The 57,671-nt window shown below is 38.2% G+C and carries 55 protein-coding genes, 3 tRNA genes and 1 pseudogene (2 of these 59 cut by a window edge); 41 read left to right on the plus strand and 18 right to left on the minus strand.

All coding sequences use genetic code 11. The annotated features are described in order from the left end of the window. From DCS32_RS01945 to DCS32_RS16265, 6 genes are all read left to right on the plus strand, one after another. A protein-coding gene (locus tag DCS32_RS01945) for a hypothetical protein (RefSeq protein ID WP_108876765.1) crosses the window boundary here: on the plus strand, window positions 1–15 show its 3' portion. It extends 342 nt beyond the left edge of the window; only the last 15 of its 357 coding nucleotides appear in the window; its start codon lies off the left edge, out of view; its stop codon occupies window positions 13–15. A gap of 17 nt (window positions 16–32) precedes the next feature. Further along, window positions 33–659 (plus strand): phosphoribosylanthranilate isomerase, encoded by a 627-nt coding sequence (locus DCS32_RS01950; protein WP_239057549.1) that lies wholly within the window; start codon window positions 33–35, stop codon window positions 657–659. 10 nt (window positions 660–669) lie between these two features. Next, window positions 670–1,872: a tryptophan synthase subunit beta gene (gene trpB, locus DCS32_RS01955; RefSeq protein ID WP_108876767.1), complete on the plus strand. Its 1,203-nt coding sequence runs from the start codon at window positions 670–672 to the stop codon at window positions 1,870–1,872. Between the two features lie 44 nt (window positions 1,873–1,916). Then, a complete protein-coding gene (locus DCS32_RS01960) occupies window positions 1,917–2,207 on the plus strand; it encodes a GIY-YIG nuclease family protein (RefSeq protein ID WP_108876768.1) in 291 nt (96 codons plus the stop codon). 198 nt (window positions 2,208–2,405) lie between these two features. Beyond that, entirely contained in the window at window positions 2,406–3,167 is a 762-nt protein-coding gene (trpA, locus tag DCS32_RS01965; RefSeq protein WP_013751459.1) for a tryptophan synthase subunit alpha, read from the plus strand. Between the two features lie 90 nt (window positions 3,168–3,257). Then, window positions 3,258–3,386: a hypothetical protein gene (locus DCS32_RS16265; RefSeq protein WP_262497454.1), complete on the plus strand. Its 129-nt coding sequence runs from the start codon at window positions 3,258–3,260 to the stop codon at window positions 3,384–3,386. Window positions 3,387–3,463: 77 nt separating this feature from the next. On the opposite strand, the gene coaD is transcribed toward DCS32_RS16265, so the two are convergent. Together coaD and DCS32_RS01975 are read right to left on the minus strand one after the other, a co-directional pair. Continuing rightward, window positions 3,464–3,955, minus strand: coding sequence for a pantetheine-phosphate adenylyltransferase (coaD, locus tag DCS32_RS01970; RefSeq protein ID WP_108876769.1), 492 nt, complete (start codon window positions 3,953–3,955; stop codon window positions 3,464–3,466). 62 nt (window positions 3,956–4,017) lie between these two features. Further along, complete coding sequence (locus DCS32_RS01975; protein ID WP_108879218.1) at window positions 4,018–5,013, minus strand: D-alanine--D-alanine ligase; 996 nt, start codon at window positions 5,011–5,013, stop codon at window positions 4,018–4,020. A 129-nt stretch (window positions 5,014–5,142) separates the two neighbouring features. On the opposite strand from DCS32_RS01975, the gene DCS32_RS01980 reads away from it, so the two are divergent. From DCS32_RS01980 to yaaA, 4 genes are all read left to right on the plus strand, one after another. Next, the gene (locus DCS32_RS01980; RefSeq protein ID WP_108876770.1) at window positions 5,143–5,736 is read left to right on the plus strand and encodes a PASTA domain-containing protein; all 594 of its coding nucleotides are present in this window, start codon (window positions 5,143–5,145) and stop codon (window positions 5,734–5,736) included. Between the two features lie 3 nt (window positions 5,737–5,739). Next, complete coding sequence (locus tag DCS32_RS01985; RefSeq protein ID WP_108876771.1) at window positions 5,740–6,783, plus strand: RluA family pseudouridine synthase; 1,044 nt, start codon at window positions 5,740–5,742, stop codon at window positions 6,781–6,783. Window positions 6,784–6,978: 195 nt separating this feature from the next. Continuing rightward, entirely contained in the window at window positions 6,979–7,587 is a 609-nt protein-coding gene (locus DCS32_RS01990; RefSeq protein WP_108876772.1) for a hypothetical protein, read from the plus strand. A 235-nt stretch (window positions 7,588–7,822) separates the two neighbouring features. Further along, complete coding sequence (gene yaaA, locus DCS32_RS01995; protein ID WP_108876773.1) at window positions 7,823–8,587, plus strand: peroxide stress protein YaaA; 765 nt, start codon at window positions 7,823–7,825, stop codon at window positions 8,585–8,587. 87 nt (window positions 8,588–8,674) lie between these two features. Here the strand turns inward: yaaA and DCS32_RS02000 are convergent, their stop codons facing one another. Beyond that, complete coding sequence (locus tag DCS32_RS02000; protein WP_108876774.1) at window positions 8,675–8,797, minus strand: 30S ribosomal protein THX; 123 nt, start codon at window positions 8,795–8,797, stop codon at window positions 8,675–8,677. A gap of 104 nt (window positions 8,798–8,901) precedes the next feature. Here DCS32_RS02000 and DCS32_RS02005 point away from each other — a divergent pair, with 104 nt between their 5' ends. The 3 genes from DCS32_RS02005 to DCS32_RS02015 all read left to right on the plus strand — a co-directional run bounded on the left by DCS32_RS02005 (window position 8,902) and on the right by DCS32_RS02015 (window position 12,144). Next, complete coding sequence (locus DCS32_RS02005) at window positions 8,902–9,630, plus strand: hypothetical protein (RefSeq protein ID WP_108876775.1); 729 nt, start codon at window positions 8,902–8,904, stop codon at window positions 9,628–9,630. Beyond that, entirely contained in the window at window positions 9,630–10,289 is a 660-nt protein-coding gene (locus tag DCS32_RS02010) for a uracil-DNA glycosylase family protein (RefSeq protein ID WP_108876776.1), read from the plus strand. Before DCS32_RS02005 ends, DCS32_RS02010 begins: the two co-directional genes overlap by 1 nt. A gap of 106 nt (window positions 10,290–10,395) precedes the next feature. After that, complete coding sequence (locus tag DCS32_RS02015; RefSeq protein ID WP_204161794.1) at window positions 10,396–12,144, plus strand: M14 family metallopeptidase; 1,749 nt, start codon at window positions 10,396–10,398, stop codon at window positions 12,142–12,144. Here DCS32_RS02015 and DCS32_RS02020 read toward each other — a convergent pair. Further along, window positions 12,112–12,735: an NUDIX hydrolase gene (locus DCS32_RS02020; protein WP_108876778.1), complete on the minus strand. Its 624-nt coding sequence runs from the start codon at window positions 12,733–12,735 to the stop codon at window positions 12,112–12,114. The genes DCS32_RS02015 and DCS32_RS02020 overlap by 33 nt on opposite strands. 7 nt (window positions 12,736–12,742) lie before the next feature. Here DCS32_RS02020 and pyrE point away from each other — a divergent pair, with 7 nt between their 5' ends. The 5 genes from pyrE to DCS32_RS02045 all read left to right on the plus strand — a co-directional run bounded on the left by pyrE (window position 12,743) and on the right by DCS32_RS02045 (window position 16,478). After that, window positions 12,743–13,384: an orotate phosphoribosyltransferase gene (pyrE, locus tag DCS32_RS02025; protein WP_108876779.1), complete on the plus strand. Its 642-nt coding sequence runs from the start codon at window positions 12,743–12,745 to the stop codon at window positions 13,382–13,384. A gap of 16 nt (window positions 13,385–13,400) precedes the next feature. Continuing rightward, a complete protein-coding gene (locus tag DCS32_RS02030) occupies window positions 13,401–13,793 on the plus strand; it encodes an orotate phosphoribosyltransferase (RefSeq protein ID WP_108876780.1) in 393 nt (130 codons plus the stop codon). Between the two features lie 110 nt (window positions 13,794–13,903). Continuing rightward, on the plus strand, window positions 13,904–14,749 hold the full coding sequence (locus tag DCS32_RS02035; protein ID WP_108876781.1) for a transketolase: 846 nt from the start codon (window positions 13,904–13,906) through the stop codon (window positions 14,747–14,749). A 48-nt stretch (window positions 14,750–14,797) separates the two neighbouring features. Continuing rightward, complete coding sequence (locus DCS32_RS02040; RefSeq protein ID WP_108876782.1) at window positions 14,798–15,751, plus strand: transketolase family protein; 954 nt, start codon at window positions 14,798–14,800, stop codon at window positions 15,749–15,751. 97 nt (window positions 15,752–15,848) lie between these two features. Beyond that, window positions 15,849–16,478, plus strand: coding sequence for an outer membrane beta-barrel protein (locus DCS32_RS02045; protein ID WP_108876783.1), 630 nt, complete (start codon window positions 15,849–15,851; stop codon window positions 16,476–16,478). A gap of 319 nt (window positions 16,479–16,797) precedes the next feature. Here DCS32_RS02045 and DCS32_RS02050 read toward each other — a convergent pair whose 3' ends face one another. Beyond that, a complete protein-coding gene (locus DCS32_RS02050; protein WP_108876784.1) occupies window positions 16,798–17,823 on the minus strand; it encodes an FKBP-type peptidyl-prolyl cis-trans isomerase in 1,026 nt (341 codons plus the stop codon). Window positions 17,824–17,912: 89 nt separating this feature from the next. Here DCS32_RS02050 and DCS32_RS02055 point away from each other — a divergent pair, with 89 nt between their 5' ends. Further along, window positions 17,913–18,308 (plus strand): RNA-binding S4 domain-containing protein, encoded by a 396-nt coding sequence (locus DCS32_RS02055; protein WP_108876785.1) that lies wholly within the window; start codon window positions 17,913–17,915, stop codon window positions 18,306–18,308. 41 nt (window positions 18,309–18,349) lie between these two features. Then, window positions 18,350–18,853: a phosphoribosyltransferase family protein gene (locus tag DCS32_RS02060; protein WP_108876786.1), complete on the plus strand. Its 504-nt coding sequence runs from the start codon at window positions 18,350–18,352 to the stop codon at window positions 18,851–18,853. Here DCS32_RS02060 and DCS32_RS02065 read toward each other — a convergent pair. After that, window positions 18,845–19,366 (minus strand): shikimate kinase, encoded by a 522-nt coding sequence (locus DCS32_RS02065; RefSeq protein WP_108876787.1) that lies wholly within the window; start codon window positions 19,364–19,366, stop codon window positions 18,845–18,847. The genes DCS32_RS02060 and DCS32_RS02065 overlap by 9 nt on opposite strands. 120 nt (window positions 19,367–19,486) lie before the next feature. Between DCS32_RS02065 and DCS32_RS02070 the strand changes: the two genes are divergently transcribed. From DCS32_RS02070 to DCS32_RS02110, 9 genes are all read left to right on the plus strand, one after another. Continuing rightward, window positions 19,487–19,559: transfer RNA gene (locus tag DCS32_RS02070), tRNA-Lys, on the plus strand. A gap of 126 nt (window positions 19,560–19,685) precedes the next feature. After that, window positions 19,686–19,758 (plus strand) — tRNA-Lys (locus tag DCS32_RS02075). Window positions 19,759–19,903: 145 nt separating this feature from the next. Further along, window positions 19,904–19,986, plus strand: a tRNA-Leu gene (locus DCS32_RS02080). 235 nt (window positions 19,987–20,221) lie between these two features. After that, window positions 20,222–21,151 carry a MerR family transcriptional regulator gene (locus DCS32_RS02085; RefSeq protein WP_108876788.1) on the plus strand — a complete coding sequence of 310 codons (930 nt, stop codon included), beginning with the start codon at window positions 20,222–20,224 and terminating at the stop codon, window positions 21,149–21,151. Continuing rightward, window positions 21,144–22,604: a phytoene desaturase family protein gene (locus DCS32_RS02090; protein ID WP_108876789.1), complete on the plus strand. Its 1,461-nt coding sequence runs from the start codon at window positions 21,144–21,146 to the stop codon at window positions 22,602–22,604. Before DCS32_RS02085 ends, DCS32_RS02090 begins: the two co-directional genes overlap by 8 nt. A gap of 1 nt (window position 22,605) precedes the next feature. After that, window positions 22,606–23,445 carry a phytoene/squalene synthase family protein gene (locus DCS32_RS02095; protein WP_108876790.1) on the plus strand — a complete coding sequence of 280 codons (840 nt, stop codon included), beginning with the start codon at window positions 22,606–22,608 and terminating at the stop codon, window positions 23,443–23,445. 16 nt (window positions 23,446–23,461) lie between these two features. Beyond that, window positions 23,462–23,929, plus strand: a complete 468-nt coding sequence (locus DCS32_RS02100) for a sterol desaturase family protein (RefSeq protein WP_108876791.1) — start codon at window positions 23,462–23,464, stop codon at window positions 23,927–23,929. A gap of 91 nt (window positions 23,930–24,020) precedes the next feature. Beyond that, window positions 24,021–25,013, plus strand: coding sequence for an NAD-dependent epimerase/dehydratase family protein (locus DCS32_RS02105; protein ID WP_108876792.1), 993 nt, complete (start codon window positions 24,021–24,023; stop codon window positions 25,011–25,013). Beyond that, complete coding sequence (locus DCS32_RS02110; protein ID WP_108876793.1) at window positions 25,004–26,020, plus strand: glycosyltransferase family 2 protein; 1,017 nt, start codon at window positions 25,004–25,006, stop codon at window positions 26,018–26,020. The genes DCS32_RS02105 and DCS32_RS02110 overlap by 10 nt, the downstream gene beginning before the upstream one ends. A 4-nt stretch (window positions 26,021–26,024) precedes the next feature. Here the strand turns inward: DCS32_RS02110 and DCS32_RS02115 are convergent, their stop codons facing one another. Both DCS32_RS02115 and DCS32_RS02120 read right to left on the minus strand, forming a co-directional pair. Further along, window positions 26,025–27,347 (minus strand): M24 family metallopeptidase, encoded by a 1,323-nt coding sequence (locus DCS32_RS02115; protein WP_108876794.1) that lies wholly within the window; start codon window positions 27,345–27,347, stop codon window positions 26,025–26,027. 87 nt (window positions 27,348–27,434) lie between these two features. Then, window positions 27,435–28,583 carry a BamA/TamA family outer membrane protein gene (locus DCS32_RS02120; protein ID WP_225969287.1) on the minus strand — a complete coding sequence of 383 codons (1,149 nt, stop codon included), beginning with the start codon at window positions 28,581–28,583 and terminating at the stop codon, window positions 27,435–27,437. Window positions 28,584–28,731: 148 nt separating this feature from the next. Between DCS32_RS02120 and DCS32_RS02125 the strand changes: the two genes are divergently transcribed. Further along, window positions 28,732–29,202, plus strand: coding sequence for a tRNA (cytidine(34)-2'-O)-methyltransferase (locus DCS32_RS02125; protein WP_204161811.1), 471 nt, complete (start codon window positions 28,732–28,734; stop codon window positions 29,200–29,202). Between the two features lie 287 nt (window positions 29,203–29,489). Here the strand turns inward: DCS32_RS02125 and DCS32_RS02130 are convergent, their stop codons facing one another. After that, on the minus strand, window positions 29,490–30,869 hold the full coding sequence (locus tag DCS32_RS02130) for a spondin domain-containing protein (RefSeq protein WP_108876797.1): 1,380 nt from the start codon (window positions 30,867–30,869) through the stop codon (window positions 29,490–29,492). A 339-nt stretch (window positions 30,870–31,208) separates the two neighbouring features. Between DCS32_RS02130 and DCS32_RS02135 the strand changes: the two are divergent. Then, window positions 31,209–31,463 (plus strand): annotated as a pseudogene (locus DCS32_RS02135) (TrmH family RNA methyltransferase); the annotation flags it as partial. A 12-nt stretch (window positions 31,464–31,475) separates the two neighbouring features. Beyond that, complete coding sequence (locus tag DCS32_RS16115; RefSeq protein ID WP_204161795.1) at window positions 31,476–31,886, plus strand: hypothetical protein; 411 nt, start codon at window positions 31,476–31,478, stop codon at window positions 31,884–31,886. 4 nt (window positions 31,887–31,890) lie between these two features. Here DCS32_RS16115 and DCS32_RS02145 read toward each other — a convergent pair whose 3' ends face one another. Both DCS32_RS02145 and bshC read right to left on the minus strand, forming a co-directional pair. Further along, entirely contained in the window at window positions 31,891–32,292 is a 402-nt protein-coding gene (locus DCS32_RS02145; RefSeq protein ID WP_162533577.1) for a hypothetical protein, read from the minus strand. A gap of 7 nt (window positions 32,293–32,299) precedes the next feature. Then, window positions 32,300–33,895 carry a bacillithiol biosynthesis cysteine-adding enzyme BshC gene (gene bshC, locus DCS32_RS02150; protein ID WP_108876799.1) on the minus strand — a complete coding sequence of 532 codons (1,596 nt, stop codon included), beginning with the start codon at window positions 33,893–33,895 and terminating at the stop codon, window positions 32,300–32,302. A gap of 122 nt (window positions 33,896–34,017) precedes the next feature. Between bshC and DCS32_RS02155 the strand changes: the two genes are divergently transcribed. Beyond that, window positions 34,018–36,507 (plus strand): M14 family zinc carboxypeptidase, encoded by a 2,490-nt coding sequence (locus DCS32_RS02155; protein ID WP_108876800.1) that lies wholly within the window; start codon window positions 34,018–34,020, stop codon window positions 36,505–36,507. Window positions 36,508–37,563: 1,056 nt separating this feature from the next. On the opposite strand, the gene DCS32_RS02165 is transcribed toward DCS32_RS02155, so the two are convergent. From DCS32_RS02165 to ftsY, 5 genes are all read right to left on the minus strand, one after another. Next, window positions 37,564–38,808, minus strand: coding sequence for a sialidase (locus DCS32_RS02165; protein ID WP_162533578.1), 1,245 nt, complete (start codon window positions 38,806–38,808; stop codon window positions 37,564–37,566). 116 nt (window positions 38,809–38,924) lie between these two features. Further along, window positions 38,925–40,277, minus strand: a complete 1,353-nt coding sequence (gene rimO / locus DCS32_RS02170) for a 30S ribosomal protein S12 methylthiotransferase RimO (protein ID WP_108879219.1) — start codon at window positions 40,275–40,277, stop codon at window positions 38,925–38,927. 160 nt (window positions 40,278–40,437) lie between these two features. Further along, window positions 40,438–42,120: an amidase family protein gene (locus DCS32_RS02175; protein ID WP_108876803.1), complete on the minus strand. Its 1,683-nt coding sequence runs from the start codon at window positions 42,118–42,120 to the stop codon at window positions 40,438–40,440. Between the two features lie 37 nt (window positions 42,121–42,157). Then, complete coding sequence (locus DCS32_RS02180; RefSeq protein WP_108876804.1) at window positions 42,158–42,490, minus strand: hypothetical protein; 333 nt, start codon at window positions 42,488–42,490, stop codon at window positions 42,158–42,160. A gap of 13 nt (window positions 42,491–42,503) precedes the next feature. Then, window positions 42,504–43,457 (minus strand): signal recognition particle-docking protein FtsY, encoded by a 954-nt coding sequence (gene ftsY / locus DCS32_RS02185; RefSeq protein ID WP_108876805.1) that lies wholly within the window; start codon window positions 43,455–43,457, stop codon window positions 42,504–42,506. A 297-nt stretch (window positions 43,458–43,754) separates the two neighbouring features. Here ftsY and DCS32_RS02190 point away from each other — a divergent pair, with 297 nt between their 5' ends. From DCS32_RS02190 to secDF, 6 genes are all read left to right on the plus strand, one after another. After that, on the plus strand, window positions 43,755–45,107 hold the full coding sequence (locus DCS32_RS02190) for a UDP-N-acetylmuramate--L-alanine ligase (RefSeq protein WP_108876806.1): 1,353 nt from the start codon (window positions 43,755–43,757) through the stop codon (window positions 45,105–45,107). Next, on the plus strand, window positions 45,107–45,733 hold the full coding sequence (locus tag DCS32_RS02195; protein ID WP_108876807.1) for a hypothetical protein: 627 nt from the start codon (window positions 45,107–45,109) through the stop codon (window positions 45,731–45,733). Before DCS32_RS02190 ends, DCS32_RS02195 begins: the two co-directional genes overlap by 1 nt. A 204-nt stretch (window positions 45,734–45,937) precedes the next feature. Beyond that, window positions 45,938–47,881 (plus strand): DNA topoisomerase (ATP-hydrolyzing) subunit B, encoded by a 1,944-nt coding sequence (gyrB, locus tag DCS32_RS02200; RefSeq protein WP_013751417.1) that lies wholly within the window; start codon window positions 45,938–45,940, stop codon window positions 47,879–47,881. An 857-nt stretch (window positions 47,882–48,738) separates the two neighbouring features. Next, on the plus strand, window positions 48,739–49,665 hold the full coding sequence (gene mdh / locus DCS32_RS02205; RefSeq protein ID WP_108876808.1) for a malate dehydrogenase: 927 nt from the start codon (window positions 48,739–48,741) through the stop codon (window positions 49,663–49,665). Window positions 49,666–49,945: 280 nt separating this feature from the next. Further along, window positions 49,946–50,545: a hypothetical protein gene (locus tag DCS32_RS02210; protein ID WP_162533579.1), complete on the plus strand. Its 600-nt coding sequence runs from the start codon at window positions 49,946–49,948 to the stop codon at window positions 50,543–50,545. Between the two features lie 158 nt (window positions 50,546–50,703). Then, complete coding sequence (gene secDF / locus DCS32_RS02215) at window positions 50,704–53,685, plus strand: protein translocase subunit SecDF (protein WP_108876810.1); 2,982 nt, start codon at window positions 50,704–50,706, stop codon at window positions 53,683–53,685. A gap of 208 nt (window positions 53,686–53,893) precedes the next feature. On the opposite strand, the gene DCS32_RS02220 is transcribed toward secDF, so the two are convergent. After that, the gene (locus tag DCS32_RS02220) at window positions 53,894–54,535 is read right to left on the minus strand and encodes a 7-carboxy-7-deazaguanine synthase QueE (RefSeq protein WP_108876811.1); all 642 of its coding nucleotides are present in this window, start codon (window positions 54,533–54,535) and stop codon (window positions 53,894–53,896) included. A 90-nt stretch (window positions 54,536–54,625) separates the two neighbouring features. Beyond that, on the minus strand, window positions 54,626–55,783 hold the full coding sequence (locus DCS32_RS02225; protein WP_108879220.1) for an MFS transporter: 1,158 nt from the start codon (window positions 55,781–55,783) through the stop codon (window positions 54,626–54,628). 228 nt (window positions 55,784–56,011) lie between these two features. Here DCS32_RS02225 and kynU point away from each other — a divergent pair, with 228 nt between their 5' ends. Then, window positions 56,012–57,274 (plus strand): kynureninase, encoded by a 1,263-nt coding sequence (gene kynU, locus DCS32_RS02230; protein ID WP_108876812.1) that lies wholly within the window; start codon window positions 56,012–56,014, stop codon window positions 57,272–57,274. Beyond that, a protein-coding gene (locus tag DCS32_RS02235; protein WP_108876813.1) for an FMN-binding negative transcriptional regulator crosses the window boundary here: on the plus strand, window positions 57,274–57,671 show its 5' portion. It continues 220 nt past the right edge of the window; the window shows 398 of its 618 coding nt (coding positions 1–398); the start codon lies at window positions 57,274–57,276; its stop codon lies beyond the right edge, outside the window. The genes kynU and DCS32_RS02235 overlap by 1 nt, the downstream gene beginning before the upstream one ends.

Below are 57,671 nucleotides of genomic sequence, written 5' to 3' on the forward strand. Positions count from 1 at the left end.
TTGTGGAAAAAATGAAAATCAAAATATGCGGTATGAAGCATAATACACAAGAGGTAGCTGCATTGCAGCCAGACTATCTTGGGTTTATATTTTATGAGAAGAGCAAACGAGATTTTGGCGACCTAGAGATTCCAGAATTACCTGAGGGAATTGACCGCGTAGGGGTTTTTGTAGATGCTGATATTGCTTTCGCGAAAGCGAAAATAACACAGCACAACCTCAACGTGATCCAGTTACATGGTAGCGAAACACCTGAATATATAAATGAGCTTCAAAGTTGTCTGGTCGAGCGCAGTCGAGACCTCAAGATTTGGAAAGTTTTTGGAATCAAAGACAGTTTTGACTTTGAGCAGCTCACTCCTTACGAGGGCCTTGTAGATGCTTTCCTTTTTGACACAAAGGGAAAAGAAAAAGGAGGAAATGGATACACCTTTGACTGGAGTGTGTTAAAAAATTACACATCTCAAACGCCTATCATTTTAAGTGGCGGCATAGGACTAGAAGAAGTAGAAAAAGTAACAAAAATACTGGCAACAGATTTGCCTATTATCGCACTTGATGTAAATAGCAAGTTTGAAGATGAGCCAGGAATGAAGAATATAGAAAAATTGAAAAAGTTTAAAGAAGCGATCGCAGCGTTTACGCCGTCTCGCTCATAATACAATTGCTATGAATACACTAGAAAAAGAAAAAAGTTACCAAGCAGACGAGAGAGGCTATTATGGAGATTTTGGAGGTGCATTTATTCCAGAAATGCTCTACCCTAATGTAGAAGAATTGCGCTCACAGTATGTACAAATCATGCAAGAGCCAGACTTCCAAGAGGAATTCAAGCAACTCCTTAAAGACTACGTAGGTCGCCCTACTCCGCTTTATTATGCAAAAAGATTTAGTGAGAAGTATGGTACAAAAGTCTACTTAAAAAGAGAAGATCTTTGTCATACAGGAGCACATAAAGTAAATAATACGATAGGTCAGATTTTAATGGCGCAGCGTCTAGGTAAAACTAGAATCATTGCAGAGACTGGTGCTGGACAGCACGGTGTTGCAACAGCTACCGTTTGTGCACTTATGGGACTAGAATGTATCGTATATATGGGTGCTATTGATATAGAGCGCCAGGCGCCAAACGTGGCACGCATGAAAATGCTAGGAGCAACCGTGCGACCAGCAATGTCTGGAAGTAGAACACTTAAAGATGCAACAAACGAGGCTATACGTGACTGGATCAATAACCCAGTAAACACACATTACATTATAGGTTCTGTGGTGGGACCACACCCATATCCAGATATGGTAGCGCGTTTCCAGTCGGTGATTTCTGAGGAGACTAAGAAGCAATTACTAGAAAAAGAAGGGAAAGAAAATCCTGACTATGTAGTTGCCTGTGTAGGTGGCGGTAGTAATGCTGCTGGTTTATACTACCACTATCTAGATCAACCAGATGTAGGCATTATCGCTGTAGAAGCTGCTGGAAAAGGGGTAGATACTGGTGAGAGTGCTGCAACATCTGCACTAGGTCGTGAAGGAATTATACACGGAAGTAAGACCTTGTTGATGCAAACAGACGATGGGCAGATTACAGAGCCTTATTCTATTTCTGCTGGTCTTGATTACCCAGGTGTAGGACCTATGCACGCAAATCTCTTCCGCTCTGGACGTGGGGAGTTTATCTCTGTTACAGATGAAGATGCAATGGCAGCTGGACTAGAATTAAGTAAACTAGAAGGTATTATTCCTGCGATAGAAACAAGTCATGCGCTTGCTATTTTTGAAACTAGAAAATTCAAAAAAGATGATATTGTGGTGATCAATCTTTCGGGACGTGGTGATAAGGATTTGAATACCTATATCGATTATTTCAAGCTTTAGTTTAAACGTTTGTCATTTCCGCGAAGGCGGAAATCCCACACAAAATGGAGCCAAAACAGTTTTACACGTACATAATAACAAACAAGAACAACACTGTTTTATATCTTGGGTTTACAGACAATTTAAAAAGAAGAATTAGCCAACATAAATCAAAAAGTTCTAAAGGGTTTTCAGGTAGGTACAATACCGAAAAATTAATTTGGTTTGAAACTACTCGATATGTTGAAAACGCTATCAGAAGAGAAAAACAAATCAAAAAATGGAACCGTGAGTGGAAAGAGAATTTAATTAATGATATGAATCCTATGTGGGAAGATTTATATTGGATGTTGTGACATCGCTTTCGCGAAAGCGGAATGTCAAATTTTAATATAGTAAATAAAATTCCTTTAAGTAGATAAGCTCATAAATAGACTAAAATTCCCGTTTACACGGACAATAACAAATACAAACTAAGATTCCCGCCTACGCGGACAATCACCAATACAAACTGAGATTCCCGCCTACGCGGGAATGACAAAATATTTATTCAGATGAATAGAATAAAACAAAAATTACAAGAAGATAAAAAGCTACTAAGCTTATACTTCACTGCTGGATATCCAGCGATAGATGATACTGTTTCAATATTAACGCAGCTTCAAGAAAGCGGTGTTGATATGGTGGAGATAGGGTTACCATTTTCTGATCCGCTGGCAGATGGACCTACTATTCAAGAATCCAGTACTGCCGCGCTTCATAACGGAATGACAACAGAGAAGCTTTTTTCTCAATTAGACGGAATTCGTGAGACCATACATATCCCACTTATTGTGATGGGTTACTTTAACCCGATGTTGCAATATGGAGTTGAGAAATTCTGTAAGCGTTGTCAAGAAATAGGGATAGATGGTATTATCATGCCGGACTTACCACTAGCAGAATACGAAGCAGAGTATAAAGCAATCTTCGAAAAATACGGACTTATCAATGTATTTCTCATTACTCCTCAAACGAGTGATGCACGCATCCAGCAACTAGATGCGGCAAGTGACGGCTTTATCTATATGGTGAGTAGCGCGAGTACTACAGGTGGTACAAGTGGCTTTAGCAATACAACTTCAGATTATTTTGAGCGCATCGCGGCAATGAATCTAAAGAGCCAGCAAATTGTAGGATTTGGTATTAGTAATGAAGAGACTTTTAAAGCAGCAACTACCCATCAAAAAGGTGCCATTATAGGAAGTGCATTTATAAAGCATATTACTAAGAATGGAGCAAATAGTGTTGCTAGCTTTGTAGAAACTATTAGGTAATCAACACTTTAACCTAAGACTAACAAGCCTTTAAGACGAATTAACAACCGTGATTTTTATCTTTATATCAACTTAAAAATGAACAAGATTATGGAACGTAAATTTGAAAGAAAAGTAGAGCAAACAAACCCGACCAATCCAACGGGAAATGTAAACCAGACTACAAATGACTTTGATATCGATAAAAAGACTATCAAAGATCAACAGAATAAAAAGTAAGTTGAGATTACCCTATATATAAATGGTAAAGCCGCCCAATGGGCGGCTTTTTTATGAAATAATCCGAGTAAATTATACTACTCTTTCTCTTGAATTTCTTTCCAAATCTCATTTGCACAAGGTTCTACCACATCTGGCACTAGACCAGAACAGTCACCACCGTTACGAATTACATCGCGCACAATAGATGAAGATATGTAACTCTTACCAGAGCTGGTAAGTAAGAATACCGTCTCAATACCAGATAATTTCCTGTTAGTATGCGCTATCGCTTTTTCAAACTCAAAATCTCCAGGATTACGCAGTCCTCTTAGTATAAATTCGCTTTCTTGCTCCTTACAGAAGTCTATAGTAAGACCTTTATAAGTCATTACTTTAATACGCGGCTCATCTTTAAAGGTATCAATAAGAAACTGCTTGCGCTGCTCTAATGAGAACATGTATTTCTTATCTGCATTAACACCTATAGCAAGTATCACCTCATCAAAAAGTGTCAAACCTCTTTCTATAATATCATAATGCCCAAGAGTAATAGGGTCAAAACTTCCAGGAAATACTGCTTTTCTCATAATTTTAATCTTTATGTCATTCCCGCGAAGGCGAGAATCTCAAGAATACTGCTTCTATAAACTTAACTATTATTTCTAATCGCTACTTCAATGGCTTCACCAAAAACTTCTGTAAGTGATAGTCCTGCTGCTTTAAATTCTCTTGGGATGATACTTTCCTTTGACAATCCAGGATTGGTATTTACCTCCACAAAATGCGGTTTACACTCGTGAAAGATAAAGTCTATACGACAAATTCCTTTTAGATTCAAGAGATCATAAATCCCTTTTGTAAGTCCTTGCACTTCGTTTGTTTCCTTTTCTGAGAGTCGTGCTGGTACAATTTCTTGTGATTTTCCAGAATATTTTGCCTCTAGACTAAAAAAATCTCCGTCTGGCACAATCTCACAAGCAGGCAATACTTGTGTCTCTCCTCCAAAGTTATACACTCCTACAGACACCTCTGTACCGCTTAAAAAAGATTCTATCAGCACTTGGTTATCCTCAGAGAACGCATGCTCTAGAGCTTGTTCGAGATCTCCTTCTTTATATACTTTACTCACGCCGTAACTAGATCCTGCACGGTTAGGCTTCACAAAACATGGATACCCCACTTTTAAGGCTAGCGAATTTTTAAAAGGCATGTCTATCACATCACCTTTATTCACATACACAGATTGCGCCATTGGCACGCCGTATGAACTCAACACGCTTAGTGTGTCGCGCTTATTAAACGTCATTGCGCTTTCATAAAAGTCACAACTCGTCTGTGGGATTCCTAGTAATTCTAGGTAGGCTTGTAGTTTACCGTCCTCGCCTGGCGTTCCGTGTATGGTATTGTAACAAGCTTGGAAGTTTACCTTTTTCGCGAAAGCGTCATTAAAGCTAAAATCGCCTTTATCTATCGTAAATCGCTCGCCATCTATCACACAAAACCATCCCTCCTTAAGGATATGCACGGCATACACTTGGTATTTTTCTTTATCTAAAGAAGCAACTACGGTGGCACCACTATTAAGCGATATTTGGTACTCGCTACTGTAGCCACCCATTAAAACGGCGATATTTTTTTTCTGCACTTTCGTGAAAATTTGAAAAGACAAAACTAAATCTGTCTCGTTAACGTTAATGTAAAAATAGGTATAATCATACCTACACCAAATAGGCTATCTATTTTATATATTTGCACCCTTAACCACAACCCGTCTATGAGTCTTTTAAAATTTCTAGTCAGCAAAGCATTTGTAAAACAAATTGTACTTGCTATCATCATCATCATCGCATTAGTATTTGTTACTAGATGGTGGTTAGGAAGTACCACAAATCACGATGAGCGCATTGCGGTGCCTAATGTAAAAGGAATGACGCTTGATCTAGTCTCTCAAGAACTAGAAAATGCAGACCTGCGTTACTTTATTATTGACAGTGCAAATTTTAATCCTGATTACCCTAAGTATTCTGTGATAGATCAAGAGCCTAATGCTGGAAAATTTGTAAAAGAAAACAGACAGATATACCTTGTATTGAATCCATCTGGGTTTCAAAAAATGACCATCCCTCCTATTGTAGGTAAAACACGCCGCCAGGCAGAACCTTCATTAAAGGCACTAGGCTTTGAGATAGGAAAAGTAACCTATGTAGACTGGATAGGAAAAGACGAAGTAAGAGATATAAGACACAAAGGAAAGAGAGTGAAAGCTGGAGATAGACTAGAAAAAACTTCTGTTATCGACCTAGTATTAGGTAATGGTAAAGGTGACTACCGCGACGCTATTTCTGATGACTCATCAGACGAAAACTAAACAATGAACGAAGAACAATTTATAGGTCCAGAACCTCAAGACGACGAACTTTACGAGCACTACAGTTTTACTGCTAGTAAAGGTCAAGAACCACTACGTGTAGATAAATTCTTAATGAATTTTGTAGAAAATGCTACTCGCAATAAAATCCAAAAAGCTGCCAAAAATGGTAGCATTCAAGTAAATAATATTGTTGTAAAACAAAATTATAAAGTAAAAGCAGGAGATGTTGTGCGTGCAATGTTTGAGCACCCACCACACGAGTTTTTACTCACTCCAGAAGATATTGATATCGATGTGGTTTATGAAGACGACCAACTTATGGTAGTCAACAAACCTGCAGGAATGGTGGTGCACCCAGGTCACGGTAATTACTCTGGAACGCTCATCAACGCACTTATTCACCACGTAGATAACCTGCCTAACAACTCTAGTGATAGACCAGGGCTTGTACACCGTATAGATAAAGACACTAGTGGTTTACTGGTAGTTGCCAAAACAGAGCAAGCAATGACACACCTCTCTAAGCAGTTTTTTAATAAAACGACAGAGAGAGAATATGTTGCTATCGTATGGGGTAACGTAGTAGATGACGAAGGAACAATAGAAGGAAATATAGGCCGTCACCCAAAGAATAGATTACAGAACACCGTTTTTTACGGCGACGAAGAAGACCAAGGAAAACCAGCTGTTACTCATTACAAAGTAATAGAGCGACTAGGCTATGTAACACTCGTGAGCTGCAAGCTTGAGACAGGACGTACGCACCAGATACGTGTGCACATGAAGCATATAGGGCACACACTATTTAATGATGAGCGCTATGGCGGTAATGCTATCTTAAAAGGCACGACTTTTACAAAGTACAAACAGTTTGTAGATAACTGCTTTAAGATTTTACCACGCCAGGCACTGCATGCAAAGACGTTAGGTTTTGTACACCCTACAACGGGAGAATACAAACGTTTTGAAACCCCAGTACCAGAAGACATGACGGGCTGTATAGATAAGTGGCGATCTTATGCTACGCACAGTAAGGAGCAATAGTTGAACTACGCTTTCGCGAAAGCTGATTCTACAAACTCATAATTACATTAAAAGCGAGTCATTGTTTAAAAACAGTGACTCGCTTTTTTTTATGGTTTCTGTTGACAAATCTGTTATTTAAAAAATTGGTTTACCGAGTGTTGTGAGGTGAAAGCTTGTATATTGAATTCCATATCAAGAAAGTTAAAGAGCGTAATGCCTAATCAACATATAGCAATAATCTATAAAAGTCAGTTATCTACATTTAACGTAGCTTTTATAGGGCTTGGGAGCCTAGCCATGATTGGATTTGGTATAAAATTTATAATGGACACCCAAGAATCTGGAATAAATTGGTTTATAATTTTCCCATTAATAATTATCTTCATTGGTGGCCTTATTCTATCTAACACATTAGCTCTTTGCTCTGTAGCTACTACTAAAGAATTTCTAATTCTTAATTATCCATTTTTGAGAAGAACGATACGTATTCCATGGAAATCAATTACAGATGCAGGAATGACATTTGTAACGACTAAAAGTAGTGGCTCTGATCACGCGTTTAGAACCGGGAGAGAAATTCGACTATTTGCTGACGGCAAAAATTATAGATTTACAACCATTTCAATAAAAAATCCTGAAAGACTTCTTCTTGAATTAAAAAAAAGACTAGATAGTAGTCTCAAAACAAAGATGAAAGATGATTACCGAAAAAGTAAGTCTGATTTTTGGAAAAGCGAGAATGACTATCGAAGATGGATAAAGAAAGTTGTTCTTCCCATTTGTTTAATTATTTTGATATTGTTGTGGGCTTTAAGTAAATAGTAAAATCCTATCCACCTCCTACCTCAACATCCCACCCCAACCTTCCCTCCAAAGGAAAGGAGCTAGAAGTCTCCCTTTGAAGGGAGATTTAGAGGGATGTTGTGTAAAACAGATAATTTCAATTTCCCATCTCACTGACCATTACCCTTATTCAATCCCACCATAGTCAAAAACAATAGCAACTACTGTATGTAATGCACATAATTGCTAACTTTGAGATCAAAGAAAATTACTTATGAAAATCGTTGTTTCTCCAGCAAAGTCACTCAATTTTGAATCAAAACTCCCTACCACAAGAGCTACGCAACCGCAGTTTCTTGAAGAGGCAGAAAAACTTAATAGTAAACTCTCAAATACTACAAAGAAAGAGATTCAAGACTTAATGCATATTAGCGAGAAACTGGCAGATTTAAACTACCAGCGTTATCAAGATTTTACAACACCTTTTACAAAAAGTAATGCACGACCAGCGATTTATACTTTTGATGGCGATGTGTATACAGGTCTTGATGCATACACTATCCCAACAGAAAAATTAGACAAACTTCAAGACACGCTAAGAATCTTAAGCGGGATGTACGGTATATTACGTCCGCTAGATTTAATGCAGGCTTATCGCCTTGAAATGGGAACCAAACTAGAATATTACAGCACTAAGAACTTATATGAATTTTGGGGAGACACACTAACTAATCGTCTTAATGAGGAATTAGAAGATGATGAGCTTTTTGTTAATCTTGCGAGCCAAGAATACTTTAAAGCAGTACAGCCTAAAAAATTGAAAGTTCCAGTAATCACACCTATTTTTAAAGACTTTAAAAATGGCAAACTAAAGATTATTGCTTTTTACGCAAAAAAAGCACGAGGCTCTATGGTGCGTTATATTATTGATAAAGATGTAAACAACATAGAAGATCTTAAAGGATTTGATTATGATGGCTACGCATATAGCGCAGAGGAGTCTAATGAAGATAAGAACGAATTTGTATTTACGAGGTAATTGTCTAAAATGACTAAAACCCATCACTGAGATATCTCTATGATGGGTTTTTTATAATTTGTAGAATATCTCAAGATATTAAAACAACTAATTATTCTTCTGCATTTTCGCAGCGTCCTTAGCTTTCTTTCTGCCTTTTTTTCTTCTTTTTGCGCCAAAAGTTCCACGGCTTATTTTTCCTCTTCTTGATTTTTTATCTCCTCTTCCCATATCTATTTTTTAGTTATTCTCAAGGTAGCATTTTTTAAAAAGAACCTATTTTAAAATTCTGTTAATCATCTGCCTACACTATCTTTATAAATAAAAGTATCCCTATGACGTATTACATTCTTATTGCCCTCCAGCTGGCATGTGCATACCACGTTTACAAGAATAAAAATAGTTTTTACTGGTACTTTGCGATTCTCCTACTGCCTGCAATAGGCTGTCTAGTTTATGTAATCGCTCAGATTTTTAACAAAAAGGATATTGATGTCGTTCAAAAGGAATTTACAGCGGTTATCAATCCTACCAAAAAGATCAACCAACTAGAAAAGAAGGTTGAATTTTCTGATACATATTCTAATCGCGTTGAGCTAGGCGATGCGTTACTTGCGATAGGAAATTTCAAAGAGGCAGCCGTTCAATACGACACGGTCTTACATGGAAATCACACTAATGATTACTATGCGAATACACAATTGCTCATTGCGCTTTTTGAACAAGAGAAGTATGATGAAGTAATTGCCATAGGTCAAAAAATGAGTGATGTATCTGACTTTGAAAAATCCCAAGCGCAATTTAAATATGGGCTCGCATTATCAAAAACTGGTAAGGACGAAGAAGCAGAAGCTATCCTTAAAAAAATAGATCAACGCTATTCTAATTATCCTGAGCGTGTGGAATTATCTAAATTTTACATAGAAAGTAAGAAGCAATCTAAAGCGCTAGAAGTACTACACGAAATGCAAGAAGAGTTTTTAAACCTCACTACACCCAACAGAAAACTACATAAAAACACGTTTATAGAGGTAGAAAGACTTGTTGCCGCTACACAATCATAATGTCTGTTTTTAAACATACACATCCTTACCCGCCATTTAATATTGAGAACGCCACAAAACTCATTGTAGGCACACTACCTCCTCCTAGATTTACAGAAGGCACGCTCAAACCTGGAGATGTAAACTTTTGCTACGGCAGTATTGATGGACAATTATGGCCAATTTTAAATAAGATTTTTAATCTCAACCTTACTTTTGAAACTACAGAGCAAGCCATTCAAGAGCGTAAAGATTTTCTCACATCTCGTAATATCGGTGTTTGTGATATTGTTGCTTCCTCAGAACGCATTAAAATAGACGCCTCAGATATCGGAATGACTAACGTGACGCTCAGAGATATTTTCGGTTACTTGAGCAAATCTCCAAAAGTGGAAACACTATTATTCACCGGCGGAAATAGCAAAAATGGTCCAGAGTATTTCTTTAGGAAAGCTTGCAAAGCTCAAGGTGTAAAGTTAAAAGTGGTAAGCAGCGAAGTACCGCGAGTACATCAATTTCAATGGCAAGGACGCACTATTAAAACGGTGTCTCTCACGGCACCTTCTGGAGCGGCAAACAGAGCGGTGGGTAGTCTTGCGCTTTACAAACAACTCAAAAAGGAAAATCCGCAATTCAATACCATCGACTTCAGAATCTTGCAATACACTCCTTTCTTTTAATTTTTTCACGCTTTCGCGAAAGCGTAACCCAAACACTATACAGCTTAAAATAACTTACTTTTTATTTTTGAGCCAATTTGTATCTTCACACTTCAAGTACAACCAAATGAAAAAACTGTTATTACTTCCATTGCTTGCGATCATCATAAGTTGTGGTGACACAAAAGATAATCCGGAAAATAAAGACTTCACTACGCGTTTTGAAAAAAGCGGAGGTACAGAAACACCAACTTACCAAGAAGTCATCTCTTTTTATAAAGATCTTGATACTGCATATCGTTCTATTAAAACCTATGAAGTAGGCACGACAGATGCTGGCGAACCGCTCACGCTGATTACCTTTAATCCTAATCGAAGCTTTGATAGTGAGTTTTCTGATGATATGGATGTTCGTCGTATTCTCATTAATAATGGGATTCACCCTGGAGAGTCAGATGGAATCGATGCTACCATGATGCTCATGCGTGACCTTGCACAAGGAAAGATAGAAGCTCCAGAAAATACATGGGTAAGTGCGATTGCAATTTATAATGTGGGTGGCGCGCTTAACCGTAATAGTGGAACAAGAACCAATCAAAACGGACCAAAAGAATACGGTTTCCGCGGAAATGCGCAGAACTATGATCTTAACCGTGACTTTATAAAGCGTGACACAAAAAACGCTGCTGCATTTGCAGAGATTTATCACATGATTGAGCCAGATGTTTTTATAGATAATCACGTAAGTAATGGCGCAGATTACCAATACACGCTCACACACCTTTTTACACAACACAACAAACTAGGTGGAGCATTAGGTGACTACGTGCATGATGAGTTCCAACCTATGCTAGAACAAGATCTCAAAACAAAAGACTGGGAGATTACTCCTTATGTGAACGTCTTTAATAGCACTCCAGAAAAAGGTTTTAGCCAGTTTATGGATTACCCACGCTACTCGACGGGTTTTACTTCGCTATGGAATACTATAGGACTTATGGTAGAAACCCACATGCTTAAACCCTACAAACCTAGAGTAGAAGGAACGTACGAATTAATGAAGAGCATCTTAAAAATTACTGCCGAAAATGGCACAAAAATTAAAGAAATGCGTGAAGGTGCTTTTAACGCTTTCGCGAAAGCGGAAACCTATCCTGTACAATTTGAGTTAGATACTACAAAAACCACTACCCTAGACTTCTTAGGATATGAAGGAAAGATGCAGCCTAGTGAAGTAACCGGGAAGGAACGTCTTAAATATGACGTAAGTAAACCATTTACTAAGAAAGTCACTTACTACGATTATTTTAAGCCTACAAAAGAAGTATCTATACCGAAAGCTTACGTAATTCCAAGAGGTTACAGAGATATTGCACTTATCTTAAAGGCAAATGACATTAAGTTTGATCAGCTCAAAAAGGACACGACATTTGTAGCTCAAGTATATCACATAGACACTTATGAAACTCGAAATAGCCCTTATGAAGGTCACTATTTACACTATAACACCAATTTGAGAACTTCGGAAGAAGAAGTTACCATACCAAGAGGTGGCTACATAGTACCTACAGACCAAAAAGGAATACGCTACATTCTAGAAACACTAGAGCCAGAAGCGACAGATAGTTTCTTTAACTGGAACTTTTTTGATACCATATTGCAACAAAAGGAAGGGTTCTCGCCTTACGTATGGGAAGATAAAGCACAACAATTTCTTGAGACTCACCCTAAAATTAGAATAGAGTTTAATCTCAAGAAATCATTAAATCCTGATTTTGCAAATAACTGGTACGCTCAGCTAGACTGGATTCATAAGAAATCTTCTAGCTATGAGAAAGCACACCTACGCTACCCTATCGTTAGGATGCTTAATTAAATATTCTTTAGGAAAGATAAGCTTGATATTTTCATAAGATTTATCAAGCGCTTTCTGTGATTTTTCAAAGTTGAGCCACTTAGCTTTTTTAATACCTTCCTTTGCTTGCGGCACTAGCTCGTCTGTGCAGCTTGTGTGCATTTCAAACCAGAAGGTCTCCTTAAGCCTGAACTCGCCATTGCGTTTAAAAACGTGGTAAGTAATTTCAAGAGGCTTTGTAATAGTGAGACCAGTAACACCTGTCTCCTCCTCTACTTCTCTAATAGCACAGTCCTCTATATCTTCTTTTTTCTCGATTTTACCTTTAGGTAAGTCCCAACGACCATTGCGATAGATAAAAAGAATTTCCTTTTTATCGTTGTATACGAGTCCGCCGCCTGCTATTACAAGTTTGAGTTTCTTGCGCAGGTGCTTTAGTAACTTCTCTTCCTTAGGGTGGTAGAGGTTAATATATAGCTGTTCTCCATTATATAATTTCTTGATCAATTTCTTGATCTTAACCTTCTTTATGGAGATGGTTTTATAGTTCTTCCCTATTACCTTTTCTGTAGATAGAATAATGGGAATATCATTCACAAAAACTTTATACATTTGCAGTATGATTTTAGACAAAGAAACGGCAAAAAAAACTGCCGAATTGCTTTTGCAAATTAATGCAATAAAATTACAACCGCAAGAACCTTTTACATGGGCTTCTGGTTGGCAATCCCCAATTTATTGTGATAACCGCATCACACTATCGTATCCTCCTATTAGAAACTACATTCATCAAGAAATGGCAAAGCAGGTAGAAAACATCTACGGCAAGCCAGATGCTATTGTGGGTGTTGCTACAGGAGCTATAGGTATTGGTATGCTTGTTGCAGATTATCTCAACGTACCTTTTGCTTATGTACGTCCAGAGCCTAAGAAGCATGGACGTAAAAACCAGATAGAAGGTCACCTAGAACCTAACAATACTGTTGTGGTGATAGAAGATCTTATAAGCACAGGTAAGAGTAGCCTTATGGCAGTAGAAGCTCTTAAAAATTCTAACATGACGGTAAAAGGGATGCTTGCCATCTTTACCTACGGTTTTGATACCGCTACTCAGAATTTTGAAGAAGCTGGAGTTACACTCAACACACTTAGTGATTACTCTCATTTACTACTACAAGCTAGGGACACAAATTTTATTACCGAAGCACAACAAGAAACGCTAGAAAACTGGCGTAAAAGCCCATCAACCTGGGAAAAATAATATTAAATAAACCTAAATGAATTTAGAAAGCCCTGTAAAGACGCTCAACAAGTCACAAGAAGAAGTTTATAATTTCTTAATGAACATTGAGAACTTCGAAAAATTAATGCCAGAAAATACTAAGTTTGAAAAGATAAGCGACACACGTTTCCTTTTTGGACTTAAAGGAATGCCAGAAATAGTACTAGACCTTAAGGAAGGAATTCCTCATAGTAAAGTAGTACTAGGAGCAGCAAGTGACAAAATACCTTTCCAACTCACTGCAGATATTAAAGAACTAGCAGTAGATAAAACTGAGGTACAACTTCATTTTGAAGGAGAATTTAACGCCATGATGGCGATGATGGTTAAAGGACCTATCACAAAATTTATAGGTACACTTTCTGATAATATGGATGTTATTGCATAAAGCAGTTTAAATTCAATATTTCGCAAAAATCAAAGAAGTCCTACAATCTTGAGCAATCTCGATGGTAGGACTTTTTTATATGCTTATTTTTACATAATAAATTCAATAATATGGCAGACATAGAGAAGCTAGAAGCATTTGTAACCCAAGTGCGTAGAGATATCGTACGACAAGTACACAAAGTAAGTTCTGGACACCCAGGCGGATCATTAGGATGTGCCGAATTTATTTCGGTTCTCTATCAAGAGCTTATGGAACGTAAAGAAGGATTTGATATGGACGGTATAGGAGAAGATCTTTTCTTCCTTTCTAACGGTCATATCTCTCCAGTTTTCTATAGTGTATTAGCTCGTTCTGGATATTTTCCAGTGGAAGAACTTAACACTTTTAGATTACTTAACTCTAGACTACAAGGACACCCTACTACGCATGAAGGGCTACCTGGAGTGCGTATCGCATCTGGATCACTAGGTCAAGGATTAAGTGTTGCAGTAGGTGCAGCTCAAGCAAAAAAACTCAATAAAGACAACCACACTATCTATACCTTAATGGGAGATGGCGAATTGCAAGAAGGTCAAAACTGGGAAGCAATAATGTATGCTTCGGCAAAAAAGGTTGATAATATTATAGCTACCGTAGATCTTAATGGACAGCAGATAGATGGTAGCACAGACCACGTATTAAACATGGGAAGCGTGCGTGCAAAATTTGAAGCTTTCGGGTGGATTGTTCTTGATATTGAGCAAGGAAATGACGTAGAAGCTATTGTAAAAGGAATGAATCAAGCCAAGGATCTTTCTGGAAACGGAAAACCAGTTTGTGTATTATTACACACAATCATGGGTAATGGTGTAGACTTTATGATGGGCACCCACGCGTGGCATGGTAAAGCTCCTAATGATGAGCAACTCGCGAGTGCTCTAGAACAGAATCCAGCAACTTTAGGCGATTACTAAACCTTTTTCTTATTACGCTTTCGCGAAAGCGTACCAAAAATCACTACAATGAAAACATACGAAAATACAGGCAGTAAGGATACAAGATCAGGTTTTGGAGCAGGAATGACAGAATTAGGAAGAACAAATCCTAATGTGGTTTCTCTTTGTGCAGATCTTATAGGTTCTCTAAAAATACAGACGTTTATAGATGAAAATCCAGAACGTTTTTTCCAAATAGGAATTGCCGAAGCAAATATGATGGGAATCGCTGCAGGACTAACAATAGGTGGTAAAATTCCTTTCACAGGAACTTTTGCAAACTTCTCTACGGGTCGTGTTTATGACCAGATTAGACAGTCTATCGCATATTCTGATAAAAATGTAAAAATATGTGCATCTCACGCAGGTCTTACCTTAGGTGAAGATGGTGCTACGCACCAAATTCTTGAGGACATCGGACTCATGAAGATGTTACCAGGGATGACAGTGATCAATACTTGTGATTATAACCAGACCAAAGCGGCTACTATAGCTCTTGCAGATCACGTAGGGCCAGTTTATTTACGTTTTGGACGTCCAGTAGTGGCGAACTTTACTCCAGAAGATCAAAAATTTGAAATAGGGAAAGCAGTGCAATTACAAGAAGGAAATGATGTAACGATTGTTGCAACAGGACACCTTGTTTGGGAAGCGCTTGAAGCTTGTAAAGTACTTAATGAAAAAGGCATCACAGCAGATGTAATTAATATACACACCATAAAACCATTAGATGCAGACGCAATTATCAAGTCTGTAAAAAAGACAGGATGCGTGGTAACTGCAGAGGAGCATAACTTTTTAGGAGGTCTAGGAGAAAGTGTAGCAAGAGAGCTATCTCTTACCCACCCTGCACCACAAGAGTACGTTGCGACAGCAGATACCTTTGGAGAAAGTGGGACGCCAGCACAACTTATGGAAAAGTACGGGCTTAATGCAGATGCTATTATAAAGGCTGTAGAAAAAGTGGTTGCTAGAAAATAATCAAACAACACAACCGTTTACATAAAAGACATAGGCAGTATGATTGTAACATACTGCCTTTTTATTTGTCTCTTTATTAATCAATAAAACTTCAATTATGAAAAAAATCATTGTAGCAGTATTACTCTTATCAGGTATGACTGCATTTAGCCAAAGCGCTGGCTTCGGAATCAAGGGCGGACTCAATTATGGATCTGTAGGTGATCTAGAATTTACCTCAGAATTTGCTGAGAGTACTTTTGACAAGGAAAATAAGTCTGGCTTTCATGCTGGTATTTATTATAAGGCAGTGTTTGCTGGTATCTTTGTGCAACCAGAATTACTTTACACTAAAATCAATACAGAATATCAGAGTAATATCTCAGGATCTAATAGTATAGATTATGAATTGTCAAAAATTGACATTCCAGTACTTGTTGGTTTTAATGTTATAGGGCCTTTAAATGTGAAGGCTGGACCTTCTTTTCAATATATTATTGACGATGAATTTGATGGGATAGACATTGATTTTGAAGATCCGGAAAATTCATTTACTGTAGGCTACCAGCTAGGCGCAGGTCTTTCATTTGGTAAGCTCGGGATTGATGTGAGATATGAGGGAGCATTTACAGACAATACCATTGTAACAGAATCACAAGCTGAAGATAATAGTGTAGGCTTTAAAGTAGATGCAAGACCATCACAATGGATTTTAAGTTTATCGTACTCTCTTGATGGAGCGAATTAAATTCAAAAAAGTAAATATTTTAAAATCGGGTATTCTTTATGAGAGTACCCGATTTTCTTTTTGACATACCGCTACTTTCGATTAAAAAGCACTAGTCGCCGTTAGTAAATACACTCAATCTGACGCCCTCATTCAATAGTTCACTAATAGTTATATCTAGATTATTATCATCTCTAGATACCACCTTAAATCACTTCATTTAGTTTTTAGTGTATGGCTATTTCAGGATGGGACATAGGTTAAATAAAAAAGGCACATTGTTTGAACAATGTGCCTTTTAAGTATGTGCATTACGCTTTCGCGAAAGCGTAATTAAATTCTAACTATCTGCATCTAGATAATCAGGTATACCGTCTCCATCTGTATCTGTATAAGTGATAACTCCTGTTGATGTATTGATTTGGATTTCATCTAGAGTATCCCTACCATCTCCATCATCATCGTTATCAAGGTGATTGCTAATGCCATCCCCATCTGTATCAATAAATGAAACTAAATTTCCATCCTCGTCAAGTATGATTTCTAGTCTAGTGCGTACACCGTCATTATCATCATCTGGATCTTGGAATGCTGCTGCACTGTCATTATCTGGATTATCTGCATCATCAAATAGAAAACCATTTCCATCAAGATCTTCATCAATAGATATAATTCCATCACCGTCATGATCTGTAATGATTACATCAAACACAGAGAATGTAAATACGAGAGGACTATAAATTTCAACATTACCAGGAGGTAGATTAAAATAAGCGAGTCCACTAGGAATAAATACAGCTCCTACACCAAAATCTTGATAAGATGTTGTTCCATCACCATTTGCAACAGGTCCTGCTCCGGCACCTTTAAAACCTGCAATACCATTCTGAAAACCATCTATAGTTGCTGTAAGATCAAACCATACAGGATTAGGGGACGAATCAAAAGTTGTACTATTTAAGTTTCTGCCAGTATAAGTTACTAATGTTGAATCTGTGTAAGTAGCTGCCGGCTTCTCGCTAGATCCTTGTCTTGCTGTAAGTATGTAAACTGTTTGATCTGTATCAACACGATTATATGTGATACTAGTTAACTCAGGTCGGTCAATGATTGGTGTTTTATCGCTATTTACCGTAGCAATAGTGTCAAAACGAATTATATAGTCAAAATCTGCTGTAGGATTTTCAAACTCCTCATAATTATAAAAGTGTGTCTCTAAATACTCGCGTATTTCTGCGTCATCTTCTATTGCCTGCTCTCCTCTATCTCTAGGAGGAACAATCGTAATGTCTGCATCATCGTCAGAAGGACAACCAACACATAGTAGTAAAACTAACGCTAAACCTAGGTAATTTCTTAATTTCATCAATTTTAATTTAAGGACTGCAAGATACAATTTTGATGTATTTTTGCACATTACTTTACCTTTATTAACGCGGTTTTATCCCTTTTTATATGAGAGTAGACAAATATTTATGGTGCGTGCGCTACTTTAAGACGAGATCTATAGCTACAGCAGCTTGCAAGAAAGGCCAAGTCAAAATTAACAACACCTCCATTAAACCTTCTCGAGACATATATCCCACTGATACTATCTCTGTGCGCAAAAACCAAGTTACCTACGTCCTGGAAGTCCTTGACCTCCCTGAAAGTAGACTGGGTGCAAAACTAGTAGGCATGTATGTGCGCGACAAAACTCCTAAGGAAAATCTAGAGAAACTAGAATTGCTCAAATACTCAAAAGATTATTATCGCAAGAAAGGAGTGGGTCGTCCTACTAAAAAAGACAGAAGAAGCATTGATGAGATTTACAACAATGACGATTTTTTTAAAAGCGATGAAGAAGAATAGTAGGTTAATTGAATATCTTTAACCCATAAGCTAGCACAGATATGAAAGTTAAACTGGAGAAAATATTAGATCATCAAGCAATAGCTCATAAAACAAAGCGCATTGCCTTTCAAATCTACGAAAGCAATGCAAATGAAGAAGAAGTGATTCTAGCAGGTATTGCAGATAACGGTTACAAATTTGCCGAACGTCTCGCTATGGTGCTCGCAGAAATATCTCCTCTCAGGACAATCCTTTGCAAAGTGACTATGGATAAGAAAAATCCGCTAGGTACTGTACAGACGAGTCTTCCAGCAAGTGAATATCAAAACAAATCTGTAATTCTTATAGACGATGTTCTCAATTCTGGAACTACACTCGTATATGGCGTAAAACATTTTCTAGATGTGCCTTTAAAGAGATTTAAGACAGCTGTACTAGTAAATAGAAATCACAAAAAGTACCCAGTAAAGGCAGACTTTAAAGGAATCTCTTTAAGTACATCACTTAATGAATCTGTAAAAGTTACCTTTAGAAAAGGCAACGACACTGCTGTATTAGAGTAGTTTCTTTAAAATTTCGGCAGTTAATGTTTCTGGTGATTGGGTTTCTACTTTAATCACAACATCCGCTTGGTTGTAATAAAACCCTCTCTCAAATAAATGCTTTCTTATATAGTCTTCTAGATCTTCTAGTGATTGCATGCTAGCAATCAATGGTCGCTTCTCTTTTGCCTCCCATAATCTATTTGCAAGTACTTTAAAGTTCCAATTAAGGTACATTGTCTTTGTATTTGCTTCTTTAATGAGCTGCAAATTGTTTCCATAACAAGGTGTTCCACCTCCTAAAGCGACTACTATATCGTCATCATTCTCGTCAATTAACGCTTTTAGATGTCTTGTTTCGGCTTTTCTAAAATAAATTTCACCTTTATTTTTAAATATTTCTGAGATACTATTGCCCTCTGCCTCTTCTACATAGGTGTCAAAATCTAAAAATTTGTAAGAAAGTGCTTCAGCGAGTAGTGGTCCAATGGTTGATTTTCCTGACCCCATGTACCCCATTAAAAAATATTTCATATGCGAACTTATTGAAAAACAAAGGTATATATTAAACTAAAAAAAAGAATGAAAATTTTATTTAAAAGGTTTGGAAATAAGAATTAATTAGATGTATATTTGCACCCGCAATGAGGCAATGACCTGGTAGCTCAGTTGGTAGAGCATCTCCCTTTTAAGGAGAGGGTCCCGGGTTCGAGCCCCGGCCAGGTCACTTGATAAGTGCAAACCTCCATCAAAAGATGGAGGTTTTTTTATGCAAAAAAATTCAAAAAATAATTTGAGATTATGCTTTGAGTTTCGAAAGAAGACTTTATATTTGCACCCTCGTTAAAATGACGACCTGGTAGCTCAGTTGGTAGAGCATCTCCCTTTTAAGGAGAGGGTCCCGGGTTCGAGCCCCGGCCAGGTCACTTTATGAATATAAACCTTCATCACTAGATGAAGGTTTTTTTATGCTTTAAATTCAACAACCCTTAAAAATAGTTTTAGATTCACTCTAGAGTCTCACAAGAACATTTTATATTTGCACCCGCATTGATAAAATGCCGCTTATCTACCCGGGTGCTGAAATTGGTAGACAGGCACGGTTGAGGGCCGTGTGCACTAGTTGCGTGTGGGTTCAAGTCCCATTCCGGGTACAAAGAGAGTTGATCATATGATTAACTCTCTTTTTTATTACATTTCTTCCATAGATACCATACAATCCATTAAGCTCTAAGGCTTCAGTAGGTTCATCAAACTAATTCCTTCCTTAAATTATCACGCTTTCGCGAAAGCGTAACTACATTTTCATAAACTTTGTTTAAATTTTAATACTCATAGGTTAAACAAAATAATTTAATTCCATACTTTTACATATAAATAAGGAGTTTTATGAAAAATGCTGTAAAGACAAAATTTAGTATAAAGGACCTTGAAGGCCTAAGTGGCATTAAGGCGCATACTATACGTATATGGGAAAAAAGATATGGACTCCTTGAACCACAACGTACGGACACCAATATTAGAACATATGCACTAAGCGATTTACAAAAATTACTTAATGTAGTTTTTCTTACGGAGCATAAATACAAAATCTCAAAAATTGCCCGTCACTCTACGAAAGAAATAGCAGTACTTGTTGCAAGCTTAATTTCTGAATCTAATGAGTCTAGTGAGAATCATGCTATTAATTCTTTTAAAATAGCAATGATGAATTTTGATCAAAACTTATTTCATAAAACCTACAATGCGCTCAATGAGACAAAACCCTTTGTAGATATATTTTACGAGGTTTTTATACCACTACTTCATGAGATTGGACTATTATGGCAAACAGATACGATCAACCCATCGCATGAGCATTTTATATTCAATCTCATTAAGCATAAAATTCTTATTAATATTGAAAAAACACAAATCAGTGTCCCACCGTTAAAAGAGAAGACATTTGCGCTTTTTCTGCCTGAGAACGAAATACACGAATTAGGACTGTTATTTCTTAATTACGAATTAGTTTCTCATGGATATAAAGTTATTTACTTAGGGCAAAGTATCATGCTTTCAAATTTGAAGTATCTTTCAGTTAACCATCCTAATCTATCTTTTGCATCTTATTTCACTGTTAATCCTTTAGAAAGTGAGATTCCTCAATATTTTGAAGATTTTAATGCTGTTTTTGAAAATCAGAAATTAGATTTATACGTATTAGGCGCAATGACAAGTAAAATAGATGAAAGTAAAATACCTTCAAACATTCATATTATGCTTAGCATAAGAGAGTTTGTAAATGTTATAAAACAGTCTACCCCATCATATGCATAAAAAAATTATAATCATAGGTTCTGGATTTTCCTCTCTATCTGCAGCAAGTTATCTTGCCAAATCGGGAAATGAGGTTCACCTTTATGAAAAAAACAGTACGCTAGGAGGACGAGCAAGACAGCTCAAACGTGATGGATTTACCTTTGACATGGGCCCTAGCTGGTACTGGATGCCTGATATTTTTGAAAAATTCTTCGGAGATTTTGGAAAGAAGGTATCAGACTATTACAGCTTAGAAAAACTGGACCCTGCATATCATGTTTGGTTTGCAGATGAGATTGTGACCATAGGTGACACCCTTGATAAAATTGCTATAGAATTTGAACGTATAGAACCGGGCAGCTCACCAGCATTAAAGAAATTTATCAAAGAAGCAGGGGTTAATTATGACATTGCTATTAATGATGTAGTAAATAAACCTGGCCTTTCTCCATTTGAACTAGTAACACCGGAAACTGCCGTACGAGTTGCACAATTTTTCAAAACGATAAGTGACGATGTGCGCAAAGCATTTAAAAATGAGAAACTTGTTTCTATTTTAGAATTTCCAGTGCTATTTCTTGGTGCAAAACCAGACAAGACGCCAGCTTTTTATCGCTTTATGAACTATGCAGATTTTGGCTTAGGAACTTGGCACCCTAAAGGTGGTATGCATTCTGTTATTCAAGGAATGATATCACTAGCCGAAAGTCTAGGTGTAACTATGCATACTAATGCTGGAGTGTCAAAGATTATTGTAGAAAACGGAGTAACTAAAGGGATTGTTGTCAATGGAGAAACGGTTAATGCAGACATCGTAGTAAGTGGCGCAGACTATCACCATACAGAGACTCTACTAGAACCTTCGGATCGTCAGTATTCAGAAAAATACTGGGATAGCCGAGTTTTTGCACCATCCTCCCTCCTATTTTATGTAGGATTTGACAAGAAATTTGAAAAAGTGGCTCATCATAATTTATTTTTTGATACGGATTTTAATGAACACGCAAGAACGATTTATGACGATCTTGCCTGGCCTAAGGAACCATTATTCTACGCAAATTTTCCATCCATAAGTGATGAGACTATGGCTCCAGCTGGTAAAGAAAATGGATTTTTCTTGATACCAATAGCACCAGGAGTAGAAGATACACAGTCACTTAGAGATAAATATTTTGACATTATAATGGAAAGGCTAGAGCGACTTTCTGGTCAAGATTTTAGAAGTCACATATTATTTAATGAATCTTTTTGCGTTAAAGATTTTATAAGCGAATACAATAGCTTTAAAGGTAATGCATACGGAATGGCAAACACCTTAAAACAAACTGCATTTCTTAGACCTAATTTACGAAGTAAGAAAGTGAAAAATTTGTATTTTACTGGTCAGTTAACGGTTCCTGGTCCTGGCGTACCACCAGCTCTTATATCTGGAAAGTTAACATCTCAACTTATAGCAAAAATTAAAAGTTAATATGAAATCATTATTTGACACCGTTTCCAGAAGTTGTGCAAAGGTTGTTACCCAATCTTATAGCACTTCGTTTGCCAGCGCTACAAAGATGCTTGCGCCGTCAATAAGACAGGACATTTACAATATTTATGGTTTCGTACGCTTTGCAGATGAGATTGTAGACTCTTTTCATGATTATGATAAAGCGCTTCTTTTTGAGCGTTTTGATCAAGATCTTAAAAATGCTTTAGAAGACAAGATAAGCTTAAACCCGATTCTCAATGCTTTTCAAGAGACGGTACACAAGTTTGACATAGAACAAGAGCACATAGATGCTTTTATGAAAAGTATGCGTCTTGACCTTACAAAGTCAGACTACTTGACTGATGCAGAGTACAGAGAGTACATCTATGGAAGCGCAGATGTAGTAGGCCTCATGTGCCTTACCGTTTTTGTGCAAGGGGATAAAGAGCAATATGAATCTCTTAAGGAAAGCGCCATGAGTCTAGGCTCTGCCTTTCAAAAGGTAAACTTCTTACGTGATCTCAAAGCAGATTTTGAAGGACTAAGTAGAACCTATTTTCCAGATACAAACCTGCACGAACTTGACGAAGCTTCAAAGCAAAGCATCATTGCAGATATAGAAGAAGACTTTGCAAAAGGTCTTGCAGGAATCAACAGACTACCTATAGAAGCTAAGTTTGGAGTGTACACAGCTTTTAGATATTACAAAAAGCTGCTTACTAAACTTAAGAAAGTACCTTCTGCCGAAATTAAAAATACACGCGTACGAGTACCAGACTATGTAAAAGCAAGTCTACTGGCTCGTAGCTATGTGAAATATCGTTTAAACCTCATTTAAAATTTACCTTATACTAATGCAAACATTTCTTTGGATACTCGTTTTTGTAATGACATTCGTCGTAATGGAATTTCTAGCTTGGGCAACACATAAATATGTGATGCACGGCTTTTTATGGTCACTTCATCAAGATCATCACCACAAAAAACACAACTCTTGGTGGGAAAAAAATGACCTCTTCTTTATTTTTTATGCACTAGTTTCAATAGGCTGTTTCTTATTATGGCGGTATGAAGGCGTGTGGATAGGTCTTCCTATAGGTCTGGGCATTTTTGCTTACGGTCTTGCATACTTTGGAGTACATGATATATTTATACACCAGCGTTTCAAGTTATTTCGTAACGCAAATGGATGGTATGGAAAAGCACTAAGGCGTGCCCACAAGATGCACCACAAACACCTAGGAAAAGGAGATGGAGAATCTTTTGGGATGCTCTTTCCTCCTGTTAAATACTTCAAGCAAGCGAGAGCAAGCAAGAGATAAAATATAAAAGACCACTGTAAAAGGTGGTTTTTTTATGCTTTCGCGAAAGCAAAACAACACTCCTCTCAATTCCTTTTTCTAAGTTTGCAGTATGCAAATAACCTCATTAGTTACCGGTGGCGCTGGCTTTATAGGAAGCCACGTTGCTCGTCATTTACTAGATTTAAAACATCAAGTCGTAATACTTGATGATCTCTCTGGTGGTTTTGAAGATAACATTCCAGAAGGCGCAACATTTATCAATGGCTCTATCACAGATGTCTCACTTATTGACGCTATATTTAATCAATATAATTTTGACTACGTGTATCACCTAGCTGCATATGCTGCTGAAGGATTAAGCCATTTCATACGTAAGTTCAACTACGAGAATAACCTCATTGGGAGCATCAACCTCATTAATGCTGCGGTTAATCACAACATAAAGAAGTTCATCTTTACAAGCTCTATTGCTGTATATGGAACTCAAGAATTACCGCTCAAGGAATCTCAAAAACCACAACCAGAAGATCCTTATGGTATTGCAAAATATGCGGTAGAGATGGATCTGGATAATGCACATAAAATGTTTGGGCTAGACTATATTATCTTTCGCCCGCACAATGTGTATGGGCCTGGACAAAATATCGGAGATAAGTATCGCAATGTGGTGGGTATATTTATGAATCAGATATTAAAGGACGAACCGCTTACCATCTTTGGCGACGGAAATCAAACCCGTGCTTTTACCTACATAGATGATGTCGCACCTTATATTGCGGCTAGTTACGCTTTCGCGAAAGCGGATAACCAAATCTTTAACATAGGCGCAGATACCGAAAACACGGTAAACAAACTAGCTAAAGAAGTAGGACTTGCTATGAAAAAAGAGGTGACCATCAACCACCTAGAGCAACGCGAGGAAGTGATACACGCCTATGCAGACCACTCAAAATTTACAGAAATCTTTACTCCAAAACCAGCCACAACACTTGCACAAGGACTACGAGAAACCGCAAAATGGGTGACTGAACACGGCGCGAGAGAAAGTAGTACTTTTGACCCTATAGAAATCACAAAAAACCTACCAAAATCGTGGCAGTAAATCAACCCCTCGTATCTATCATAATGGCCGTAAAAGACACGGCTCCATACCTACACGATTGCATAAACTCCATTATCAACCAGACGTATCAAAACTGGGAACTTATTGCTGTAAATGATCACAGTACAGATGAAACTCCAGAGATTCTTGCAGCATTTGCAAAGCAAGATGCACGCGTTCGTGTTTTTGACAGTGACGGCTATAAACTCATCCCTACATTGCAATGTGGATACAGAGAAGTACGCGGAACCCTGCTCAACAGGATGGACTCGGATGATAAAATGCCGGATTATAAAATTCAGCTATTAGTAGATGAATGGCATAAGTATGGAAAAGGGCACGTGATTGCTGGAGGTACAGAGCACTTTGTAGATGAGGGCGAGGTAGGTGACGGTTTTTTACGCTATGAGCGCTGGCTTAATGAGGTGGCGAGAACAAGCACACACTACCAGCAAATTTATAAAGAGTGTGTTATCCCGTCACATTGCTGGATGATTCATAAAGATGATTTTGATGCCGTAGGTGCTTTTGATCCTGTTATCTATCCAGAAGATTATGATTTGTGTTTCCGTATGTATAAACACGGACTCAAGGTTGTAGGCGTAGATGCGATACTTCACCACTGGCGTGATCGCTCTAACCGTATCTCACGTACTTGGGATGAGTATAAAGACAATCGCTATTTTGATATGAAAATGCGTTTCTTCTATGAGATAGATCGTGACAACACACGACCACTAGTACTCTGGGGCGCAGGCCGCAACGGTAAAGATATGGCTAAGATTTTACAATCGTATAATGACACCTTTCACTGGGTTTCAAATAATGAGAAACAGATAGGTAAAGACATTTATGATGTACGTATGCAATCTTTTACAGATGTTCCATCTATAGAAAATGCGCAGATTATGATTGTAGTTTCTTCTCCAGATGGAAAAAAGGAAATACAAGCACTACTCGATTCTTGGGGCAAAGAAGCGGTGAAAGATTACTGGTTTTTTGCCTAGATAATTAATTTGAAATAATAACAAGTTCTTCTTGTGGAGCGATAAGATACTCCGCTCCATTTTCTGTTACTACGGCCATCTCCTCAACAGACATTGTTTTTACACCGCCGTCTGCTAGTTTCCAAGAGTGAAAACCGTCAAAGGCAAACGTCATCCCTTCCTTGATTACTTTTTCTGAGGCTGGTCTCACGTGCGATGCTTGAGAACCTCCTAGATTAGGTCCTACATCGTGAGCGACATAGCCTACTGGGTGGCCCGTACTCCACATCACATAATCAGACCCTGCTTTTTCCATAAGAACGCGCTGGGCTCTATCTACATCTACTCCTTTTACGCCAGGTTTCATCGCAGCCAGTGCTGCCCTATTTCCAGCTCTCGAACTTTCCCAGTAGTGCATAATCTCATCTGGAGCTTCGCTCTCACCTTCTTTTAAAACATATGCAAATCGCTGTATATCTGTCACCCACCTGTCATATACTTTGATGCCAAAATCTATTTGTATCACATCACCAGGCATAATTACTTTATCTGTAGCGTGCGAGTGCCCGCGGTCTGGCCCAGAATTTACATTAGGATTTTGAGCAGGTGCCCATCCATCTGTCACGCCATACTCGGTCATTCTTTGTTTTAAATATTTTGCAATATCTGCATCTGTAGAGGTGCCAGGTACTACTTGCTCGTAGGCTTCAATCTGCCACTGGGCAGTGAGCTTTGCAGCTTTCTTTAAAATGGCAACTTCTTCTGGTAGCTTTATAGATAACCACTCATACACCACCTCTTCAGAGGATACTAGTTTTAAAGTTTCGTTACCTAAGGCACTAGCGATTTCTTCATACTGTGTATGCGTAAGTCCGTCTGCCATCACATTTTTTGAAGATGTGTTTACCGCAATACTTTTAAAATCTTTTGTTTTGATAAAATCTGAGGCTTGCTCGATGGCTGATGTTCCTCGTTCAACACTCACGACTTCCTCGTGTATATCTAGATCATCTAGCGCAGTTGCTTCTCCAGAAGGTGAGAACACTTTAGAGTGAAAACCAGTTGCGTCGTTATAAAATAAAAATACGGCGGTACCACCAGCATTTTCTCCTCCTATATGATCTGCAATGGGGTCATTATTATTTTCTCTACAAATGGTCATCCAGCAATCTACCTCTGCAGTTTTGAGCGCTTGCGGTAATAGCTGGCTAATACGCTTCTTTCTAATGTCTGGCCAAGGATTTTCTCCCCAGTAAGTTTCCGGGTTTATGGCAACTTCTGGTTCTTGTTGTTGAGCACAACTACAAACTAAAAAAATGGTAAGAAAAAAGAGTACAGGTTTAAGCATCGTATCTAGATTATTTTCAGAGTAATATAGAAATTTTGTTCCTATCCCTAAAAATAAAATGATGCAAATTAAACTGGCTGGTAGCTATTAAAATGCCTCTGCGATTCCTAAGTAAAACTCACTAGAGCCTCTACCAAAACCTACATCAAAACGAAGATTGAGACGCTCTTCCTTATCTATCATAAAACGAAGACCACCTCCATAGGTAGGCTTTAAGTTCTTGAACTGAAAATCGCTCACATCATTATAGATATCACCTCCACCGGCAAATAATACAGCGCCAAAACGAGAGTTCTTAAACGTCTTTCTATATTCTACCTGGCTTGCAAGTAAATCTCTACCTACATAACGGCCTTCTCTATAACCACGCATAATCTCACTACCTCCAAGAAAAGAAAACTCAGAAAACGGTAAGTCACCACGAGTAAATCTTCCCACCATCTGGAACGCAAGAATATCATCCTTATCTGCAAATGGCTTTGTGTAATGTCTTAAATCAAAACGTGTCAAATCAAAGTTATGTGTACCTCCAAGCGCCTCAAAATATTGACCTCTCGTGGTCTCTAGGTACCATCCATTTTGAGCATTCAGCACATTGTTTCTGTTATCATACAGTGCTGCAACCTCAACACCTAGCGATGTAGATCCATCATAACCCGTAGGTCTAGTTTGATCTATTAGTCCGCCCTCTTCTATATCAACAGAGTAAATATGATTAAATCGCACACCAGCACCCACAAAAAGGTAACGTGTAAAAGCCTGTTTTAGAAAGATAGGCTCCACTAGCAACTGGTAATAATTATACTCCTCCTCTGCACTTTCTGGTGAGTTTGTGCCAAAACCATAAAACAGTCTTGGGTAATTTTGAAAAAGGATATTACCCTCTATCACCCACTTCTCTTGGTTTGTAAAAATCTCAAATCCAGAATAAACAAAAAACTGACTATTGAGTGTGTACTGCAGCGTGATAGGCATATTAGACACACGCGTCTCCTCCCCACTACCGTTAAATTTAAACAGATACTTTGCTCCCGTTCCAAAGGCAAAATTTGTCTCCGGGCTGTAGCTCATTACTGGTGCCGCTATAAACTTAGATGCATATAAAGTACTATCTTTTGCAACAGCCTTGTGGTTTGGGTGAAACGTAAAGAACTCTTTAATCTTTTCAAAATCCTGTGCTTGTGCCGTCTGTGTATTACCTACCGTAAAAAGTACGATGGCAATAAGATATATCAATGTTTGGGGGAAGTAGTTTACTCTCAAAATGCTATTTTTGGATAAAGATACTGTAGACGGGGGTTTTAGCCCGTGACATGCTTTAGTTTTTGTGATAACATTAGTATCTCACACACCATTTATACACCATACATCCCATCAAGCAGCCATTATGCTCAATATTGTACTCATACATCCAGAAATCCCAAACAACACAGGTAACATAGGTAGGCTTGCCCTCGGTTCTGGCTGCAAGTTGCACCTTGTAAAACCCTTTGGTTTTGAGATAGACGACACCCGCCTTAAACGCGCAGGTCTTGACTACTGGCAGCATCTAGACGTACAGTATTATGATAGTACAGAAGACTTTTTTAAGAAGAACGCTTTCGCGAAAATGGTATTTCTTTCCAGTCACGGTACAAAATCACATTACGATATCCCTTTTGAAGAAGAGGTATTTCTCGTTTTTGGGAAAGAGTCCAAAGGACTCCCTATTGAAATCACTGAAAAATATCCCAACCAACTTTATAAGATCCCATTATTTAGCGAGCACATCAGAAGTTTAAATCTTGCAAATGCAGTGGGAATAGTGGCTTATGAGGGGATAAGACAGTTAACTTTTAAAAAAAACACTGACTAACGACCGAAAGTTTTATTAATTAAAAAAGCACCTTGCTTATAATTTTAATTCATAGAAGGTTACGCTTTCGCGAAAGCGATAACTAACAACATATATTTCTAGTAGTTTCAAGAATACTTCTCAAGAAAGCAACTAGTACAGTCATCATTTCAAATCATTAAACGCTTTGTTTTTTTGAGAAAACTGATTTTAATGCAAAAGTTATGGATACTCAGAAAAAATAGTAAAAAAAAATTGCGTTCCATAACAGAACGCAATTTTCGAACAAATCAAACTAAACCAAACAATTAATTTATTAATGCTACTGTAACTTCAATTAAGTTATAACCTCCTCTTTCATCTAAGTACTGAGTAACTCCTGCAGGGGAGCTTATTATACCTTTACCAAACTGTACATCATCTAGTGCTCTTACTCTTCTCACAGTTGTATCTGCATCATCTGCCACAGCAACATTGCCACCCATAGGTTGCCCATTACCTTGACCTACAATTTGATCAACTTCTGTACCTGCATCATATAAATAATTCTTGCTTATATCAAAAGAGCTTTTAGGCGTTCCGTCTTCATTAAAAAGGGTAATACCAGCTTGATTGTTTGAAATAAACCAATCATTTGAAGAAATAAGCATTGTTGCAAAGTTAAGTCGCTGCCCAGGAGCTGCTTCAATTTCTATTACCATAGATTCTCCAGGAGTAGCAGGTGTAGTAGTGCGCATGGCAGTAACATTATCCATTGCATTTAAGTAATTAAAAGCAATTTCATTAGATCCATCTTCTGCAAGCTCCTCTAAGCCATTATCTGTTGTTATAGCTTCTCCATTTGTGAATAAAGGTGTCTGTTCTCCATCATGCACATAAGCAACAGCAGGAGATAATACGGAGTAAGAAGATGATAATCTTAAAGGAGCACCAGTGCTACCCACCTCTGTAAACCATTCATATATTGCTGCAGGAGAGCCATCTTCTGCAAGACCTTCTAGACCATTATTGAGAAGTGGTTCATTTGCAACAAATAGTGCATTGTCTTGCGTATGTATCACCAAGATACCAGGGGTAATAAATCCAGGATTATGGAGTGCTTCTCTATTTGCCTTTGTAATGGTAAGAGTAAACTCCTTTGAAGAAGGGTCATACGCTAGATTTGCCGTTAGGTAGTTACGTATATTGCGTCCTGTGTTTCTTACGTTATTATTATCATCTGCAGGACCTGAGTTTGGCTCGCTTTGATTTGGTGCGGTAAACATGGTATTAGGAAAATCTGTAAGAAAATCTTCCTCTTCCTCACTTCCTGCATCCCAAACTATAATTTGATCTGAGATATCTCCAGTAAGTGGCACCATGTTATCCCATAATTTAATGCCCGTGCTAGCAGGAGCAAAAAACCAGTCATTACTTTGAGCAAACATATTTGCAAAGCTCAAGTACGTTCCTTTAGGTGCTTTAAATGTAGTTACATAGGTCTGCCCTGTTGTAGTTAAAGGCGCATCTCCTATAGTGTCTGCACTTAAGAAATTAATAGCATTACGCAATGTAATTCTAAAGGTACTAGTACTCACCGCGGTTTCTACAGTAGGAATTGATGTTGCTTCAACGGTTTCCTCATCTGATGAGCAAGATCCTAAAATTGCCATTCCAGCAATAGCTAAAGATAAAATTGATTTTTTCATTTTTTAAATATTTATGTAATTGTTTACGTTTAATAATGGCACAAAGATGCACCTGCATGGAACGTTTTTACAATTAAAAAGAGATGAGCGGGAAATTAGAACGCTAAAAAGGAAAAAATCAATAAATAAATTCAATATCCTTAAAATCAATGTTTTACATACAAATAAGCTGATGAAAAGGAAAATATAACGTTAAAAAGGAATATTAAAGGTTCATGCTGAGCGTGTTACTTTCAAAGCAACGTAGAATCTTTATGTATAGATAGATTGCATAAACCTTGTAGTTCTCATTGATATTATCAAATGCCTATACATGTAATTATAATAGTAACTTTCATGTTTTTTAAAGAGAACGCTTTCGCGAAAATGATATTTCTTTCCAGTCACGGCACAAAATCACATTATAACATTCCTTTTGAGGATGATCTATTTCTAATCTTTGGAAAAGAATCTAAAGGACTCCCAAAAGAAATCACCGAAAAACACCCCGACCAACTTTATAAAATCCCATTATTTAATGAACACATCAGAAGCTTAAATCTTGCAAATGCCGTGGGAATTGTGGCTTATGAGGGGATAAGGCAGTTGGGGTAATAAATTTACAAGATGAAAAAAGAACACAAACTCATTTTAGACATATTATCAAGCTATCTTGAAAGATATCCAGATCAACGATTTGGTCAAGCCATATTTAATCCTGGTATTAATGAATTCATTAAAAACAACTCATCACGACCAACTTATAATTTAAGGGATATATATAATGATGAAGATTCCGTTATAATAAAACGTATAGAAAACCAACTAGAGTGGTTCAATTTACAAAAAAAGGTAAATGAAGGAATTTCTAACATTGAAGGTTTATCTTCTATGACAGTCAATGAGAGATTGTTTCGAACAGGTCTATTAGAGCAGTTTGATATATTTAAAATATCTAGTAAAAATTATGCAAAATATATCCTAGAATCTCTTCATGTAGATTCTGACTCTATAAAAAAGATGATAAATTCAAAATAAATAATTATCCCAGATATTTTCTCACTTTAACCCAAGATAAGTATATACCAAGAAAGAAACCCAAAGGAACAATTACACCAAAACAAACGTCATACTCACCAATTTGAAAAGCGTTATGAAGCAATAAAATGCACATAACAATTAAAAGGATTGATCCAAAAATCATAAAAAACCAAATAATTGAGGTTACGGCGTATTTCTCAAAATCATTTTTAAATGGCAGTGACATTATTGAGATAAATGCAAAAAATCCAAACAGTATGTGATATAACAAATTGATTAATATCATAAACTGAAAACGAGCTATTAAACTCTCCTCACTCGAAAATAAAATCGAAAGCAAAGAAAGAATAAGATTCAAAACACCAAATCCCAAATAGTATTTTTTGATAGCTTCTTCTCTCATCTATCCCCTACAAAGTAACCACCGTAAACTCTCCTCCTAATGGCTCAAGAGCATTTACTAGTTCAGGGATTAATTGCTCGCCAAATTCTAGATAAAACTGTGAGAAGTTGGTGTTTCTTTCTTGCAGGCTTTGCATTGGGAATACTTCGTTTTGTAAATCTACTAGACGCTGTACGTGATCACTTAGCTTACGTTTTTGTGCGCGCAGCAATCTACTTTCTAAGTTTTCTAAACCTTTGAGTTGTTTTACCTCTTGTGCTTTTACGGCTCCTATAAAACTAGCGTCTGTCTCTTCGGCTAGTAAGTGCATTGCTTTAAACTGCTCTCTTAAAAAGCTGCGTTGTGCAGAGAAGTCTATCTCTATATTTGAGATGGCACGCACCTTTCGGTTAATGAGTTCGTTTTGTTTTAGAAACAAATTTGGCAACGACACGCCTAGATTTTCAGCCTTTGTACGTTGCTTTTCGGTACGTATTAATGCCGAGTTACGAAGCAATAATGCCGGAAATGGAACTCCCACTTCATCAAAATATGTTTTGAGCTGGAACCAATACGCCAGCTCTCCGCCTCCACCTACATAGCAGAGATTCGGTAAAATCACTTCTTGAAAAAGTGGTCTCAGCAAGGCGTTAGGCGAGAACCGTTCTGGGTGGTTAGCAAGCTCGTCGAGTATCTCATTTTCGCGAAAGCGGATATCTGTATCATTTACCACATACATATCATCCACTTTGATAATACGCTCACGTATGCCCTCTTTTATGTAAAACAAGTTTATCTCACGAGGGTGTACTTGCTCTGCATACCCTAGCGTAGTGAGTTGCTCGGTTTGCTCTGTCACCTTTGCGTGCGACACGCCCTCAAACAATTCTCGTTGTACATAAGGAGCAAATAGCTCTTTGAGTCCCGCATCATTCCCGTCTACAATGACAAGGCCGTACTCACCAAAAAGCTCGTTACCCAGATAGCGCGTTGCATCTGCCAGGTTATCGTGATTGAGATACGCATCACTAAAAAGTTTTGAGAGGTACTCTGCATTTCTTGAAGTCCCTAGCTGTGTTTTAAATAATGCTAATACTTCCGCCAGTCCTTCGGTTGAGAGTTCGCCTACGGCGCCACCGTCCTCACGATTCCAATGTACTTTTTTGCCTTGGAAATTGAAGTAGTTAATCTCGTCAAAATCGTGATCCTCTGTCGCCATCCAGTAAATAGGTACATAATTGCGGTCTGGATCTTTCTCTTTAAGCTCCTTGCAGAGATTAATGACAGAGATAATTTTATATAAAAAGTAGAGCGGCCCGGTAAATAAATTGAGCTGGTGCCCTGTGGTGATGGTAAAGGTATTTTCGCTGGCTAGATGCTCTAAGTTGAGCTGCGTCTCGGCAGAGGTGTTTGTATTTTTATATTGCGCGATGAGGGAATCATATAAACGCTTTCGCGAAAGCGGACTAAAAAATTGCCCCTTCTCTTCTGCCTGTTTGATAAGATTATCTGCTGTAGGAAATCTGTGATAAAAGGGCTTAAGTGCTTCTTCTTGATCTAGATAGTTTGTGATAAGATTAGAAAAATACCCAGTTTCACGGTACGGCAGACAGTCAGTTGGCATAAATTATGGTTTAGATAGTAAAGATAAATCCGTTAAATAGCGAGTTTTCCCAAAAAAACGTTAAAACGCTGATTTGCGGCGAGCTCTTTTTATAGCTTTAGCTTTTGCTAAAAACCAACCAAATGCACAGAATTTACAGCTTTTTTGTCGCCTTATTCCTCACAACATTACTCACTGCACAAGTACAATCTCCATCAGAATTTCTGGGCTACGAGATAGGAACACAGTTCTCACGCCACTCAGATGTGGTGCGTTACTTTGAGCATGTTGCGGAAAATAGTGACCTAGTAACGTATCAAACATATGGTAAAACAAATGAGCGCAGACCTCTTACTTATGCAGTTATCACAACAGCAGCAAATCACAACAATCTAGAAAACATACGTAAAGCAAATCTTGAGCAAACAGGTATTGCCTCTGGCAACTCTGGTGCGGCAGATAAGGCGATTGTATGGCTTTCTTATAACGTACATGGTAATGAAGCTTCCTCAACAGAGGCATCTATGGCTACCCTTTATGAGCTTGTTACTACAAAAAAAGATTGGCTTGAAAACACTGTGGTGATTATAGATCCCTGTGTAAATCCAGATGGACGTGATCGCTATTCAAACTGGTTTAACCAAGTGGCATCTACACCTTACGATCCAGCTCAAGTAGCTGCAGAGCATGATGAGCCGTGGCCAGGAGGAAGACCTAATCACTACCTTTTTGACCTAAACCGTGATTGGGCTTGGGCTTCTCAAGTAGAATCACAGCAACGATTAAAAGTTTACAATAAATGGATGCCGCATGTGCATGTAGACTTTCACGAGCAAGGCATTAATAGTCCTTATTACTTTGCTCCAGCAGCAGAGCCTTTTAATGAGATCATCACAGACTGGCAACAAGAATTCCAAGTAGAAATAGGAAAAAACCACGCTCGCTATTTTGATAAAGAAGGTTGGCTATTTTTTACCGGAGAGAGTTTTGACTTACTCTATCCATCATACGGAGATACGTACCCTATGTTTATGGGTGCAATAGGGATGACCTACGAGCAAGCCGGTCACGGTCGTGCAGGATTAGGAATAGATACAGATCAAGGTTTTGAACTTACACTTGTAGATCGTGTGGCACATCATAAAACCACAGGACTTTCTACTATAGAAATATCTTCTGCCAATGCTGGTAAACTCAACACCCAGTTTAAAGACTACTTTAATACAAGCGGCCTTAAATATAAAAGCTACGTACTTTCTGGAAATCTAGACAATCTTAAAGAACTTGCAACACTGCTAGACAGACACGAGATCAAATATGGCTTCTCATCAAACGGGAAAGCCTCAGGATTTTCTTATATCTCAAACGGTCAAGGAAGCATGAGTTATGACATGGCAATGGTCGTGAGTACTAATCAGCCAAAAGGTAAAATGGTAAAAGCGCTTCTTGAGCCAGATGCAAAACTGAGCACACCACTTACCTACGACATTACTGCCTGGAGTTTACCACACGCTTATGGACTTAATGCTGTAGCAAGCACATCACTAGTTACTGCAAATGCGGCAAATCCTTTTACTACAAACAACTCAAACCTGAATGCAAATGCAGCAGGTTATATCGCAAAGTGGAATAGCCTTGAAGATGCAAAGCTACTTGCTGCGCTATTAAAAGAAGGTATTAAAGTACGTTTTACAGAAAAGCCTTTTGCAAATAATGGTATCTCTTATGAGCGAGGATCGCTAGTAATTACAAAAAGTGATAACAAAGGACGTACAGATTTTAATGAGGTTGTAAATACGCTTTCGCGAAAGCATAACAGGACCCTTAATGCAACTAACACTTCATTTTCGACCTCCGGACCTGACTTTGGATCATCATCTATGAAGCTCATCAATCCGCCGAAAATTGCCTTATTAAAAGGAGATGGAACCTCATCATTAAGCTATGGAGCCACTTGGTATTTCTTTGAGCAAACACTAGGATATCCAGCTACCTCAATTGATACTGGTAATTTAGGACGCATTAACCTAGAAGATTTTGACGTACTTGTAATGCCTAGCGGTTGGTACGGAAGCGTGCTGAATGATAGTACGCTAGATAAAGTAAAAGATTTTGTACGCGGTGGCGGAAAAGTAATCGCGATAGCGAATGCTGTAGGAAGTTTTGCTAAAAAATCTGGATTTAACTTAAAACGCAACAGCAATTCAAGTGACGAAGACGATACTTCGAGCGATGATAATCTCATTCCATATGCAGAACGCGAGAACGCAAGCACGACAAACTTTATAACAGGTTCTATCTTTAAAACCAAAGTAGATCCTACACATCCCATGGCTTTTGGGTACGATGACACCTATTACTCTTTAAAACTAGGAAGCAACTCTTATTCATATTTGGACAAAGGTTTTAACGTGTCTTACATTCCAGAAGAAGTGACCAACGTTGCAGGATTTGCAGGTGATAATGCAAAAGCAAAACTGAGCAAGTCTCTTATTTTTGGAGAAGAACGCATGGGACGTGGAAGTGTAATCTACATGGTAGATGACCCACTTTTTAGAGCTTTCTGGCATAATGGGAAGTTGTTTTTTGCCAATGCTATTTTCTTGACTAATAATGGGAAGTATAGGTTGTAAATACAACGCTTACTAAAACAAAAAAATGCCCTGTATTTCAGGGCTTTTTTTTTGTTCCAATTCCTTTCCCCAACCCTTAGTCATTCTGCCAATTTATTTTGCCCTAGCTTAAATCAGTCTCCCAATTCCTTTCCCCGCCCCTGAAGGGTGGGAATTGGAGTTAGAAATTTTTAGTTTATTTACTCACTCCTGTGGACATCTCCCTGACTCCCTCTTGGAAGAGGGACACTGTTGTGAGTAGGTCGCGTTATTTTAATGTCTAAATATTTTAAGAAAAGTTCACCCTTTAGGGACGGGGAAAACTTTTCGGCTGGCAATTGCTTTCCCCGACAATGAATCAGTCGGCCAATTCCTTTCCCCGCCCCTGAAGGGTGGGAATTGGAATGGAAAAAATTCTAGTTTACTCACTCTTGCGAACATCTCCCTGACTCCCTCTTGGAAGAGGGACACTGTTGTGGGTAGGTCGCGTTTTTTAGATGCCCAATTTCCTAAGAAAAGTCCCCCTTTAGCGACGGGGGAAAACTTTTCGGCTGGCAATTCCTTTCCCCAACCCTGAAGGGAGGGAATTGGAATGGAAAAACCTAGTTCTCACTCATGCGGACATCTCCCTGACTCCCTCTTGGAAGAGGGACACTGTTGTGGGTAGGTTACGTAATTTTGATGTCTAATATTGATGGATAGAATTAGTATGGAAAATTTTAGTTTACTCACTATTGCGGACATCTCCCTGACTCTCTCTTGGAAGAGGGACACTGTTGTGGGTAGGTTACGTAATTTTGATGTCTAAATATTTTAAGAAAAGTTCACCCTTTAGGGATGGGGTAAAACTTTTCTGTGTCAACTCTATTCCCCCGACCCTGAAGGGTGGGAATTGGAATGGAACGTTCTAAGAAAAGTTCACCCTTTAGGGACGGGGCAAAAACTATTCGGATCCCAATTCCTTTCCCCAGCCCTGAAGGGTGGGAATTGGAATGGAACGTTCTAAGAAAAGTCACCCTTTAGGGATGGAAGAAAACTTTTCGAATACCATTTTAATCTAGAAATCAGTTTATTTGCTTAGTCCATCTCAAAGCGTATCATCTTGACCTCGCTGTTATCACCGTTAAGGTCTGTCCACGCTACAAAAATCGTATCGCCTACAACCTCTAGTTGCGGGAAGCCGCTTTGTCGTTCGGCAGAAGTATTGGTTACTGTCACTGGGGCATCGTGTGTGCCATCTACATATACTCGGGCTACTTGTAGCACTACGTTTTCACCAACTGGCTCTAACCACGAGATGAGAGCGCTGCCATCCCTCATAAAATCTGTATCTATTCTACCTATTGCGTTTCCGTTATCTATACGGATTGCACCTCCAAAAGAGGCTCCATTATCATTTGAAAATGCTGTAAGAACTCTAGGAATATCACCCTCTGCAGTAAACCAACTCACCACCACATTTTCTTCTTGAGTTGCGATTGCAGGTCCGTTTACGGGGCAACCGTTAAGTTCCCAATTATCATTACCTATAGCCATAGGTTTTGACCACGCTCCATCTACCCAGCGTACGATTGCCATATCTCGTATCTCTGGTGTGGTGTCTGAGCGATCTCTATAAACGGTAACTGGTCCATTATTTGTAATAGCCGTTGCAGTATTACAACAATCACAGACTCTATTATCTATCTCTGTATCTTGAGTTTTATTTCCCGCTAAATCTATGTAGGCGTTGCGTAGGGTCATTTGGTTTTTACTCTTGTCTTCGTTTTTTGTATTTCTACCGTCTAGCCAGCTAGCATAAAAACCTCCATCATACGATTGTATAGATACAAAGCCGTGCTCTGCATCTACACCATCTGTATTGAGCAGGAAATCATCTTTAATAACCTTATCACCCTTAGTTAATTGAAGTTTGATATTATAATCATAAGTACCCGCTGCAGATTTTTCTAGAATATTAGTTAGCACATAATCTCCGTTAATTCCTAATGCAGGAAAATCTGCCCAATTCACAAACCAATTATCTCCAGATGTAATCGTTCTAGGTTGGCTCCAGGTAGCACTATCGTAACTAGCATATTTTAAAATTGCCATCTTGTCTTCTTGCTCAACCCAAGTCATATGTACTTTACCACCACTCGACTTGAGTCTAGGCAAATGAGACTTTCCTGTAGATGGAAGCTCTATAGTAGTAAGTGAGGCATTGATAGTAGCCACTTCTAGAGTAGGCTGCTCTGCTACTGGCGTAACTTCCGTTTGATTAGATTTTTTACAAGAAGTGAAGAAGATTAAAACAAAAAATACTAGACCAGTAATACGCATAGGGAATGTGTTTATAAATGCTACAAATGTAAGCGTTGCGCAGAAACTCTTACACACAAAAAAGCCTTTCAAAACATTTGTTCCGAAAGGCTTTATATAAATTATCTTACTGCTTCTTACTTTTTAGTGGCGCGCTTTGCATGCAGCGCTTGTGGACGCTCTAAAGCTACAAGTGGTTCTGCATAAAGGTCAAAATCTTCGGCCTCTGTGATAGTTACCATTGCGTAGTCTCCAGTCTTTAAGTAGAATTTTGTTGCATCTACTAGCACCTCATTATCTACGTCTGGTGAGTCAAACTCTGTACGACCTATAAAGAAGTTTCCTTCTTTACGATCTACAACAATTTTAAACTCCTTCCCTATCTTCTGTTGGTTAAGTTCCCAAGAGATTTGTGATTGGATCTCCATAATCTGATTGGCACGATCCATTTTTACTTCTTCAGGTACATCGTCCTCTAAGTTAAATGCGTGTGTATTTTCTTCATGAGAATATGTAAAACAACCTAAACGCTCAAAACGTTGATCTTTCACCCATTGCTTCATGAGTTGGAAATCTTCTTCTGTTTCTCCAGGATAGCCAACAATAAGCGTAGTTCTTATGGTCATTCCTGGTACGCTTTCGCGAAAGCGGTCTAACAACGCATTTGTTTTCTCCATCGTAGTACCACGACGCATGGACTTCAAAATATGATCTGCAATATGCTGCAGTGGAATATCTATATAATTACACACTTTAGGCTCGCGTTTCATCACATCAAGTACATCTACCGGGAATCCAGAAGGAAATGCATAATGCAAACGAATCCACTCAATTCCTTCTACCTGAACAAGGTTTTCAAGAAGCTCTGCAAGGTTACGTTTTTTGTATAAATCAAGACCGTAATATGTAAGATCTTGCGCAATAAGGATTAACTCCGTTACTCCATTTGCAGCAAGTTTTTTTGCTTCAATAACTAAGTGTTCTATTGATTTTGATTTATGCTTTCCTCTCATTAAAGGGATCGCACAGAAAGAACAAGGACGGTCACAGCCTTCGGCTATTTTTAAGTATGCATAGTTTTTTGGAGTAGTTGTGATACGCTCCCCTATAAGTTCATGTTTATAATCTGCCCCAAGTGCTTTAAGTAATCCAGGTAATTCTGTTGTTCCAAAATACTGATCTACATCTGGGATTTCCTTTTGAAGATCCGGCTTATAACGCTCAGATAAACATCCCGTTACAAAAACTTTATCTACTTCTCCTTCTTCCTTTTGCTTTACATACTCAAGAATAGTGTTTACAGACTCCTCTTTTGCGTTGTCTATAAAACCACAAGTATTAATCACGACGATATTACCTTCTTCCTCGTGGGCAACATCCATCTCATTTGCTTTGAGCTGGCCCATTAAGACCTCACTGTCATAAACGTTTTTTGAGCAACCTAGAGTTACTACGTTTATCTTATTCTTTTTTAATGATTTTGTACGCATAGCATTCCTTTTAAGGGAGTGCAAAGATAAGCCAAATAACATAGTAATAAGAAAGCTATCTAAAACGAGAAAAGTCAGCATCTTACTGCTGACTTTTTTCTCATTATAATATGTGTTTTTCTTTCTAAAAGCGGCTAGCTTCTGGTCATCTAGATTGTTTTTACTCCTGATATCCTTCTGGTAATGTTCTAGCTTTAAGTGTACTCTCTACTCCTACTGCAATATTGTAAATCACTTCTTCCTGCTTAGATGGAGTGATAATGGTAATTCCCTTAGGCTCGCCTTGTGCTGTGAAGCCCATAGGTATTGTAAGTGCTGGATAGTGTGCCGCTGCGGCATAGCCAGCATCATAATTATTTATGGAGAGTATGGCGTCTAGTTGACCACCAGCTTCAGGGTGCTTGCTCAAAGCTTCTTGAAAATATGCTTGAGTAACCTCCATAAGGCTTTCTTTAATTGTTTTAAGTTCTACGGCGGTTGTGCTATCTGCTACAATACCTTCAAACAATTGTTGTCCATAAGGAATACGCGCAAGACTATCTTGATTATTAAAAACAATAAGCTCCTCTATATTTCTATTTTTTACTGAAAGCGCAACCTCTGCATCATAGTAGGCTGGTAGATCATTTTTCATATCTATATTTAAGATAGACAGAAAACCTGGCATATTGATACGCTCCATATCCACCTCAACGAGTATGGCTTTGGTTTGCTTTAATTTATCAATGGCAGCCGCATACGTACTGTCTTGCAAGTATCCCTTTATAACACCAAGATATTTTCCTTCAAGTTTCCCTTCTTTAACAGCTTGTACATAATTACCACTAGATGAATAACTATAAGAATCTGCAGCATCTTTACCTGTGAGCGCTTGTAGTACAATCGCATTATCTACTACATTCTTTGTCATAGGACCAGGTGTGTCAAGGTGACTAGAGATAGGTACAATCCCACTACGACTTAAAAGACCTATGGTAGGTTTGAGTCCAACAAGGTTATTTTGACTAGAAGGTGATAATATAGAACCGCTCGTTTCTGACCCTATAGCGGCCACTGCATAATTTGCTGCTACGCTTACTCCAGATCCAGAACTTGATCCTCCCGACTCAAATTGTAAACGACCGTACGGATTGATAGTTTGACCACCTACGGCACTATAACCTACTGGACAACCTGTACATAAAAAGTAAGCCCACTCGCTTAAGTTAGCTTTACCTAATATAATTGCTTTTTCTTCCTTGAGTCTTTTTGTGATAAATGCATCTCCTGCATTATTATCTGTAAGCGCAACAGATCCTGCAGTTGTAGGCATTCCCACTGCACCAATGTTGTCCTTTAATAGGATAGGCATCCCGTACACAGAGTATTCATCTATGGTAGATTTATCTTTATTATCAAGTGCTCTCGCTTCCTTCACCGCTTCTTTATTGAGAGCGATGACTCCGTTAAGCGCTAAATTATTATTACTTTCAAAACGGGCAATACGGTTTAAATAAAATAGCGTCAGTTCCTCGTATGAGAAATCGCCATTTTTAATATGCCCTTGAATGGTTGGAATATCCTGCTCTAAGATAAGCGGAGAAATTTCTGAGATACGCTTTCGCGAAAGCGTATTTATCTCCCCATTAAGATTTTTCCAAATATCATTTTTATCGAGCCCCTTTGCATTTACAAGCTTGAGGTGCATTCTGCTATTTTCTAGTTCTTGCGTTTTTGCAATATCTAGAGAGTCGTTATAAGCTTCCCACACATATCTTGGAGTTGTGTCTACCGCAGTAGTAGGAGCTTCGTTTTTACAAGAAAAAAGCGCCGTTGCGAGCGCGAGTGTATAAAGGTATTTCATAGTGCATTTTTATAGTTCACTAAAAATACAAAAAGGTTTATCCAAAAGGATTAACCCACATCAAGAAACCGTAGATAAAAAATTTAGTAGATTCAAATACAACCACTACAATTACTGGCATCCACCAGTTTTGCGAATCAATCGCTCCCATAAGGATTCTCCATATATAGAATATGATGAGACTATAAAAGACAATAAATATATAATGAGGAAAAGCCGAGTACTGAGCTAGATATTTAGGCACAAGTTCGCTTCTTACTACAGCATGTGCATTATAAACGCTCCACACGTTAAGTAACATCAAACCAATGACGACAACTCGTAAAGTGCGCAACGTAAGTTCTGGAAGCCACCTAGGAACGAGTTTCATAAAAAGTAACGACTTATTTAAAGAAGCTATCTACAAACTCCACTTTATTGAACACTTGTAAATCTTCTATATCTTCTCCCACTCCGATGTATTTTACAGGGATTTGAAACTGATCAGAAATTCCTATCACTACACCACCTTTGGCAGTTCCATCAAGTTTTGTCACAGCAAGCGAAGTCACCTCTGTAGCTGCTGTAAATTGTTTTGCTTGTTCAAAAGCGTTTTGACCTGTAGATCCGTCAAGTACAAGAAGTACATCGTGAGGGGCGTCTACCACTACTTTTTGCATCACGCGCTTAACCTTAGTGAGCTCGTTCATTAAGTTTACCTTATTATGTAATCTTCCAGCAGTATCTATGATTATGACATCTGCATTTTGATTTACACCACTCTCTAGCGCGTCAAACGCTACAGAGGCTGGATCACTACCCATCTGTTGTTTTACAATAGGAACATCTACTCTATCTGCCCACACTTGCAATTGATCTATAGCAGCTGCTCTAAACGTATCTGCAGCTCCTAGGACTACGTTAAGTCCTTGCTTTTTAAATTGGTATGCAAGTTTACCTATCGTTGTTGTTTTTCCTACTCCGTTTACACCTACCACCATAATTACGTGTGGCTTGTTTCCTTTAGGGATTTCAAATTCTGTAGCGTTTCCTACGTTAGTCTCGCTTAGTAAGCCAGCGATTTCCTCACGTAAAATCTGGTTAAGCTCATCTGTACCTACATACTTATCACGTGACACACGCTCTTCAATACGAGTAATTACTTTGAGCGTAGTTTTTACACCCACATCACTCGTTACAAGTACTTCTTCAAGATTATCTAGAACATCGTCATCTACCTTAGATTTTCCAGCAACTGCCTTACTCATCTTATCAAAGAAGCTCGTCTTTGTTTTCTCTAACCCTTTATCAAGGGTTTCTTTTTTTTCTTTACTAAATATTTTTTTGAAAAAACTCATAATTGTGTTGGCGGTTTTCTGGTATGTCGTCGGTAAGACAAAAATAGTGCCTTTTAGGGAGAATGCCGTTATGTCACCCCATAGACTACACTGCTGACTGTCAATTTTTTAAATAAATTATGCAGATCAACATTTAAAATCACTCAAAAACTACAGTATTAATAATGATTACAAAGGTTACAGTTACGCTTTCGCGAAAGCGTGAAAAACTCCAAAAAAACGCATTTCTAATTTACTATCTTCTCCTATGGTCGTTTGCTAGTATAATCTTATTTTTACTTTAAAGACAACGTTTATATGAATATCCATTTTATTGCAATAGGTGGCGCAGCAATGCACAATCTAGCACTCGCATTACATCATAAAGGAGAAACGGTAACAGGTAGTGATGACACGATCTTTGACCCATCAAAATCCCGACTTGAAAAGTATGGATTGCTTCCTGAAGCATTTGGATGGTTTCCAGAAAAAATTACAGCAGATCTTGATGCTGTGATTTTAGGCATGCATGCAAAAAAAGATAACCCTGAGCTTTTAAAAGCACAAGAGTTAGGACTAAACATATATTCATATCCTGAGTACTTATATGAACGTGCCAAAAACAAAACACGTGTTGTTATAGGCGGTTCTCACGGTAAGACTACTATTACTTCTATGATCTTGCATGTCATGCATTATTGGGATAAAGAGGTAGATTATATGGTGGGAGCGCAACTAGAAGGCTTTGACACCATGGTGCGCATGACAGACGATGCAGATTTTATGGTCCTAGAAGGTGATGAGTATCTGAGTAGCCCCATAGATCGCAGACCGAAATTTCACTTATACAAACCCAACATTGCTTTACTAAGCGGTATAGCATGGGATCATATTAACGTATTCCCTACGTTTGACAACTATGTGGAGCAATTTCAGATTTTTGTAGATTCCATGACCAATGGTGGTGCAATGATTTACAACACAGAAGATGAAAATGTCGTAAAAGTGGTAGAAAGTGCCACTGCACACATTAAAAAATATCCATACAAAACTCCGGCATACAGCATTGAAGATGGAGAGACTTTACTAGAAACTCCAGATGGGCCAATGCCTATAGAAGTTTTTGGGAAACACAATCTTAATAACCTTGCAGGAGCCAAGTGGATTTGCCAGCACATGGGTGTGGTAGAAGAAGACTTTTATGAAGCCATCGCTACATTCTCAGGAGCTAGCAAGCGCCTAGAAAAAATTGCAGAAACTAATGACACTGTCATCTATAAAGATTTTGCACATAGCCCATCAAAAGTAAGTGCTACAACAACGGCTGTAAAAGAGCAGTATCCAGACCGCACACTTGTAGCTTGTCTAGAATTACACACCTACAGCAGTCTTAATCCAGAATTTCTAAGCGAATATAAAGGTGCACTAGACAGCGCAGATGTTGCTGTGGTATTTTACTCTCCACACGCTGTCGAAATCAAAAAACTAGAACCTGTCACGGCTCAACAAATCGCAACTGCCTTTGAACGCGATGATCTCATCATCTACACAGATCCAGCGGATTTCAAAAAGTTTCTTTTCGAACAAGAGCTAAAAAATAAAGCAGTATTACTGATGAGTAGCGGTAATTATGGTGGTTTAGATTTTGAGGAGGTTAAGGGGTTGGTGTAATGAAATATTTATTCTTATTTATTCCTTTTCTTGTCTTCGGGCAAGACACTATAGTTTTTGATCGTGTTTATGAATACGAGTTAACCAATTCATCTGAGAGGAACTTAGATCTAGAAAGAAGATACTCTTTTACTTGTTCAAATAACGATCGTTATGTTGCTTCGTTTACAAGTAAAAGCAGCAACCAATACACCTTTATATTAAATGATTTTAAGGAAGATAAAATTGGTCAATTTACAGTAGATGAGAATACACTTTTTGAAAAGGACACACTATTTATTCCACAAAGTGAACTTCTCAAAAATAGATTCAACCATTCTGACAAGGTGAAAAACTATACATTATCAATAAACAAAATTTCAGACTCTCTCATAGTTCATGAATACAAATTATTGAAGAAACGTAGAAAATATAACATAAAATCACACACTCTTTATATAAATCCTAAAAAGCCTTTTAGTAGACTTGTGGGTTTTGGGGATGTTTATAACGGCTACCCTTTTGATGATCATAATTTAAATGGACTTGTTGAAGAATCATTTTCAATCACAAACAATGATGAGAAAGTTAATCATCAACAATTATATTTGAGTTTCAAAACAAGCAAAGTAATTGTCATTAACTAAACACTTCAGGCAGGATTACAATTTGTTTATTATGATGATGGAGTCTTTCGCGAAAGCGTAAAAAACACCCAAAAATACACACCCAAAAAAGACGCTTATTTTTTCCACAATATGTTAATAACTTCAAGGGTTTAGAGAGGTTTTAGAGCCTATTCTGGAGTCCCTTTCTTTATATTTGTTTTTAGACAATTTAACTATTAAAATATGAGCGACGACGCTAAGAAGAAAGAGTACTCGGCAGACAGTATTCAGGCCCTTGAGGGAATGGAGCACGTACGTATGCGTCCATCGATGTACATCGGTGATGTGGGTGTAAGAGGATTACACCACTTAGTATATGAGGTTGTAGATAACTCTATTGATGAGGCTATGGGTGGCTATTGTGACGCCATAGATGTTACTATAAATGAAAATAATTCTATCACGACTAGAGATAACGGTCGTGGAATCCCTGTAGGGCTTCATAAAAAAGAAGGTGTCTCTGCCCTTCAGGTTGTAATGACCAAAATAGGTGCTGGAGGAAAATTTGATAAAGATTCATATAAAGTTTCTGGAGGTCTTCACGGTGTTGGGGTGTCATGTGTAAACGCACTATCTAACCACTTAAGAGCTACCGTTTACAAAGAAGGTAAAATCTGGGAGCAAGAGTATGAGCGCGGTAAAGCGATGTATCCTGTAAAAGTTATAGGTGATACAGATTTTACAGGTACAGAAGTTACATTCTTGCCTGATGACAGTATCTTCCAGCAAACTACAGAATATAGCTATGACACACTAGCATCTCGTCTACGTGAGCTAGCGTACCTTAATAAAGGAATTACTATTACGCTTACTGATAAGCGAGTTAAGAATGAGAAAGGAGAGCATGAAACAGAGACTTTCCACAGTAAAGAAGGTCTTTCTGAATTTGTACGTTTTCTAGACGGTAACCGCACTCCTATTATAGGCGAGGTAATCTCAATGGAAGGTGAGAAAAATGGAATCCCTGTAGAAGTAGCCATGATTTATAATGATAGCTATGCTGAGAACTTACACTCTTATGTAAATAATATTAATACACACGAAGGAGGAACGCACCTTGCTGGTTTCCGTCGTGGTCTTACAGGATCTCTAAAAAAGTTTGCAGATGCATCTGGTATGCTAGACAAGCTTAAGTTTGATATTGCTGGTGATGATTTCCGCGAGGGACTTACTGCAATTATTTCTGTAAAAGTAAGTGAGCCACAATTTGAAGGGCAAACTAAAACAAAACTAGGTAACCGTGAGGTTACCTCTGCAGTATCTCAGGCCGTTGCCGAAATGATTGAGATCTACATGGAAGAAAATCCGAATGATGCCAAAATCATCGTTCAGAAAGTAATTCTAGCTGCACAAGCACGTCACGCCGCAAAGAAAGCACGTGAGATGGTACAACGTAAGACAGTAATGAGTATAGGTGGTCTCCCTGGGAAATTATCTGACTGCTCTGAAACCGATCCTACGCTTTGCGAAGTATTCCTCGTCGAGGGAGACTCTGCAGGTGGTACTGCAAAACAAGGACGTGATCGTGAGTTTCAAGCTATCTTACCACTACGTGGTAAAATCTTGAACGTTGAAAAGGCGATGTCTCATAAAGTTTTTGAAAACGAAGAAATCAAAAACATCTTTACAGCACTAGGAGTAACCATTGGCACTGAAGAAGATAGCAAAGCGCTTAACTTATCAAAACTACGTTATCACAAAGTAGTCATCATGTGTGATGCCGATGTAGATGGTAGTCACATTTCTACCCTGATACTTACTTTCTTCTTCCGCTATATGAAGGAGCTTGTAGAAAATGGTTATGTATACATTGCCACTCCTCCACTTTACCTAGTAAAGAAAGGTCAGAAAAAGCAATATGCTTGGAATGATAAAGAGCGTGATGCCATTGCAGATTCTATGGGTACTCAAGGAGTATCTATACAACGTTATAAAGGTCTTGGAGAGATGAATGCAGAGCAACTATGGGATACAACAATGAATCCTGAGTTCCGCACATTACGTCAAGTTGCCATAGATAATGGTACAGAAGCAGATAGAATATTCTCTATGCTTATGGGTGATGAGGTGCCACCTCGCCGTGAGTTTATTGAGAAGAACGCTATTTATGCAAACATAGACGTTTAACAAAACTCTTATATTTTATTACAATGGTCCTGAGATAGTTTCTCAGGACCATTTTTTTTTGATAAAATCTAAAGCCAATCTTTTAGTGAACCCAAAGACCTTATTATCTGCTATTAGATAGTCTCTGTATCTACGCCCCAATATTACTGAGCTGTTTCAAATATGGTAAAAACATAGATTAAATGCATAAAAAAACGACCAAATACACATACACTCCTTCATCCGATGATTATTTTTTAGTTTTAAAGCAAAGTATTCGGTATCTCTATATTTACACCACGAAGAGATATTTTAAGAGTAATCATAATATATTTCTGCTAATTTCTCAAAATTAGATGTAGGGGTTTAATTGGACAGAGATTAGCAACCTATAAATCCTTGCTATTTAATAGCAAGGATTTTTTTTTTTAAATGCAACTATACTTTCAACAAAACTGTGTCGAAGACAATTACTTAAGCACAACAACATTTAACCTAGATGCCGTCAAAGAAGCATTTATATTCGATGAATTACCTAAAACCATACATTATCAAACAGTCCTTAAAATCATCTACACCAATAATCCCAGCAACATATCTTTGCATCACAGTATAATTACTGTGATTTTTAAACCATTATAAGTTGGGTATTTACAATGGTTTAACTGTAAGAGCAAGCGATTACTGTTTGATTCATTTGGATTGTGAATTTCCGCGCTTGTTCCATCCCTGCCACTCTTTGAGAGGCAGGGATTTTTTTTGACTGGTTAACATACATTTAGCGTCAGAGCTCACGATAAACGAGAGAGTTATTGTATTTTCGCAAAAGCGTAAAAAGCTATTAAAAACATACTATAAATCCTTAAAATTACATCCATATGAAAGTTACTGTAGTCGGTGCTGGAGCCGTAGGAGCCAGTTGTGCAGAATACATTGCAATCAAAGATTTTGCAAGTGAAGTTGTCTTAGTAGATATTAAAGAAGGTTTTGCCGAAGGTAAAGCAATGGACTTAATGCAAACTGCTTCGTTAAACGGGTTTGATACAAAAATCACAGGTACTACTGGTGATTATTCAAAAACTGCTGGTAGTGATATCGCAGTAATTACTTCTGGAATTCCTCGTAAACCAGGAATGACTCGTGAAGAACTTATCGGGATTAATGCAGGTATTGTAAAAACAGTTGCCGCTAGCCTTGTAAAAGAATCACCTAATGTTATTCTTATCGTTGTTTCTAATCCTATGGATACAATGACTTACCTAGCTCATAAAGTAACCGGACTTCCTAAAAACCGTATTATTGGTATGGGTGGAGCACTAGACAGCGCTCGTTTTAAGTACCGTCTTGCCGAAGCTCTTGAAGCTCCTATCTCAGATGTAGATGGAATGGTAATAGGTGGGCACTCAGATAAAGGAATGGTACCTCTTACACGTCTTGCAACTCGCAACAGTGTACCTGTATCAGAATTTATTTCTGAAGAAAGACTTACACAAGTAAAAGAAGATACTAAAGTAGGTGGAGCAACGCTTACTAAACTACTAGGAACTTCTGCTTGGTATGCACCAGGAGCAGCAGTATCTGGACTTGTACAAGCAATTGCTTGTGACCAAAAGAAAATTTTCCCTTGTTCTGTACTTCTTGATGGAGAATACGGTCTTTCTGATCTTTGTATCGGAGTACCTGTAGTATTAGGAAGAAATGGAATTGAAAAAATAGTTGAAATCAACCTTAGTGATGCAGAAAAAGCGCATCTAGCAGAAAGTGCTGAAGGTGTTAAAGCAACAAATGGTTTACTTGACGCTTAAGAAGTCAATAAATTTACTCTACCAAAGGCTACCTATGTTTAGGTAGCCTTTTTTGTTATATATAATAAGGAGTCATTTTCTGTACTAGGTACGCTTTCGCGAAAGCGTAACAATACACATCAAACTTTCCTCATTATACGTTTATCATGCAACTTAACATATCATTATAATGACCCAAAAAATATTGGGTACTACCACTGAGAATCCTATATTTGCGTGTTTGATGAAAACAGAAATCTAGATGCAAAACTGCAATAGATGATGTTTTATAATTAAGTGTGTGAGAAATAAGTGGTTCATAAGTGCTTTTATAATTGCCCTTGCTATCGTAAGTATAAGCATGGAGCAACGCACTGCGCCTAATCAGGAAATAATTATTACATTTTCTGATACTGAGCCAAACCTTTCTCAATCTGAACATGCCATCACATTAGTAAAAAATAAGCTGAGCTCGCTTGAAGTAGATAATATTAAAGTAGAGCAACTTGATAATGGATCTTTAAAAGTATCATACTACAGTACTATTGATGTTACGGAGATTAAGAACAAATTATCACCTACCTCAGCACATACCAAGTACAATCTTGAGAATGACAACTCAGATGTACCAGAAGAAAACGAGATCGCTCATTATGAGTTAGACGTTTATAAAATACAAGACAGCACAGACATGGAAGGTGCTGCTGGGGTTATTATTGAGTCAAAATCTGAGTCAACACGTTCTTCTACAGTAAAAGTATATGCTAGCCTTCACAAACTAAGTGATTGCGCAGCTACCATTCAAACACAAACTGCTTACAATAATCACAAGAGAAGTGATGTTGCTTTCATTAACTCATTCTACAACATACCTGAGACAAGGGCCGGCCCCTTTTCTTAAGGCATAACAATATTAGCTAAGGCAAGACTTGCTCTAGTTAATTGCTTTTTTTCATAAAAGCAATCCCACAGATTATAATACCAATCACTTTACATTAATTTCAACGTGATAATCACACACTGATGTGCTGTTTATTATGTTGATACAAACACACTAAAATGCAAAACAAAGGACTCATTAGATTTTTTGCGATAATTTTTGGTCTGGTATGTTTATACCAACTATCATTTACGTATTTCACAAACAAAACAGAAGACGAAGCTAAGGCTTACGCGATCTCTCAAGCACCAGAAGATGCAGACATGCAGGATGTGGTGGAGCGCGCTTACTTAGATAGCATAGGAGCAAATCCTATTTTTGCTGGTATCACTTATAATGATGCTAAAGAAAAAGAACTTAACAAAGGACTGGATCTTAAAGGAGGAATTAACGTAATCCTTCAGATCTCTATTCGTGATATCTTAGGTGGTCTTTCTAACAATAGTACAGATCCAGCTTTTATAGCTGCATTAGATGCTACAGATGAGGCACAAAAAGACAGCCAGAACACATACTTCGAAGATTTCGTATCTGCATTTGAAGCGCAAGGAGGACAACTAGCATCTCCAGATATCTTTGCAAACGTAATTCTTAACGAAAAAGTAGATACTGGAATGAGCAACACAGAAGTTGCTAGTGTTCTTGAAGCGGAAATCAAAGAAACAATAGGTTCTGCTTTTGAAACGTTACGTAATCGTATTGATAAGTTTGGAGTTACACAACCTAACATCCAGTCTCTAGGAGATAATGGACGTATTCTTGTTGAGCTTCCAGGAGCGAAAGATATTGATCGTGTAAGAGGTTTACTTGAAAAGACAGCACAATTAGAGTTTTACCAAACTCACTATGCTGGAGATGCACTTAACTACTTAATAGGAGCAAATGAAACACTACGTGGACTTGTTGCTAGCAACGAGGAGAAGCAAGAAGCTGCAGTAGCTCAAGACAGCACCCTTGATGATAATGTATCTGATCTCCTTAAAGATGCAGATGAGGAAGATGCAGAACAAGATTTTGGACCACTTTTCAAAATATTTAGCCCTAACCAACAAGCGGTTCAGATGAGCACAATTCCAACTGTAGGATTTGCTGCTGTAAAAGATACAGCAACTATTAACTTGTACTTAAGAAACCCGTCTGTTGTAAAGCAGCGTCCAGCATCTTTGCGTTATGCAAAATTTGCATGGGGTGTACCAGAAGAAGGAGCAGATATCGTAGCGCTTTATGCACTTGAGTCTAACAGACAAGGAGCACCATACATGGACGGTGACGTTGTAAACGACTCACGCCAGCAATTTACGCAAACTCAACAACCTGCTGTAGGTCTTGATTTTGAAGGACAAGGTGTAAACCAGTGGGCAAAAATGACTCGCGAAGTTGCACAAAAAGGAAATGCTATTGCCATTGCACTAGATGGTAATGTATACTCTGCAGCATCAGCTCGTCAAGAGATTAAAGGTGGTGCGACAGAAATCTCTGGAAACTTTACAGTAGCAGGAGCACAGGATCTTGCAACAGTATTAAACGCAGGTAGACTTCCTGCATCTGCAAAGATTATTCAAGCAGAAGAAATTGGACCATCACTAGGTAAAGAAGCGATTGATTCTGGAATCTTATCATTCCTTATCGCACTAGCACTAGTATTAGTATGGATGGTATTTTACTACGGTAAAGCTGGTGGATTTGCAGATATTGCTCTTGTAGTAAACATCCTTTTCATCTTTGGAGTACTTGCCGGTCTGGGAGCTGTACTTACACTTCCTGGTATTGCAGGTATCGTACTTACTATAGGTATGTCTGTGGATGCAAACGTACTTATCTTTGAGCGTATTAAGGAAGAGCTACGTAAAGGGAAGTCTCAAAAAGATGCGATTAAAGATGGTTTCAACAACGCACTTTCTTCTATTCTCGATGCAAACATCACTACATTCTTAACGGCACTTATCCTTTTCTTATTTGGAACAGGACCAGTACAAGGATTTGCAACTACACTTATGATAGGTATTGCAACTTCATTATTCTGTGCAATTTTCATTACTCGTCTATTCATTGATGGATACGGGAAGAATGGAAAATCACTTGAGTTTGCAACATCTATGACTAAAGGTCTTTTTGTAAACAACAGTATCGACTTCTTAGGAAAACGTAAAATTGCTTATGCTATCTCTGGTGTACTTATCGTAGGTGGTCTTGCTGCTTTACTTACTGGTGGTCTTGATACTGGTATTGACTTTGTAGGAGGTCGTACATATACAGTTCGTTTTGATCAACCTATGAATGCACAAGAAGTAGAAGATGCACTAGTTGCAGATTTTGGAAGTGCAGATGTAAAAACATTTGGAGCAGATAATCAATTAAAGATTACTACAAAGTACCGTATCGATGAGACAGGTACAGATATTGACGCTCAGGTTGAGCAACAATTATTTACTTCACTTACTCCGTACTTACCTACTGGAATGACGTATGCAGCCTTTGCAAAGTCTACAGATGATAAGCAAGTAGGAAAAATGGAGTACTACATGGTAGGACCTACCATTGCAGATGATATCAAGAAAGGTGCACTTTTTGCAGTTATCGGGTCATTAATCGTGGTATTCTTATACATCTTATTACGTTTCCGTAGATGGCAATTCTCTCTTGGAGCTGTAGCTGCAGTTTTCCATGATGTATTATTAGTACTAGGAGTATTTGCAGTCTTGAAAAACATCATGCCATTTGATATGGAGGTAGATCAGAACTTTATTGCGGCTATTCTTACCGTAATTGGGTACTCGCTGAATGATACCGTGGTAGTTTTTGACCGTATACGTGAGTATATTAAAGAACACGGTTCTACTAGAGGATTTGGTAAATTAATTAACCAAGCACTTAACAGTACATTAAGCCGTACACTTAACACCTCTGTAACTACGTTAATCGTACTTCTAGCGATCTTCTTCTTAGGAGCTCCATCTATTAGAGGATTAATGTTTGCACTTATTGTAGGTGTAATCGTAGGTACATATTCTTCATTATTTATCGCAACTCCTGTAATGTTTGATACAGTACAGAAGAAAGCATTAAAGGAAGAAAAAGAAGAGGAAGAAGTAGAAGCATAAGCTTCTAAGAAACTCAATAAATAGAAAATCCGCTACTTCTCAGTAGCGGATTTTTTTATGCGCTTTCGCGAAAATAGGATTGCTGGATAATGGACGATAAAATTTTTAGCAAAGCTGTACAGAAACTGTTGGGCTACCAACTTCTTCATCTCCGTAAAAGTATCACTAGCTTATAGCATATCGCTTAAAGCTTTAAGCTTTAAGCATACTATGGAATATTCAAATACTTATGTGTCTGTAAGCTCACCTTCCACTTTGGGTTTTTCATCACGTAATCTACAATGAGCGGCACCATCTTATCACGCACAGACCATTCTGGCTGCAGGTATAAAATACAGTCCTCGCCCACTTGTGCTGCGTGCTTCTCTGCAAAGTCAAAGTCTGACTTATTAAAAATAATCACCTTCAGTTCGTTTGCTTTTTCTAAAACAGAAGCTTTAGGTAACATACGTTTTTTAGGAGAAAGACAGATCCAGTCCCACTCACCAGAAAGCTCGTAAGCACCAGAAGTCTCAATATGAGTTGTAAGTCCTAGGGACTTTAATTTTTGTGTAAGCGGGTTCATATCCCACATAAGCGGCTCCCCACCTGTCACTACAATTGTATCTGAGTACTTTGCAGCATTTTCGGCTATGGTATTTGCATTTGTAGGAGGATGTATTGCAGCATCCCAACTTTCCTTCACATCACACCAGTGACACCCCACATCACAACCACCTACTCGTATAAAGTAAGCTGCTGTTCCTTTATGGAATCCTTCTCCTTGTATAGTATAAAATTCTTCCATAAGCGGAAGCATCTCACCAAGGTCTATTTGTGCTTGTAATGAATCTAAGGCCTGTTTTGTCATAACGTGCAAAGATATAGAATACAACTAGATTTAAAACCATCCATCGCGACAGTCTCATTAGTGTTAACATATGTTATGATTAGAATGTGGTTAATTACGCTTTCGCGAAAGCGCAACCCCGATAATCATCGCTATAAATGCTCCAGCACCTAGGACTGTAAAACTCAGCCTAAGGCTTGAAAAGTCTGCTAGAAACCCTACCAATGGCGGACTCGCAAGAAACCCTACAAAACCAGCTCCCGCAACAAATGAAATACCATCTGCACTGTTTACTCCCTTTGCCTTACCAGCTAGTCTAAGCAACTCAGGAATAATTACAGAAAAACCTAAACCTATAATCGCAAATCCTACAAGAGTGAAAAATGTAATAGCAGAAAGCACCGCTACGTAGCCTACAACCGCAAGAAGGGCGCCGCCTATGATAATTTTAATAGAGCCAAAACGTTTGCTCACTCCATCACCAAAGAATCTTCCTAACGCCATAAACAATGAGAACAGTAAAAATCCCATTCCTGCCGTTTTTTCTGTAGTTACTTGCACAATGTCTTCTAGATAGAGCTTACTCCACTGCTCAATGGCTCCTTCACTTCCCATAATAATGAGAGCTACTATAGTAAGACCTAGCAGTGGTTTGAGTAGATTGAAATTAAGTGTCCCGTGACTGTCATCTATAGGTGTTCTATGAGCCATATAACTTTTGCAAAGCCATAAATTTGTGATAATGACAAGAATTGCAGCTCCCATACCGTGATAAACAGGCACCTTTATATAGTCTATTACGAAGTAACCTATCACTGCTGCAATTGCTCCACCTATAGAAAAAAACCCGTGTGACGAACTCATAATATGCACCTCGTCTTCGGTTTCTATATCTGAGACTAGGGCATTCATTGCTATATCTGTAAAGCAAGAAAATAGCCCCACACAAAATAAAGAAACACATAACAAAATATAAGACGGAGCAATTAAGGGCATTAAAAATAGTAGTGAGAATATAATCACACCTACTACGGTGGCCCTGCCTACTCCCACACTTTTTATAATGCGAGAAGCCACCGTGAGTGACACAAGACTTCCTAATCCCATACAGAATAAAGCTACCCCCAGATCCCCATCATCTATCCCTAGCTTTTCTTTTACTCTCGGGATGTATAGCACCCAAGTACCTATCATAATGTTGAGTGATGCAAAAACCCAGGCAGGTGCAAAATATCGCTTTCTAGATAGTATGAGAAATAGAGAATTCATACTATAAAAGTAAAGATTTACAGTTCTCAAACTACAACACCTTAGGTATTTATACGCAAACGTTATTTTATTAATGAAACTACTGGAAGATTAAACAATAGAAAAGGGCCTATTTATCAAACTTAAGTAAGCTGAATTTTGAAAGCGCTTCCTACTACGGCAAGGAACTTTTCTCCTTTAAAATCGTTATTTTTAGACAAGCAATAGTTCTTCAAGAAAACACGCCATATGGTATATGAAAATAATCTCGCTTTCGCGAAAGCGCAAGACGAAAAAGATCCCCTTAAAGAGTACCGAAATCACTTCTACATACCAGTAGACAAGGAGGATAACGAACTTATCTACCTCTGCGGAAACAGCCTAGGTTGCCAGCCAAAATCTGTTGCACAATATATCGAGCAAGAACTCAATGACTGGGCAGATCTGGGTGTTGAAGGGCATTTTAAAGAAGAAACTCCGTGGTTGTCTTATCACGAGGAACTCGCAAAACCTATGGCTCACATTGTAGGTGCAAAACCGAGTGAGGTGGTGATTATGAACACCCTCACGACAAACCTTCACTTGATGATGGTGTCGTTTTACAATCCTACACCATCACGTCATAAAATCATTATAGAAAGCGATGCTTTCCCATCAGATAAGTATGCGGTAGAAAGTCAGATACGCCAGCGTGGCTATGATCCTGAGACGAACCTAATATTATGGCAACCTCGTGAAGGAGAAGACCTCTGTCGATATGAAGATCTAGAAGCATTAGTAAAAGAACACGGCGATAGCGTTGCACTTCTATTAATAGGTAACACAAACTATTATTCTGGACAGTGCTACCCTATTAAAAAAATCACAACCTTAGGTCACAACAATGGCAGCAAAGTAGGCTTTGACCTTGCCCACGGCGTGGGTAATATTATGCCAGACTTACACGAGAGCGGTGCAGATTTTGCCGTGTGGTGTACTTATAAATACCTCAACAGCGGCCCAGGAAGTCTAGGTGGATGCTTTGTACACGAGCGCCATCATACAGATAAAAACATTCAGCGATTTACTGGCTGGTGGGGACAAAACAAAGACACACGCTTTAATATGCGCAAAGGCTTTGACCCAATCCCAACCGCCGAAGGCTGGCAACTATCAAATCCTCCTATCCTTAGTATGGCAGCCGTTAAGGCAAGCCTTGATATTTTTGAGGAAGCTGGAATGAGTAACATACGCGCAAAATCTAAAAAACTTACTGGCTATTTAGAGTTCTTAGTAAACGAACTCAACAATGAGCACATCGCTATTATTACACCTAGCAGTCCGCTAGAACGTGGGTGCCAACTAAGTATTCAAGTAAAAAATGCCGACAAAAGTTTACACAAAAAACTTACCGAAGCAGGAGTCATATCAGACTGGCGTGAGCCAGATGTAATACGCGTGGCTCCAGCACCGCTCTACAATAATTTTGAAGATGTTTATGAAATGGTAAAACGACTTAAGAAGATACTCTAATGTACATTCCTGATATTTATAAAAACGAAGACCCAGAGGAGATACGCAGTTTCTTAAAAGAAAATGCTTTTGGGATTCTTGTCACAAATCTTGACGGAAAATCGTGTGCGACACACATCCCGCTAGAATTATCAAAACGCCCAGACGGCACCGAAATCATACACGCACACATCTCTAAGATGAATGAACAAGTTGCTCATCTCAAAAATGGCGCAGAGGCGCTCTGTATTTTTAATGGACCTCACAGTTATATTTCGGCTAGCTGGTATGATTTTGAAGAAGTATCCACATGGAACTATACGGCCGTTCAAGTGAGAGGTAACGTGACTTTACTAGATAAGGAAGGCACTTATAAATCCATCAAAGCATTGATGGATAAGTATGAAGCACCACAAAG

This window comes from Dokdonia sp. Dokd-P16, assembly GCF_003095655.1.
In the GTDB taxonomy this organism is placed as follows: domain Bacteria; phylum Bacteroidota; class Bacteroidia; order Flavobacteriales; family Flavobacteriaceae; genus Dokdonia.

Bases quoted from the DNA above. Each gene is read 5' to 3' on its own strand.
- DCS32_RS01950 (WP_239057549.1), top strand. From the start codon at position 33: ATGAAGCATAATACACAAGAGGTAGCTGCATTGCAGCCAGACTATCTT.
- trpB (WP_108876767.1), top strand. From the start codon at position 670: ATGAATACACTAGAAAAAGAAAAAAGTTACCAAGCAGACGAGAGAGGC.
- DCS32_RS01960 (WP_108876768.1), top strand. From the start codon at position 1,917: ATGGAGCCAAAACAGTTTTACACGTACATAATAACAAACAAGAACAAC.
- trpA (WP_013751459.1), top strand. From the start codon at position 2,406: ATGAATAGAATAAAACAAAAATTACAAGAAGATAAAAAGCTACTAAGC.
- DCS32_RS16265 (WP_262497454.1), top strand. From the start codon at position 3,258: ATGGAACGTAAATTTGAAAGAAAAGTAGAGCAAACAAACCCGACCAAT.
- coaD (WP_108876769.1), bottom strand. From the start codon at position 3,955: ATGAGAAAAGCAGTATTTCCTGGAAGTTTTGACCCTATTACTCTTGGG.
- DCS32_RS01980 (WP_108876770.1), top strand. From the start codon at position 5,143: ATGAGTCTTTTAAAATTTCTAGTCAGCAAAGCATTTGTAAAACAAATT.
- DCS32_RS01985 (WP_108876771.1), top strand. From the start codon at position 5,740: ATGAACGAAGAACAATTTATAGGTCCAGAACCTCAAGACGACGAACTT.
- DCS32_RS01990 (WP_108876772.1), top strand. From the start codon at position 6,979: ATGCCTAATCAACATATAGCAATAATCTATAAAAGTCAGTTATCTACA.
- yaaA (WP_108876773.1), top strand. From the start codon at position 7,823: ATGAAAATCGTTGTTTCTCCAGCAAAGTCACTCAATTTTGAATCAAAA.
- DCS32_RS02000 (WP_108876774.1), bottom strand. From the start codon at position 8,797: ATGGGAAGAGGAGATAAAAAATCAAGAAGAGGAAAAATAAGCCGTGGA.
- DCS32_RS02005 (WP_108876775.1), top strand. From the start codon at position 8,902: ATGACGTATTACATTCTTATTGCCCTCCAGCTGGCATGTGCATACCAC.
- DCS32_RS02010 (WP_108876776.1), top strand. From the start codon at position 9,630: ATGTCTGTTTTTAAACATACACATCCTTACCCGCCATTTAATATTGAG.
- DCS32_RS02015 (WP_204161794.1), top strand. From the start codon at position 10,396: ATGAAAAAACTGTTATTACTTCCATTGCTTGCGATCATCATAAGTTGT.
- DCS32_RS02020 (WP_108876778.1), bottom strand. From the start codon at position 12,735: ATGTATAAAGTTTTTGTGAATGATATTCCCATTATTCTATCTACAGAA.
- pyrE (WP_108876779.1), top strand. From the start codon at position 12,743: ATGATTTTAGACAAAGAAACGGCAAAAAAAACTGCCGAATTGCTTTTG.
- DCS32_RS02030 (WP_108876780.1), top strand. From the start codon at position 13,401: ATGAATTTAGAAAGCCCTGTAAAGACGCTCAACAAGTCACAAGAAGAA.
- DCS32_RS02035 (WP_108876781.1), top strand. From the start codon at position 13,904: ATGGCAGACATAGAGAAGCTAGAAGCATTTGTAACCCAAGTGCGTAGA.
- DCS32_RS02040 (WP_108876782.1), top strand. From the start codon at position 14,798: ATGAAAACATACGAAAATACAGGCAGTAAGGATACAAGATCAGGTTTT.
- DCS32_RS02045 (WP_108876783.1), top strand. From the start codon at position 15,849: ATGAAAAAAATCATTGTAGCAGTATTACTCTTATCAGGTATGACTGCA.
- DCS32_RS02050 (WP_108876784.1), bottom strand. From the start codon at position 17,823: ATGAAATTAAGAAATTACCTAGGTTTAGCGTTAGTTTTACTACTATGT.
- DCS32_RS02055 (WP_108876785.1), top strand. From the start codon at position 17,913: ATGAGAGTAGACAAATATTTATGGTGCGTGCGCTACTTTAAGACGAGA.
- DCS32_RS02060 (WP_108876786.1), top strand. From the start codon at position 18,350: ATGAAAGTTAAACTGGAGAAAATATTAGATCATCAAGCAATAGCTCAT.
- DCS32_RS02065 (WP_108876787.1), bottom strand. From the start codon at position 19,366: ATGAAATATTTTTTAATGGGGTACATGGGGTCAGGAAAATCAACCATT.
- DCS32_RS02085 (WP_108876788.1), top strand. From the start codon at position 20,222: ATGAAAAATGCTGTAAAGACAAAATTTAGTATAAAGGACCTTGAAGGC.
- DCS32_RS02090 (WP_108876789.1), top strand. From the start codon at position 21,144: ATGCATAAAAAAATTATAATCATAGGTTCTGGATTTTCCTCTCTATCT.
- DCS32_RS02095 (WP_108876790.1), top strand. From the start codon at position 22,606: ATGAAATCATTATTTGACACCGTTTCCAGAAGTTGTGCAAAGGTTGTT.
- DCS32_RS02100 (WP_108876791.1), top strand. From the start codon at position 23,462: ATGCAAACATTTCTTTGGATACTCGTTTTTGTAATGACATTCGTCGTA.
- DCS32_RS02105 (WP_108876792.1), top strand. From the start codon at position 24,021: ATGCAAATAACCTCATTAGTTACCGGTGGCGCTGGCTTTATAGGAAGC.
- DCS32_RS02115 (WP_108876794.1), bottom strand. From the start codon at position 27,347: ATGCTTAAACCTGTACTCTTTTTTCTTACCATTTTTTTAGTTTGTAGT.
- DCS32_RS02130 (WP_108876797.1), bottom strand. From the start codon at position 30,869: ATGAAAAAATCAATTTTATCTTTAGCTATTGCTGGAATGGCAATTTTA.
- DCS32_RS16115 (WP_204161795.1), top strand. From the start codon at position 31,476: ATGAAAAAAGAACACAAACTCATTTTAGACATATTATCAAGCTATCTT.
- DCS32_RS02145 (WP_162533577.1), bottom strand. From the start codon at position 32,292: ATGAGAGAAGAAGCTATCAAAAAATACTATTTGGGATTTGGTGTTTTG.
- bshC (WP_108876799.1), bottom strand. From the start codon at position 33,895: ATGCCAACTGACTGTCTGCCGTACCGTGAAACTGGGTATTTTTCTAAT.
- DCS32_RS02155 (WP_108876800.1), top strand. From the start codon at position 34,018: ATGCACAGAATTTACAGCTTTTTTGTCGCCTTATTCCTCACAACATTA.
- DCS32_RS02165 (WP_162533578.1), bottom strand. From the start codon at position 38,808: ATGCGTATTACTGGTCTAGTATTTTTTGTTTTAATCTTCTTCACTTCT.
- rimO (WP_108879219.1), bottom strand. From the start codon at position 40,277: ATGCGTACAAAATCATTAAAAAAGAATAAGATAAACGTAGTAACTCTA.
- DCS32_RS02175 (WP_108876803.1), bottom strand. From the start codon at position 42,120: ATGAAATACCTTTATACACTCGCGCTCGCAACGGCGCTTTTTTCTTGT.
- DCS32_RS02180 (WP_108876804.1), bottom strand. From the start codon at position 42,490: ATGAAACTCGTTCCTAGGTGGCTTCCAGAACTTACGTTGCGCACTTTA.
- ftsY (WP_108876805.1), bottom strand. From the start codon at position 43,457: ATGAGTTTTTTCAAAAAAATATTTAGTAAAGAAAAAAAAGAAACCCTT.
- DCS32_RS02190 (WP_108876806.1), top strand. From the start codon at position 43,755: ATGAATATCCATTTTATTGCAATAGGTGGCGCAGCAATGCACAATCTA.
- DCS32_RS02195 (WP_108876807.1), top strand. From the start codon at position 45,107: ATGAAATATTTATTCTTATTTATTCCTTTTCTTGTCTTCGGGCAAGAC.
- gyrB (WP_013751417.1), top strand. From the start codon at position 45,938: ATGAGCGACGACGCTAAGAAGAAAGAGTACTCGGCAGACAGTATTCAG.
- mdh (WP_108876808.1), top strand. From the start codon at position 48,739: ATGAAAGTTACTGTAGTCGGTGCTGGAGCCGTAGGAGCCAGTTGTGCA.
- secDF (WP_108876810.1), top strand. From the start codon at position 50,704: ATGCAAAACAAAGGACTCATTAGATTTTTTGCGATAATTTTTGGTCTG.
- DCS32_RS02220 (WP_108876811.1), bottom strand. From the start codon at position 54,535: ATGACAAAACAGGCCTTAGATTCATTACAAGCACAAATAGACCTTGGT.
- DCS32_RS02225 (WP_108879220.1), bottom strand. From the start codon at position 55,783: ATGAATTCTCTATTTCTCATACTATCTAGAAAGCGATATTTTGCACCT.
- kynU (WP_108876812.1), top strand. From the start codon at position 56,012: ATGGTATATGAAAATAATCTCGCTTTCGCGAAAGCGCAAGACGAAAAA.